At 72.0% G+C, this 56835-nt stretch carries 47 protein-coding genes (2 of these 47 cut by a window edge); 27 read left to right on the plus strand and 20 right to left on the minus strand.

The features are described from left to right. The 5 genes from WME82_RS32265 to WME82_RS32285 all read right to left on the minus strand — a co-directional run. Positions 1 to 219 carry the 5' portion of a hypothetical protein gene (locus WME82_RS32265; protein WP_012238571.1) on the minus strand. The gene continues 30 nt to the left of window position 1, outside the view, so only the first 219 of its 249 coding nucleotides appear in the window; its start codon is at positions 217 to 219; its stop codon lies off the left edge, out of view. 14 nt (positions 220 to 233) lie between these two features. After that, entirely contained in the window at positions 234 to 1583 is a 1350-nt protein-coding gene (locus WME82_RS32270; protein ID WP_438038434.1) for a tetratricopeptide repeat protein, read from the minus strand. After that, positions 1580 to 5590 (minus strand): tetratricopeptide repeat protein, encoded by a 4011-nt coding sequence (locus WME82_RS32275; RefSeq protein ID WP_438038435.1) that lies wholly within the window; start codon positions 5588 to 5590, stop codon positions 1580 to 1582. Before WME82_RS32275 ends, WME82_RS32270 begins: the two co-directional genes overlap by 4 nt. Positions 5591 to 5973: 383 nt before the next feature. After that, positions 5974 to 8382 (minus strand): tetratricopeptide repeat protein, encoded by a 2409-nt coding sequence (locus WME82_RS32280; protein ID WP_438038436.1) that lies wholly within the window; start codon positions 8380 to 8382, stop codon positions 5974 to 5976. Positions 8383 to 8408: 26 nt separating this feature from the next. Next, positions 8409 to 9314: a hypothetical protein gene (locus WME82_RS32285; RefSeq protein ID WP_438038437.1), complete on the minus strand. Its 906-nt coding sequence runs from the start codon at positions 9312 to 9314 to the stop codon at positions 8409 to 8411. A gap of 531 nt (positions 9315 to 9845) precedes the next feature. On the opposite strand from WME82_RS32285, the gene WME82_RS32290 reads away from it, so the two are divergent. After that, the gene (locus WME82_RS32290) at positions 9846 to 10466 is read left to right on the plus strand and encodes an RNA polymerase sigma factor (RefSeq protein WP_012238576.1); all 621 of its coding nucleotides are present in this window, start codon (positions 9846 to 9848) and stop codon (positions 10464 to 10466) included. A gap of 19 nt (positions 10467 to 10485) precedes the next feature. Next, positions 10486 to 11478 (plus strand): zf-HC2 domain-containing protein, encoded by a 993-nt coding sequence (locus tag WME82_RS32295; RefSeq protein WP_438038438.1) that lies wholly within the window; start codon positions 10486 to 10488, stop codon positions 11476 to 11478. A gap of 88 nt (positions 11479 to 11566) precedes the next feature. On the opposite strand, the gene WME82_RS32300 is transcribed toward WME82_RS32295, so the two are convergent. After that, the gene (locus WME82_RS32300; protein WP_437740331.1) at positions 11567 to 12067 is read right to left on the minus strand and encodes a PilZ domain-containing protein; all 501 of its coding nucleotides are present in this window, start codon (positions 12065 to 12067) and stop codon (positions 11567 to 11569) included. Positions 12068 to 12196: 129 nt separating this feature from the next. Beyond that, positions 12197 to 14914 carry a glycosyltransferase family 39 protein gene (locus WME82_RS32305; protein ID WP_438038439.1) on the minus strand — a complete coding sequence of 906 codons (2718 nt, stop codon included), beginning with the start codon at positions 14912 to 14914 and terminating at the stop codon, positions 12197 to 12199. A gap of 681 nt (positions 14915 to 15595) precedes the next feature. Between WME82_RS32305 and era the strand changes: the two genes are divergently transcribed. Further along, positions 15596 to 16528, plus strand: a complete 933-nt coding sequence (gene era / locus WME82_RS32310) for a GTPase Era (RefSeq protein WP_437543025.1) — start codon at positions 15596 to 15598, stop codon at positions 16526 to 16528. Further along, on the plus strand, positions 16525 to 18300 hold the full coding sequence (gene der / locus WME82_RS32315) for a ribosome biogenesis GTPase Der (protein WP_438038440.1): 1776 nt from the start codon (positions 16525 to 16527) through the stop codon (positions 18298 to 18300). The genes era and der overlap by 4 nt, the downstream gene beginning before the upstream one ends. A gap of 84 nt (positions 18301 to 18384) precedes the next feature. Here der and WME82_RS32320 read toward each other — a convergent pair whose 3' ends face one another. Together WME82_RS32320 and WME82_RS32325 are read right to left on the minus strand one after the other, a co-directional pair. Next, positions 18385 to 19611: an ArsA family ATPase gene (locus WME82_RS32320; protein WP_438038441.1), complete on the minus strand. Its 1227-nt coding sequence runs from the start codon at positions 19609 to 19611 to the stop codon at positions 18385 to 18387. Between the two features lie 192 nt (positions 19612 to 19803). Next, positions 19804 to 20343, minus strand: coding sequence for a hypothetical protein (locus WME82_RS32325; protein WP_437740335.1), 540 nt, complete (start codon positions 20341 to 20343; stop codon positions 19804 to 19806). A 71-nt stretch (positions 20344 to 20414) separates the two neighbouring features. On the opposite strand from WME82_RS32325, the gene WME82_RS32330 reads away from it, so the two are divergent. The 3 genes from WME82_RS32330 to WME82_RS32340 all read left to right on the plus strand — a co-directional run bounded on the left by WME82_RS32330 (position 20415) and on the right by WME82_RS32340 (position 24048). Continuing rightward, the gene (locus WME82_RS32330) at positions 20415 to 21149 is read left to right on the plus strand and encodes a tyrosine-protein phosphatase (RefSeq protein ID WP_437740336.1); all 735 of its coding nucleotides are present in this window, start codon (positions 20415 to 20417) and stop codon (positions 21147 to 21149) included. 73 nt (positions 21150 to 21222) lie between these two features. After that, positions 21223 to 21837, plus strand: coding sequence for a TetR/AcrR family transcriptional regulator (locus WME82_RS32335; protein ID WP_438038442.1), 615 nt, complete (start codon positions 21223 to 21225; stop codon positions 21835 to 21837). A 90-nt stretch (positions 21838 to 21927) separates the two neighbouring features. Continuing rightward, the gene (locus WME82_RS32340) at positions 21928 to 24048 is read left to right on the plus strand and encodes an ATP-binding domain-containing protein (RefSeq protein ID WP_438038443.1); all 2121 of its coding nucleotides are present in this window, start codon (positions 21928 to 21930) and stop codon (positions 24046 to 24048) included. A 16-nt stretch (positions 24049 to 24064) separates the two neighbouring features. Here the strand turns inward: WME82_RS32340 and WME82_RS32345 are convergent, their stop codons facing one another. Then, a complete protein-coding gene (locus tag WME82_RS32345) occupies positions 24065 to 25378 on the minus strand; it encodes a serine/threonine-protein kinase (RefSeq protein ID WP_438038444.1) in 1314 nt (437 codons plus the stop codon). Positions 25379 to 25670: 292 nt separating this feature from the next. On the opposite strand from WME82_RS32345, the gene recA reads away from it, so the two are divergent. The 4 genes from recA to WME82_RS32365 all read left to right on the plus strand — a co-directional run bounded on the left by recA (position 25671) and on the right by WME82_RS32365 (position 29681). After that, on the plus strand, positions 25671 to 26846 hold the full coding sequence (gene recA / locus WME82_RS32350; protein WP_437740340.1) for a recombinase RecA: 1176 nt from the start codon (positions 25671 to 25673) through the stop codon (positions 26844 to 26846). 20 nt (positions 26847 to 26866) lie between these two features. Continuing rightward, positions 26867 to 27376: a SixA phosphatase family protein gene (locus WME82_RS32355; RefSeq protein WP_437740341.1), complete on the plus strand. Its 510-nt coding sequence runs from the start codon at positions 26867 to 26869 to the stop codon at positions 27374 to 27376. Between the two features lie 386 nt (positions 27377 to 27762). Beyond that, positions 27763 to 28533: a hypothetical protein gene (locus WME82_RS32360; RefSeq protein ID WP_437912105.1), complete on the plus strand. Its 771-nt coding sequence runs from the start codon at positions 27763 to 27765 to the stop codon at positions 28531 to 28533. 176 nt (positions 28534 to 28709) lie between these two features. Continuing rightward, on the plus strand, positions 28710 to 29681 hold the full coding sequence (locus WME82_RS32365; RefSeq protein WP_438038445.1) for an HDIG domain-containing metalloprotein: 972 nt from the start codon (positions 28710 to 28712) through the stop codon (positions 29679 to 29681). Positions 29682 to 29744: 63 nt separating this feature from the next. Here the strand turns inward: WME82_RS32365 and WME82_RS32370 are convergent, their stop codons facing one another. Beyond that, entirely contained in the window at positions 29745 to 30479 is a 735-nt protein-coding gene (locus WME82_RS32370; RefSeq protein ID WP_438038446.1) for a hypothetical protein, read from the minus strand. 117 nt (positions 30480 to 30596) lie between these two features. Between WME82_RS32370 and WME82_RS32375 the strand changes: the two genes are divergently transcribed. From WME82_RS32375 to WME82_RS32405, 7 genes are all read left to right on the plus strand, one after another. Next, positions 30597 to 32069 carry a hypothetical protein gene (locus WME82_RS32375; protein WP_438038447.1) on the plus strand — a complete coding sequence of 491 codons (1473 nt, stop codon included), beginning with the start codon at positions 30597 to 30599 and terminating at the stop codon, positions 32067 to 32069. A gap of 101 nt (positions 32070 to 32170) precedes the next feature. After that, positions 32171 to 33379 carry a serine/threonine protein kinase gene (locus WME82_RS32380; protein WP_437740346.1) on the plus strand — a complete coding sequence of 403 codons (1209 nt, stop codon included), beginning with the start codon at positions 32171 to 32173 and terminating at the stop codon, positions 33377 to 33379. Positions 33380 to 33499: 120 nt separating this feature from the next. Further along, a complete protein-coding gene (locus WME82_RS32385; protein WP_438038448.1) occupies positions 33500 to 33967 on the plus strand; it encodes a peroxiredoxin in 468 nt (155 codons plus the stop codon). 274 nt (positions 33968 to 34241) lie between these two features. Continuing rightward, entirely contained in the window at positions 34242 to 34622 is a 381-nt protein-coding gene (locus tag WME82_RS32390; RefSeq protein WP_437740348.1) for a hypothetical protein, read from the plus strand. 76 nt (positions 34623 to 34698) lie between these two features. Beyond that, positions 34699 to 35070: a hypothetical protein gene (locus tag WME82_RS32395; protein ID WP_438038449.1), complete on the plus strand. Its 372-nt coding sequence runs from the start codon at positions 34699 to 34701 to the stop codon at positions 35068 to 35070. A gap of 133 nt (positions 35071 to 35203) precedes the next feature. Continuing rightward, the gene (locus tag WME82_RS32400; RefSeq protein WP_438038450.1) at positions 35204 to 36019 is read left to right on the plus strand and encodes a metallophosphoesterase family protein; all 816 of its coding nucleotides are present in this window, start codon (positions 35204 to 35206) and stop codon (positions 36017 to 36019) included. A 133-nt stretch (positions 36020 to 36152) separates the two neighbouring features. Beyond that, the gene (locus tag WME82_RS32405) at positions 36153 to 36974 is read left to right on the plus strand and encodes an alpha/beta hydrolase (protein WP_438038451.1); all 822 of its coding nucleotides are present in this window, start codon (positions 36153 to 36155) and stop codon (positions 36972 to 36974) included. Between the two features lie 27 nt (positions 36975 to 37001). Here the strand turns inward: WME82_RS32405 and WME82_RS32410 are convergent, their stop codons facing one another. Together WME82_RS32410 and WME82_RS32415 are read right to left on the minus strand one after the other, a co-directional pair. Then, a complete protein-coding gene (locus tag WME82_RS32410; RefSeq protein WP_438038452.1) occupies positions 37002 to 37751 on the minus strand; it encodes a metallophosphoesterase family protein in 750 nt (249 codons plus the stop codon). Then, positions 37748 to 38752 (minus strand): hypothetical protein, encoded by a 1005-nt coding sequence (locus WME82_RS32415; RefSeq protein ID WP_438038453.1) that lies wholly within the window; start codon positions 38750 to 38752, stop codon positions 37748 to 37750. Before WME82_RS32415 ends, WME82_RS32410 begins: the two co-directional genes overlap by 4 nt. Before the next feature lie 256 nt (positions 38753 to 39008). On the opposite strand from WME82_RS32415, the gene WME82_RS32420 reads away from it, so the two are divergent. The 3 genes from WME82_RS32420 to WME82_RS32430 all read left to right on the plus strand — a co-directional run bounded on the left by WME82_RS32420 (position 39009) and on the right by WME82_RS32430 (position 41807). After that, complete coding sequence (locus WME82_RS32420) at positions 39009 to 40415, plus strand: NAD-dependent succinate-semialdehyde dehydrogenase (RefSeq protein ID WP_438038454.1); 1407 nt, start codon at positions 39009 to 39011, stop codon at positions 40413 to 40415. Between the two features lie 123 nt (positions 40416 to 40538). Next, positions 40539 to 41321, plus strand: coding sequence for a dienelactone hydrolase family protein (locus tag WME82_RS32425; RefSeq protein ID WP_438038455.1), 783 nt, complete (start codon positions 40539 to 40541; stop codon positions 41319 to 41321). 132 nt (positions 41322 to 41453) lie between these two features. Continuing rightward, the gene (locus tag WME82_RS32430) at positions 41454 to 41807 is read left to right on the plus strand and encodes a DUF1801 domain-containing protein (RefSeq protein ID WP_437740357.1); all 354 of its coding nucleotides are present in this window, start codon (positions 41454 to 41456) and stop codon (positions 41805 to 41807) included. A 42-nt stretch (positions 41808 to 41849) separates the two neighbouring features. Here the strand turns inward: WME82_RS32430 and WME82_RS32435 are convergent, their stop codons facing one another. Continuing rightward, complete coding sequence (locus WME82_RS32435; RefSeq protein ID WP_438038456.1) at positions 41850 to 44261, minus strand: substrate-binding domain-containing protein; 2412 nt, start codon at positions 44259 to 44261, stop codon at positions 41850 to 41852. Positions 44262 to 44451: 190 nt separating this feature from the next. Here WME82_RS32435 and WME82_RS32440 point away from each other — a divergent pair, with 190 nt between their 5' ends. The 4 genes from WME82_RS32440 to WME82_RS32455 are packed head-to-tail and all read left to right on the plus strand — an operon-like array spanning position 44452 to position 48440. After that, positions 44452 to 45429 (plus strand): fumarylacetoacetate hydrolase family protein, encoded by a 978-nt coding sequence (locus tag WME82_RS32440; RefSeq protein ID WP_437851322.1) that lies wholly within the window; start codon positions 44452 to 44454, stop codon positions 45427 to 45429. After that, positions 45426 to 46091 (plus strand): maleylacetoacetate isomerase, encoded by a 666-nt coding sequence (gene maiA / locus WME82_RS32445; protein WP_437912115.1) that lies wholly within the window; start codon positions 45426 to 45428, stop codon positions 46089 to 46091. The genes WME82_RS32440 and maiA overlap by 4 nt, the downstream gene beginning before the upstream one ends. Positions 46092 to 46128: 37 nt before the next feature. Beyond that, positions 46129 to 47280, plus strand: a complete 1152-nt coding sequence (locus tag WME82_RS32450; RefSeq protein WP_438038457.1) for a 4-hydroxyphenylpyruvate dioxygenase family protein — start codon at positions 46129 to 46131, stop codon at positions 47278 to 47280. After that, positions 47280 to 48440 (plus strand): homogentisate 1,2-dioxygenase, encoded by a 1161-nt coding sequence (locus tag WME82_RS32455; protein WP_437740362.1) that lies wholly within the window; start codon positions 47280 to 47282, stop codon positions 48438 to 48440. Before WME82_RS32450 ends, WME82_RS32455 begins: the two co-directional genes overlap by 1 nt. Here the strand turns inward: WME82_RS32455 and WME82_RS32460 are convergent. The 4 genes from WME82_RS32460 to WME82_RS32475 all read right to left on the minus strand — a co-directional run bounded on the left by WME82_RS32460 (position 48424) and on the right by WME82_RS32475 (position 54655). Further along, a complete protein-coding gene (locus WME82_RS32460) occupies positions 48424 to 49023 on the minus strand; it encodes a hypothetical protein (protein WP_438038458.1) in 600 nt (199 codons plus the stop codon). The genes WME82_RS32455 and WME82_RS32460 overlap by 17 nt on opposite strands. A 25-nt stretch (positions 49024 to 49048) precedes the next feature. Further along, a complete protein-coding gene (locus WME82_RS32465) occupies positions 49049 to 50152 on the minus strand; it encodes a deoxyhypusine synthase family protein (protein WP_438038459.1) in 1104 nt (367 codons plus the stop codon). A gap of 69 nt (positions 50153 to 50221) precedes the next feature. Continuing rightward, positions 50222 to 53404 (minus strand): hypothetical protein, encoded by a 3183-nt coding sequence (locus WME82_RS32470; RefSeq protein WP_438038460.1) that lies wholly within the window; start codon positions 53402 to 53404, stop codon positions 50222 to 50224. Positions 53405 to 53581: 177 nt separating this feature from the next. After that, positions 53582 to 54655 (minus strand): DUF72 domain-containing protein, encoded by a 1074-nt coding sequence (locus tag WME82_RS32475; RefSeq protein ID WP_438038461.1) that lies wholly within the window; start codon positions 54653 to 54655, stop codon positions 53582 to 53584. 409 nt (positions 54656 to 55064) lie between these two features. Here WME82_RS32475 and WME82_RS32480 point away from each other — a divergent pair, with 409 nt between their 5' ends. Continuing rightward, positions 55065 to 55421: a hypothetical protein gene (locus tag WME82_RS32480; RefSeq protein ID WP_437740367.1), complete on the plus strand. Its 357-nt coding sequence runs from the start codon at positions 55065 to 55067 to the stop codon at positions 55419 to 55421. Positions 55422 to 55498: 77 nt separating this feature from the next. Here WME82_RS32480 and WME82_RS32485 read toward each other — a convergent pair whose 3' ends face one another. Both WME82_RS32485 and WME82_RS32490 read right to left on the minus strand, forming a co-directional pair. Next, on the minus strand, positions 55499 to 55684 hold the full coding sequence (locus WME82_RS32485; protein WP_438038462.1) for a hypothetical protein: 186 nt from the start codon (positions 55682 to 55684) through the stop codon (positions 55499 to 55501). 110 nt (positions 55685 to 55794) lie between these two features. Next, the gene (locus WME82_RS32490) at positions 55795 to 56202 is read right to left on the minus strand and encodes an RNA recognition motif domain-containing protein (protein ID WP_437740369.1); all 408 of its coding nucleotides are present in this window, start codon (positions 56200 to 56202) and stop codon (positions 55795 to 55797) included. 613 nt (positions 56203 to 56815) lie between these two features. Here WME82_RS32490 and WME82_RS32495 point away from each other — a divergent pair. Beyond that, on the plus strand, positions 56816 to 56835 hold the 5' end (the start) of the coding sequence (locus WME82_RS32495; protein WP_438038463.1) for a cupin domain-containing protein. It continues 178 nt past the right edge of the window; 20 of the gene's 198 nt are visible here — the first part of the coding sequence; the start codon lies at positions 56816 to 56818; its stop codon lies beyond the right edge, outside the window.

Below are 56835 nucleotides of genomic sequence, written 5' to 3' on the forward strand. Positions count from 1 at the left end.
GATGCGGTCCAGGAACGGCTGACGCAGCTCGGCGAGCGTGAGCTTCGGCTGGATCCGGCTGACGTCGACGGCCGCGATGGGCTTCTGGATGCGGCCCGTGATCGTCACCTCCGCGAGCGTGATGACCCCGCGCTGCTTGCCCTTCTCCTGCGCGCTCGCCGGCGCGCCGTGGCCGAGGATCGCGAGCAGGACCGAACCCAGCGCAAGTGCCTTGTACATGCTCATGGTCTCCCTCACGTGTCGGTCGCGGCGTCGGCGACGCCTCCATCCGGCGCGGCGGCAGGAGGAGGAGCCGCGGGCTGAGCCGCGGCAGCAGCCGCGTTCAGCTCCCCTTCCTTGAGCTTGGCGCGGTTCAGGAGCTCCTCCGAGTCGTCGCGCTGGCCCTTGTTGCGCAGCTCCTGGAACCTCGTCAGCGATTTTATCGCCTCCGCCACCTGCTGCTTCGGCGTCATGCCGGGGACGGCGGGGGCGAACAGGTAGAGCAGGCCGAGGTCGTAGTGGACCTGAGCCAGGTTCGGGTCGCGGGCGAGCACCCAGTCGAACTCGCGCTTCGCGTCGGCGTAGCGCTCGAGCAGGCGGTACGCGTCCCCGAGGTTGAGGTGCGCGGCGACGTGCTCGGAATCGAAGCGGACGGCGCCCTCCAGGAGCGGCAGCGCCTCCTGGGCGTTGCCCGCCTCGAGCAGGTAGGTCGCGAGCTGCACCCGCGCCTCGACGAGATCGGGGCGGCGCGTCACCGCCTTGCGGAACTCCTCGAGCGCCGCGGCGCGCTGCCCCTGCTCCCGGTAAATCAGGCCGCGGAGCAGCAGCGCCTCGGCGTTGTCCCTGTCGCGCGGCGGGTTCTCGCTGACCGGCTCGAACCCGTCCAGGATCGCCTGGAGCGCGTACAGCGCGAGATCGAGGCGCCGGTTCCTGTAGTGATCGCGGGCGATGATCACCATCGCCGGCCGGTAGTCGGGGTTGATCTTCAGCGCCTCCTGCGCGATCCGCTGGGCAGAGCCGGTATCCCGCTGGAGCGACTTGACCTCCGCGAGCGTCGCCGCGACGGCCGCCGACTTCGGCATCTGGCCGCGCTTCTCGGTCAGGAGCCGCTCGGCCTCGCCGAGCTGGCTCTTCCTGGCGAGGAGCATCGCGTACGCGATGATGGCGGGCTCGTAGTCCGGCACGAGCGTGAAGGCCTGGCGGTAGCTCGCGCCGGCGCCCGCGTCGCGGAGCCGCTCCTGCACCACGCCGAGCGAATAGAAGGCCTGGTGCGCGCGCGGATCGGCCTGCGTCGCCTGCCCGAACTGGGCCCTCGCGTTGGCGAGATCGCCGGTCGCGAACGCCTGCAGGCCGCTTTGGTAGAACGCCGCCGCCCGGGCGTTCATCGGCGCAGCCGTCTGGGCGGGCAGATCGTAGGGGCGCGCCGAGCTCGGCATGTCGTTCATGCCGTACGGCGCCTGGGCGGGCGCGGTCGCGGCGGGCCCCGCTGGAACCGTGGGCACCTTGGGCGGCGGCGTCGCCTCCTCGCCGCAGGACGCGAGGGCGAACGGCGACATGACCGCGAGCAGGCTGGCGAAGAGGGTGACAGGGAGGCGGCGCATCATGGGACGACCGGCAGGGGCAGGGGGAGGCCGTCGGGCGCGAGCGGCGGAGTCATGCCGGGCCGCGTCCGGAGGAAGAGGCCATCCTTGTACTCGAACGGGCGCTTCGTCTCGGGATCGATGACCCCCTGGCTCCACTCGCGGAGCTTGGCGTCGCCGAGGATGTCCGTGAAGAACGCGAGCCGCTGGATCGCGAGGTCGACCGCTGGATTCCGGACCTTCCACGCCTTCGCCCAGACGACGGACTCGACGTAGAACTTGACCATCGCCTTGTCGGCATCGTTGAGGAGCCGCTCGCGCGCCGCGCGCCACTGCTCGCGCCGGTTCTGCCGGAGCGCGTCGGCCGTCTCCTGGAGATCTTCGCGATCGCTCGTCTCGGCGAGCTTGAGCAGCTTCTCTTCCTTGTCCGTGTACAGCCTCAGCCCCGGCGGGCGGGCGTTGTAGAGGCCGGTGCGGCAGGAATCGTAGAGCGAGCCCTGACGCGCGCGCGCGGCCACCGACCACGGGCGCGACTCGTAGGCGGTGATGACCTCCTGGAGCTCCTTCCAGTACCTGTCGTTGGCCTTGGCGATATCCGCCTCGAAGGCCCGCTTCACCTGGTCGATGACGCCCTCGTAGCGGTGATGGCCGGTGTCGTAGTCGAACTCGGCCTTGATGCGATCGTCGATGGCCTTGTAGGCGCACTCCGCCGCCATGTCGGCCTGCACCGAGCCGAGGGCCTTCACCTTGTCGCCGGTCGCCGAGTTACGGAAGGACGTGAACGCCGTCATGGTGTTCTTGCACCAATCCCGCGCCTTCGGATCGCCGCCGGCGGCGCGCATCTTGGATGCATGGTACGCCGCCTGGACGACATACCCGCTCGCGGCCGGGTTGTTCTTGTTGGCCGCGTAATAGGCCTCCATCGACTGCGTGGCCTTGGTCCGGGCGGCGCGGTTCGGGCCCTCGTCGGCCCCGCGCTCGTCCCAGGCCTTCAGGTCCGCCGAGGCGACGAGGAAATCGATGTCGGCCTTCTGCTCGGGGGGCGGGTTCAGGCTCATGAAGGTGGCGCGCGAGGCGGTCATCTTGTCGCGCTCCCCGATGTTCGCGTAGAGCAGCACCGAGTTCCTGGCGGCGTCCCGGCGCGCCGCCTGCTCGAACCGGCCGTTGCGAGCGATGGTGTCGTAGGTCTCGGCCGCGCTGCGGTAGTTGAAGAAGAGGACGTACGCGGCGGAGAGCGCGTCGTAGGCCTGCTTCAGGTACTTCACCCGGTCGCCGTAGCGCTTCGGATCGGGGTTCTTCGGAGGGTTCGCGCCCGGATCGCCCTTCTCGAGCTTCGACAGGTTCTCCTCGCTGCCGTACTCCTTGATGAACAGGGAGTACATCGCGATGGCCTGGTCGTAGTCGCCCACCTGCTTGTAGCAGTAAGCGCCGTTCATGGCGGCCTCCGGCGCCTCGTCGCGCGCCGGCGCCTTCTCGAGCGCGACCTTGTAGAGCGCCGCGGCCTCGCGCCAGGCGGCGACGCGCGCCGGGCCGTCCGGCATCTTCTCGGCCTTCTCGAAGGCCCGGGCGGCGTCGATGTAATAGCCGCGAGAGATCGTCGGCCGGGCGATGTCGCCCTCCTTCAGCTTCTGCTCCTCGCTGACGGCGCAGCTCCGCGTGAGCGCCGCCTCGGCGAGCTTGCGGCTCTGCTCGACGTTGTTCTCGAGGTTCGACATCGTCGTGAGCCGCTCCCACGCCTTGTAGCCGAACTCCGTCTTGCCGCACTGCGCTTCGTAGATGGGCTCCATCCGCTTGCGCGCCTCGGCGAACTGGCCGTAGAGGAAGTAGTAGTCGGCCGCCTGGAACGCGTAGAGGTCGATGTTCTTCGGGGCGTCGAGCGCGGGAGGGACCCGCTGGATGTACTCGTCCCGCGCGGTGACGGCCGCCTGGACCTGGGGAGGCAGCGGCTCGGCGACGACGCGCTGCTGGTCGCCCTCGCCGACGATCTTGACCTTCTCGCGCGGCTCGATGCCCTCGGCGCCGCTCGTTCGCTGGAAGAGCTTGTGTCGATCCAGGAGCGCCTGGTGGGCGGTGTCGACGACCATGTACGCCGCGGGCTGCAGGTACTTGTCGTCCTCGTTGGAGTCCCGCACGCCGACCGCCGAGCTCCTCGCCTGCTCGATCTCGTGCGTCGCGGGCGAGCGATCCATCGCCACCGTGATGACCACGACCATGTGGTGCGCGTCGGCGAGCCAGTACCGGCTCTCGTACGCGTCCGGGGCGTTCTCGTCCTGGGCCAGGTAGCCGGCCCAGCCCTGCGCGGCGAGGCGGTACTCGCCGAGCGCCCGCTCGAAGATCGGGTCGCGCGTCTCCTTGTCGCCGACGGTCAGCGCCTGCTGCACGAGCGCGCTTCCGGCGTTGGTGTGATCGGCGGCAGCACGGCGCAGCCCGCCGCGCACGAGCCGCTCGGCGGTCTGGATCGCCTCGGGATCGTCCTTGTTCGCCTCGACCCACGGGGTCGTCCCGACGTACTGGGCGAGCTTGGTGCGCGCCTCGAGCGCCTTCGCCGAGTTCATCGCCCGCTCGGCCGTCCCCTCGCGCGACTGCGAGGTGAGCGTGTCGTAGATGTCCGCGATCTGGTTCTGGATCACGGGCGCGTCGCGGTGCATCGGCCACTTCTTGAGGAGGATCTCGCTCACCTCGATCGTGTTCCGATACTGATTGAGCTCCTTGAACTCCAGCGCGAGCGCCTTGTAGATCTCGACCGTCCACTTCTGATCCTGCGGGATCAGCTTGGGATCCTGGACGCGCTCGATGGCGATCCGCATCTTCTGCTCGGCCATGCGCGGGTCGGTCTCGACGTCGAGGACGTCGTTCCGCGGGACGTAGGGCTCGTCCGGTCCGGGGCCGACGAAGTCGAGGTACGTGAGCGAGCCGGCGATGTAGGTGTACGCCTCCGCGCGGAAATCCGCGCCAGGATCGCCCGTCAGCTTCTCCTGTTCGTCGGTGTAGCGGAGCAGCTCGATGAACTGGCGTACCGAGGTCTCGTAACGCTGCTGCTTGAAGTACGTCCAGGCGAGCTTGTACATCGCGACGCCGTGGACAGGGGGCTTCTTGTACTTGATGGACTGCCGGTACGCCGACTCCGCCCTGTTGTAGTTGAACGGGCCGCCGGCGCGGTCGATCTCGTTGAAGTGGTAGTCGCCGATCTGCCACCAGACCTCGGCGATGTAGCGGGGCTCCGCGCCGAGCGCCGTCTTCTGCGGGATCGGCTGGCAATCGTCCGGATACGGGTCGACGTACGCCGTCTCGTCCTCGGTGACGGGCGCCCGCCCCCGCGCGCCCTTGCGCGTGGCCTGGAGCGCCCGGCCGCCTGGCGTGGACCCGATGGGCGTCGGGTGGCGCGCCTCCCAGCCGGTCCAGTAATCGTTGTCGTGGTCCTGCGGGAGCTTGCCGACGGTGTCGCGCGTCGGATCCTTCGGGTCGAGCGCGACCGGATAGGGGTACTTGGTGTGGCACACGAGCGAGCGCCACACCTGCTGCGCCTCGGGGAACCGGACCGAATCGTTCAGCGCATGGCCGAGGTAGTAGTAGATCCCGGCGAGCTCACGGTACTGGGGGAACTCCCGGATGACGCGCTTGTAGAGCGCGATGGCCGGGAGCAGCGCGACGCTGAGATCCTCGCTCGCGTCGGTGTCGGTGCGCGCGCGCTCCTCGTAGAGCGCGGCCAGGCGGAACATCGCGTCGGGCGTGTTCTCGGGGTGGGCGTTGGGGCCGCTGTAGCGCTCGACGAACACCTCGAGCCGGCGGATCGCCTCTTCCCGGGCGTCGCGGAGCCCCTTCCTCTCGATCTCGATCTCGCGGTCGAGCGACGAGAGGATGCGGCGGCGCCGGTCCTCGTAGTGGTGCTGCACGATGCGGGTGATGGCGCTCCGGTAGTCGCGCGCCGCCTTCTCGTAGGCGGCCGCCTCCTTCTCGAGCGCGGCGAGCGCCGCCAGCTGGGCCGGCGTCGGAGGAGGAGGCGGCGGCGCCTGCTTGCGCCCGACCGACATCGGCGGCGCGAAGGGTTGCACCGCTGGCGCAGCCGGCGCCGTGGCGCCAGGCGCAGCCGCGGTCGGCGCAGCCGTGGCGCCACCAGGCGCAGGCGTGGTCGGCGCAGCCGTGGCGCCACCAGGCGCAGGCGTGGTCGGCGCAGCCGCGGGAACGGCAGACGCCGCCGGCGCTGGCTGGCCACCCGGCTGAGAGAGCGCGAGCGGCGCGACCGCCAGCACCAGGGCAAGGCTGGCAAACCCGAGCGCGCCGCGCGGGCGACGGCGCCCCGTTCGCACAGCGCCGAGCGGCGCGCGCGCGACCGCCGGTCCGAGGATCTGCGCCCCTGCCCCTCTTCGCGGCGCGCCAGAGATCTGCGGCGCGCTCGCGCCACCACGCTCGTTGCTCACTTCTCGTCCTCCGGATCGCCGCTGTCGTCGAGGACCTCGTTGAGCTCCTCCTTGAGGACCCGATCCTCACGGGCGCGCTCGACCTGCAGGCTGCGAACGCGCGTCATCTGCTCCTCGCGGACCTCCCACGCCTCCTCGGTGATGCCGACGTCGGCGCGCAGGATGATGTTCTTCAGCCGGTCGCGGACGAGGCCGAAATTTCGCATCGCGACCTCGCCGACGACGAGGCGCGCCTCCCGGTCGAGCCCATCGAGCTGCACCGAGTAGTGAACGACGTTCGCCGTCTCCCGGCCGACGATCTGCCGGAGCCCCGAGGACTTCTGGGCGACCTCCCCCTCGATGTCGCGGAGCGCCGCCTCGACCCTCGCGTCCGCCGCGTCGCCGGCGCGGAGCACCGGCGTGATGCGCTGCGCGTACGCCGCGAGCTCCGCACCGCCGGCGCCCGCCGCGGCCAGCTCCACCTCGCGCGTCAACGCGTCGCGATGGGCCTTGCGCACCTGCGCGTCCTCGATGAAGCGCTGATCGCCGAAGCCGACCTGGACCCGGCCCGCGCTGACCTGCTTGCGGAGCACGTCGGCCTGCTGGCGGTAGAGCGCGAGGTCGCGCTCGTTCTGGGCGAGCTCGATCTCGAACCGGGCGATGCTCGCGGGATCCCGGACGACCCCGGCGTGCGGGCCATCGCGGAGAAGCCGCCTGAGGCCGTTGACCGTCGCCTGCAGCGAGTCCATCTGCAGCGTGAGCTGCTGCAGGCGCTGCGACTGGGTGTTCCACTGCTTGAGCGCCTGCGCCTCGCGATCCTGGAAGTCGGCGTCCGTGACGGGCACCCGCGCGAGGCGCTTCTCCAGCGCCCTACGCCTCGCGCGCGCGCCGCCGATCTCGCCCGAGAGCGAGTCGTCCTCCACGTCATCCATGCCCTGGCCGAGCGCGAGGCGCGCCAGCGCGACCCGGTTGAGCAGCGCGAGCGCCTTCTCCTCGCCGGCCTTGAGCTCCGGGAACGCGCGCACCCGGTTGGGCGAGCTGAGAACGGCGTTCAGCTTCTCGATGAGCTCGTTCGACTGCTTGATCAGCTCGCGGCAGTGGTTGATGTCGTCGATCACCGCGAACGCGGCCGGGCCGTCCTCGGCCTCGCGCGCCCACTGCACCGCCAGCGGCGGGAGCGAGGTGGTCGTGTCGAGCGCCTCGAGCTGCTCCTGGCTCAGCTTGTCGTAGTAGACCGCGGGATCGCTCGTCGAGCCGAGGAAGGCGTCCACGCGCGCGCGCATCGGGTCGTAGGTGGCGCGGACCCCCTCGTACACCTTCAGCGCCTTCTCGAAGCGGCCCGCGCGCAGCATCAGGTCGCCGCGGAGCAGCGAGCCGTCCGCGATGTTCTGGCTGTCCGGCTCGGCGATCGCGAGGATCTCGAGCGATCGCTGGGCGCGATCCACGTCGCCCAGGCGGACATACACCCACGCGAGCTCGTAGAGCATCGTCCCGAACTCGGGCGAGACGCGGTCGATGTGGCCGTAGGCCTGCACGGCCTGGGACCACTGGTCGGCCTCGTAGAAGAGCCGCCCGATCGCGAGCCACGCGAGGTCGATGACGCGCTGGTGCTCCGAGGTGTCGGCCGGCAGCTGCGTCACCTTCTGGAACAGATCGATCGCGGCGACGTAGCGGGTCTTGGGCACCGCCGGGGGCGCCTCGCCCTCCTTGAGCGGCTCGGGCGGGGGCGTCGCCTCCTTCACCGCGATCAGGCCGAGCAGGTATCTCGCCTGGTGGAAGTACTCGCTCTGCGGGTCGACCGCGCCGAGCGCGGCCTTCGCGCCGCCGAAGTCCTTCTTCACGTAGAGGCCCTTGCCGCGCGCGTACGCGAGGGCGCTCCCCGCCGTGGAGGCCGGGACGCTGTTCATCGACGCGAAGACGGCGTCGAGCGCGTCGTAATCCTTGATCCGGAGGCAGATGTCCACGAGCCGGCCGAGCGCCTTCGCCTGGTAGGTGGCGAAGCGCGGCTCGGCGCCGCTCGCGACGATCCGCTGGAAGACCCGGCGGGCGGAGAGGTACTGCTTCGAGCGGAAGTACGTCTCCCCGAGCAGCGTGAGCGCGTCCGGGAACGCCGTCGGATGGTCGGGGTACTTCTCGACCACCTGGTTCAGCACGTTCGCCGCCCGCTCGTAATCCCTGGAGCCCATCAGGAGCTGGGCATCCGCGATGCGCTGGGCCGGCGTGCGCTGCTCGCCGCGGGACTTGTGGATCGCCGCCTGGATGGCGCCCAGCCCGGAGGTGACGCTGCCGATCTGCTGAGAGGCGCTCGTGTAGGCGCGCTCAGCGTCCAGGGCCCACGCTTCGGCGGGGGCAGCGGTCGTCGCCGCGCCGAGCGCGAGCACGCCAAGCAAGGCAGGGAGTACCCGCGATCCGGTGTCCCAGGTCATGGTGGCTTGTCCTAACGAGCTCGAGCCTACTTCCCACCCGCGGCGGCGGACGGCTGCCCGGGAGCATCCGAGAGGCCGCTCACGATCTTCTCGACGAATCGGACGGCTGGCCGCTCTTCGAGCGGGGTCGTGACGCCGCCCTTCTCGAACGCGACCGCCTGAAGGTTGATGGTCTTGCCTTCGACCGCCGTGAAGGAATGGCTGGAGCGCACCTCGAAGCGGTAGCCCCGGAGGTAGGAGAACACCCCGTAGCCGTTGCCCTGCAGGTTCACGAGCACCTGGAGCGTGTGATCGCCCGGAGGAACGGAGCCGTTGAAGATCGGGATCTCGGCCTGCTCGGCAAGGGCGCCCGACTGATCGGTCTTGTTGTACTGGACGGCGCCATCCAGGACGATCAGCACGCGCGTGACGCGGAACGCGGACGACAGCTCGTTGTTGAACCGGATCGAGGCGCGCGAGCCGGCGCCGCCGCCGGAGAGGATCGTGTCGCTGAGGAGCGAGAGCCGCGTGTGGCTGCGGCGGATCTGCTCCTTGAGCTCGTCGATGCGTTGCTCCAGATCGCGCAGCCGCACCGCATAGGTCGGACCATCCATCGCCGGAGCGGCGGCCGCGCCCGCAGCCGGGGCACTCGTCGGAGCAGCAGGCGCCGCCGTCGCCGCCGTCGCGCCCGCAGCGGGGGCGACCGTCGCGGCAGGCGCCGCCGCCCCCGCAGCCGGCGCGACCGTCGCGGAAGCAGGCGCAGGAGCCGCTTGCGCTCCGTTGACAGGCGCGGGCGCTGCGGGGACAGCCGGCGCTGTGGAGGCCGCCGGCGCCACAGAGGCGGCGGGAGCAGCGGCCTTGCCCGTCGCGCCGCCCGGGGCCTGCGCGAAGGCGGGCATCGACATCAAGAACGAGGCTCCCACCCCCACTGCCAGCATCCTGATAAGTCGCATCGAAAGGTAACCTCGTGGTTGAACCCTCGTCGGCAGAGGGGGGCGACCTCACGCCCGGTGCCGGGGAGTCTAGTGGCGGCGGGCTTCCGAGCGCAACGACCTGGACACCTGCCTCCTCCTCCGGCGCTGGCTCCCGTCGCTCACGGCGCGAAGACAGCACAGCACGGCGGAGCCGAAATCGTGTGAGGGCCCTCCCGCGGCGGGCGCGGACCGCGTCCTCGGCCGGTCCGCAGGGCGCTGCCCCGAGAACGGCACGCGACCGCGGCCAGCTCCCGCCACCGGCGGCGCGCGTAGAGGTCAGCGCACGCCCGTCCCCCTGCCCTTCCCCGGCCGCGGGCGCGGCGGGCGAAGGGGGCTCGCTCGCTCGGGGGCGGATCCGCTAAGGTGCGCTTGTGTCAGGGGAAGGAGTGCTCCTCAGATCTTCGAGCCGCGCCGCGCGTCCGATCCGACGCCGCGGCCGCCGCCGCGAACACCCCGCCGCCCGGGCCGCCGAAGGAGCGCCGCAGAGGCTCGGCCGCTCCGGGAGCTAGGATGGTCCCGATTTCTCGAGAGGAGGTCACGGACGAAGCCCTGATGATGCGCTTCCAGGGCGGCGACCGCGCGGCGTTCGCCGGGCTCGTCCGGCGGCACAAAACGTCCATCTACAACTTCATCCTGCGACAGGTCCGCGGGCCTGCGATCGCCGAGGATCTGGTGCAGGATGTGTTCGTGAAGATCGTGCAGAGCGCCTCCGACTTCAAGCACGAGGCCAGGTTCACCACCTGGGCGTTCGCCATCGCGCGCAACGTCTGCATCGATCATCTGCGCAAGATGTCGCTCCGGCGCCACCCGTCGCTCGACCAGGGCTCCGGGGAGGGCGGCGACGGCCCGACGCTCGGCGAGCGGACCGCGGACCCGGCGCCCCAGGCCGCGGTGGACCGGGTCGCGATCGGGACCGAGATGGGGCAGCGCATCGTCCGCGCGGTCGAGGGTCTCCCGCACGAGCAGCGGGAGGTCTTCCTGCTCCGGGAGATCGGGCACGTGCCCTTCAAGGACATCGCCCACATCGTGGGGGTGCCCGAGAACACGGTGAAGAGCCGGATGCGCTACGCCCTGGAGCGGCTCCAGGAGGCCCTCTCGGAGTACGAGGATTACGCGAGGGCGCTGCGCTAGCGCTCCGGAAGAGCTGTCTATGGACTGCGAGAAGTTCGACCAGCACGTGATGGACGCGCTCTACGACGAGCTCGACGAGCTGACGTATGCGGCCATGAAGCGGCACATGGACGGCTGCGCCCGGTGCGCGTCGGCGTTCGCGGGGCTGCGCGCGGCCCGCGACGTCGGCGCCTTGCCGTTCGAGGAGCCGAGCGAGGAGCTCGAGGCGCGGATCCTCGACGCCGTCGAGGTCGCGCAGAAGAAGACGCCGTTCCGGCGCAAGGCGCTCCGCGCGCTGGCCTGGGCCGGCAGCCACGCGATGCGGCCGCAGCTGGCGATGGCGGCGCTGTTCGTGCTCGTCATCGGATCGAGCCTGCTGCTGCTGCGGCCGAAGACGGGCGTGGCGCCGGTGCGGGTCACCGAGTGGGGCCAGCCCGCGTCGTCGGACCAGCACGAGGCGCCCCGCGCCGCCGCGCCTACCCCGACGGCCGTCGCGATGGAGGAAGGCGACGGCCGGCGCTCGGCCGAAGCCAAGGCGAACGAGGCGCCCAGGGCGGAGGCGGCGAAGGAGAAGAGCGCGCGTGCGTCCGCGTCCCCGGACGACGGCGCGAGCGCCGCGTTGCACGAGGCGCAAGCGCTGCAACGCAAGTCGGGCTGCGCGGCCGCCGTCGGCAAGCTCGACGAGGTCGGTGCGCAGTACCCGGGCACGCCGTCCGCGCACGCCGCGATGTGGGAGGCGGCCCGGTGCTACCAGGCCTCCGGGGACACAGCGAAGGCGCGCGAGCTGCTGCTCGCGCTGCGCTCCGCGAAGGGCTATGGCGACCGCGCCGAGCAGCAGCTCGCGAACCTCGAGGCGAACGCCGCCGGCGCGCAGGCGCAGAACTCGGCGCCGGCGGCCGCCGCCCCCGCCGCTGCCGCGCGGCGCGCTGCGCCCAAGGCGGCGATGCCCGCGGCGCCGCCGCGCGACGCCGCGGAGCAAGGTGCAGCGGGCCCCTCGCAGGCGGCGCCCGCCGACGCCGCGACGTCCCGCTGACGGATTGCGGGCGCCGGCGCGGCCCGCGCTTCGGCCGTCCCCGGCGCCGCGCCTCGACCTCACCGCGCGCGCCGCGGCGGCGCCAGCGTCAATTCGATCTCACCGGCGCATCGCGGATGTAGGCGATCGTCCTGATCGTGCCGACGATGCGCTCGCGATCGTCCGGCGTGAGATCGGCGAAGCGGATCCCCATGCCCGGGTTCGGGTTGTCGTGGAGGGGGCGCACCTCGTTGATCCACTGCACCGTCCCCTCGAGCACGTACGAGCCGTCGGCCCCCGGCGGCGAGAAGCGGAGCGTGAGCCGCGTGCCGATCGAGAGAGGCTGCGTCGTGCGGACGAAGATGCCCATCTCCGAGATGTTGGTGATGGACGCGTAGAGGAACGTGTCGTCGGCCTCGCAGTCCACGAGCCAGGTGACGTCGAGGCGCTCGGACGAGCGTCGGTCGAGCGAATCCGGGGCGGGGACCTCGTGCTCGGCGTCCTCGCCGGGGCGATGCGCGTCGCCGTAGGCGCCGGCTTGCGCGCAGGACGGCGGCGTATCGCCCGGCGTGTCGGGCGGATGGTTCGAGTCCCCACGACCCCCGGTCATGAGTCTGCGACTAGCCGCTTTCCGCACGCGCGTCGAGGGCGCTCGACGCGGAGGAGCACGCGTGCGTCGCCGGGCCGCGCAAGACGAGCCGCGCAGCGCGGCATGCGTCGGGAAGCCCACGAGGGCAGCTCACCGCACGCGGATGACGCCGCCGCGGATGCGGTCCTCGTGTTCCGGCCCGCGCGTCACCTGAAAGCGCGTCTCACCGGCGAAGAGGCCGAAGTAGAGCGTATAGTCGCCCGGGGTGAAGTTGGGCTCGAGCTGGAGCTCGTGGTCGTCCACGACGACGTCGCCCGGCTGCCACAGGCTCAGCGGGTAGCGCCCCTCGAGCACGGGATGGTCGCCGTTGTATCGACGCTGGAACCCGTCGATGTGAACGAACATCTTCCAGTTGCCGGTGATCGGCCGGTGGACCCGGAAGTAAGTTCGCAGGTGGTAGCTCTTCTGAGGGACGACGCTCGAGACCTTCTGGCCGTCGCCGTCCGTGAGCTCCCAGCCGAGCACCTCCAGCTGATCCTCGAGCATCGCGTCGAGCGGGTTCTCGGGAGCGGCGGGCTCGTCGAGGACGACACGGCCGAGCCAGCTCTCGTTCGGCCTGCCCCCGAGCTCGTTCGACGCAAGGAGGATCTGGCTGGAGCGGCCGTCGAGGACGGGCAGGTTGCGCCGGTAGCGCTTGCGAAAAAGGCTGTTCAACCGGGGCAGATCGTCGGACTTCACGACGAGCCAGCGGCGAGCGGCGGGATCGACCGGAGCGGCGGCGCCGTCCGCCGAGCTCCCCGCGGTGAGCCAGTCGAACGCCTCCAGGACATCGGTGAACGAGGTGACCTCGCCGCCCTGGTAATAGGCCGCCGTACGGCTCCGGACGCCGAGCGTCGCGAGCGGCTCGCCGGGCTTGCGAAGGGACTCGTAGGACGCGAAGACCTCCTTCGGCGAGAGCTGGGCCGCGAGCGCCGGATAGTACCAGAAGCTCAGCGCGAAGCCGGCGACGAGGCCGGCGAGCGGCGTGCCGACGGCGCGCGGGAGGGAGGCGCGCGCGACGACGTGGCGGAACGCGTCGCGCGCCACGAGGAGCAGCACGGGGCTCGCCGCCATCAGCATGGGCAGCGCCCACCAGGCGTTCATCCCGTACGCGGCGAGGTGGTTCGGCATCCTCGCCACGGTGCCCCACCCGATGCGCTTGCCGACGAAGAGCATCGCGCCGACGCCGATGAGCGCCGCCTCGATGACGATCAGCAGGAAGAGCAGGTTGCCGTTCCAGATGCGAGCGAGCTCCGCGGCGCCGGCGTGCACCTCGTCGAGGACGCGCCGCGCCCACGCCCTGAAGCTGCGATCGAGCTCGCGGGGCTGCTCTTCGAACCAGGTGAGCGCGACGAGGCCGGCGAACGCGAGCAGGACGAAGCGCATCGCCGAGGCCGCTTCGCCCTCGAAGCTCTTCGGGAAGACGGGCTTGTCGACCGAGAAGACGCTGAGCGCCCTGTCCGGTGAGGTGACGAGATCGCGGTAGAGCACGAAGGCGAGCACGGCGCAGCCGACGGCGAGCGCTCGCGAGGAGGGGGCGCCGCGCTCGAGATCGCGGATGGCGAGCGCGGCGATGGCGGCGAGGAGCGCGGGGCCGCTGAACGGGAGCGCCCCGGCGTGCGGCGCGAGGACCGCGAAGGCGCCGTAGGCGAGCGCAGACGTGACGATCAGGGCGATCCGGACGCCGGCCTCGCGATCGAGGAGAGGGGCGACGACCTCGCCCGCTCGGTCCGCGGCGGGGGCTCGGAAGAGCCGGCCGACGGCGAACGGCAGGAAGGCGCTCCACGGAAAGAGGGCGTGGCCGAGCTGGCGCAGCGTGAGATCGAACGTGGACTCGACAGGCGGCTTCTTGAGGAGCGCCACGCCGAGGGCGCGGGGGAGCGGCTCGCCGGCGCTCGAGCTCGCGAGCACGAGGGCGCCCTGCGCCGCCGCGGCGACGCCGAGCACCAGCGCGGCGGCGCCCACGAGGTCGCCCAGCGTGGGCCCCCGGCCTTCCGGCGCGGGCCAGGCGCCGGACGTCCGGAGCAGGAGCCAGGTCAGGCCGGCGCCGAGCGCGGGGACGGCGACCCCGATCAGCAGGCCGCGGCTGAGGTATCCGGCGACGACGCCGAGGATCCCCACGGCGAGCCACGCGGCCGACGCGAGCAGGGCGCCGCGCTGCGCCCCTCGCCCGCCCTCGAGCAGCGCGCCGGTCAGCCCGCAGAACGCCATCGTGAGCGCGGCCATCGTGACGATGTCGCCGAGCAGGGTGCGCGCCTGCATCACGTAGAGCGGCATCGTCACGAGCACCGCGACGCCGTACAGGCCGGCCCTTCGATCGACGAGGCGCGCGAGGAACTCGTAGAGCACGAGCGCGCCGGCGAGCCCCCACAGCGCGAGCGGGAGGCGCCCGGCCCAGTCGTGCAGACCGAACACGCGGAAGCCGAGCGCCATGGAGGTGAACCCGAGCTCGCCCATGCCGAGATCGGTCAGGGTCGGCAGCTGCCCGGGAGCGTCGGGGAGATCCACGCCGCGCGCGCCGAAGACGTGGATGGCGATCCGACGCGCCAGGTCGGCACGGTCGAGCTCGTAGGGGTCCCAGATGCCGCTCTTGCCGACGAGGGGCAGCAGCGCGAGGGCCGCGAGCGCGAGGGCCGCGAGCCTCGCGAGGCCGGCGCGCCCGCTCCCGGCGGCCGCGCGGTCGCGGTCGATGGCCGGCACGTCGCCGATCTCAGCCGAGCGCGCCTCGAGAGGGGGCACCTCGGCGCGGGGCGGGGCTCCGCTCGCGTGCGGGTCGGGGGCGGCGGGCGGGGCTCCGCGCTGTGGGTCCCCTCGGTGGACGCTCGACATGCAGGGCATCCCCTTACCGCCTTCGCGCGCGCGTGACCACGGATCGTGGGGAAGCGTTTGTAGCCCCCCTGGGCGTCTGCTATCGCGCGCGGCGTGGTGAAAGCCCGTCCCCAGAGCGCGCCCCAGGGCGCGAAAGCGCGCCCGCAGGCGCCGAAGCCCGCCTCGGCTTCCCGCGGCCCCCGTCCTGCCCAGAAAGAAAGCCGAGGCAGCCGCCGAGGAGCGCAATCCAGCGAAGCCCCCCGGGCGAGCGACGCGGCGATCCCGCGAGGTCGCCCTCCCCGGCGCGAAAATCAGGCGCACGCCGACGACAGATCGCGACGCGCGAGCGAGCAAGGCGGCGCGACGCGCGCTGCCGAGCCGGGCAAGGAGAAGGAGCGACGGGCCGGCGCGACGCGCGCTGCCGAGCCGGGCAAGGAGAAGGAGCGGCGGGCCGGCGCGACGCGCGCTGCCGGGCGGGGCGAGGGGGAGAAGACGGCGAAGCAGAAGGGCTCCGCGGCGCGCTCCTCCGGCGCGGCCCGCGGCCGGGCAGGGCGCGGGCCCCGCGCGGGAAGCGGCGCGGAGGGTCGACCACTCCCGGACGGGAGGCCCGCCAGCCGAGGCGCCGCGCAGCAGCGCAGGAAGGCGGCCGAGCCGAGGCGGACGGAGGAGACCGACGCCTCGCTGCCGAAAAGATCCGGGCGGGTGGCGCTGGTCGGGCGCCCCAACGTGGGCAAATCGACGCTGCTGAACGCGGCGCTCGGCCATCCGCTCGCGATCGTCTCGCCGACGCCGCAGACGACGCGCGACGCGATCCTCGGGGTCGTGCACCACGGCCCGGCGGAGATCGCGCTGCTCGACACGCCCGGCCTGCACCGGCCGCGCACGGAGCTCGGGCGCGTGATGAACCAGGCGGCGCGCGAGGCGGCGCGGGGAGCCGACGTGATCGTGTTCGTGACCGAAGCGCCGGATCCCGCGCGCCTGCCGCGGCGCGTGAAGGAGGGGGAGGACGGCCCGCCGCTCGCGCCGCACCCGAGCGATCTGACGTTGCTCGCGGACCTGGGGAGCGAGGCGCCGGTGGTGTTCGTGCTCAACAAGGTCGACCGGATGCGGGACAAGGCGCTGCTCTTGCCGCTCCTCGACGCGTTCGCCAAGCTCCGGGAGTTCGCGGCGATCGTCCCCATCTCGGCGCTGCGCGAGGACGGCGTCCAGCGCGTGCTCGACGAGGTGGCGAAGCTCTGTCCCGAGGGGGACTGGGGCTTCGCGCCCGATGAGCTCACCGACAGGCCGACGCGCTTCTTCGCCGCCGAGTACGTGCGCGAGCAGATCCTGCGCGCGACGAAGGCCGAGGTGCCCCACGCGAGCGCCGTGCAGATCGAGCGCTACGTCGAGCCGACAGGCGAGGGCGCGCTGCACATCGACGCGACCATCCACGTGGAGCGGCCCGGGCAGAAGAAAATCCTGATCGGCGCCGGCGCGGAGCAGCTGAAGCGCATCGGCACGGAGGCTCGGCTCCGGATAGAGGAGCTCGTCGGCCGGCAGGTGAACCTCAAGCTCTGGGTCCGGGTGACGCCGGAGTGGCGTGAGTCGCGGGAGCGGCTGGACGAGCTCGGTTACAACAAGGGAGAGACCTCGTGAGTGCGGCAAAGCCAGCCCTTTCCAGATCGAACAAACGCAGCCAGGGAGCCGCCGGAGGCGGGCGGACGGCGAAGAAGGGCGACGCCCCCGAGAAGAAGAGGGGCGGCGTCGCTCCCAGGAAGGGCGCTGCCGCCTCCGGGAAGGGCGCTGCCGCTCACGGAAAGAGCGCGGCGGCCCCCGGCAAGGGCGCTGCTGCTCGCGGAAAGAGCGCGGCGGCCCCCGGCAAGGGCGCTGCTGCTCGCGGAAAGAGCCCGGCGGCGCCCGCCAAGAGCGCCGCCGGATCGAAGAGGGGCAGCAGATCAGGCCCGAGCAAGGCCCGTGCGCTCGCCGAGCCGATCGGCCACGAGGCGGCGCAGGACAGGGAGGAGCTCACGGCGGACCTGGCCGAGGAGGCCATCGCGGCCGCCGAGGACGCCGCGGCCGATGCGCCTGCGCCGCCCCCGTCGGCCGGGATCGTGGCGCTGGTCGGGCGGCCCAACACCGGCAAGAGCACGCTGTTCAACCGGCTGATCGGCAAGCGCGTCGCGATCGTGCACGACGAGCCCGGGGTGACCCGCGATCGCCACTACGGCGACGTCACCTCGCGGGGACGGCGCTTCACGCTCGTCGACACGGGCGGGTTCGACCCCGAGAGCGATGATCCCATGCGGCAGGGGATCAAGCGGCAGATCGACCTCGCCATCGCCGAGGCCGACGTCATCGTGTGCGTGCTCGACGCCGTGACGCCGGTCACGCCGTCCGAGCACGCCGAGCTCGGCCTGCTGCGCCGCGCGGGCAAGCCCGTGATCTACGTCGCCAACAAGGCGGACTCGCCGCGGGCCGAGGCGGAGGCGGCGGAGCTGTACCGCCTCGGGATGGATCGGCTCATCCCGATCAGCGCCCTCCATGGCCGCGGCATCTCGGATCTGGAGATGGCCATCGAGGCGGCGCTCCCCGAGGAGCCCCCGGCGCCCGAGGAGTCGGCCGAGGGGGCGCTCCGCATCGCCATCATCGGGCGGCCCAACGCGGGGAAGTCGTCGCTCGTCAACCGCATCGCGGGCGAGGAGCGCATGCTGGTCGACGCGCAGCCGGGCACGACGCGCGATCCGATCGACACGCTGGCCGAGCGCGACGGGAAGCGGTTCTTGCTCATCGACACGGCCGGCATCCGGCGCAAGGCGAAGGTGACGAAGGAGGACAGCGCCGTCGAGGCGGTCAGCGTGATCCACGCGATCCGCGCCATGGAGCGGGCGGAGGTCGTGCTCCTGCTCTGCGACGCGGCCGAGGGCGTGGCCGAGCAGGACGCGAAGATCCTCGGCCTCGCGGTCGATCGCGGATGCGGCGTCGTGATCGGCCTCAACAAGATCGATCTCCTCGATCGCAAGGCGCTCGCGAAGGCGGAGCAGGACGCCCGCGACAAGCTCTCGTTCGTGCCGTGGGCGCCGATCGCGCACGTGAGCGCGCGCAGCGGGCGCGGCGTGGCGAAGCTCATCGAGAGCGTGGCCCAGGTGGCCGACGCCTACAGGAAGCGCGTGCCCACCGGGGAGCTCAACCGCTTCTTCGAGCAGATCCTGCTCACGCACCCGCCGCCGACGCACGGCGGGCGCGCGCCCCGCCTGTTCTTCGTCACGCAAGCCGAGACGTCGCCGCCGCTGTTCGTCGTCGTCGCGAGCGATCCCGACAAACTCCACTTCAGCTACCGACGCTACGTGGCGAACCAGCTCCGGCAGGCGTTCGGGCTGGAGGGCGTGCCGGTCCGTGTAAAGTACAAGGAGCGCAGGCGGCGGGGGTAGGCCGGGGGCAGCCCAGCTGCCTCCTCACAGACCGTTCCGAGTTACCCCAGGGCAGCCAGAAGGACCGACGAGCTGCCCCTGTGGCTACCCAGCCGCCCCGGGCAGCGGCGCCAGCACGTCGGCGATCCTCGCGAGGCCGGCCACGTCGTGGATGTCGTACGGGAACGCCGGGACGTCGACGCGGACGCTGCCGGCGCTCTGCTCGTCTTCGAGCGCCGCCTCGAGGGCGATCAGGTTCAGCTGATCGAGCTTGCCCATGCGGCTCTCGTCCTTGGCGGCCTGAAGCAGGCGCGCCGCGGCGCCGGAGGCGAGCCCAAGGCCGCTCCCGTCGAGCGCGGCGGCGATCTGGCCGACGCCGGGGAGCGCGCCGTACACCGGGTGGACGCGGTTCACGACGAACGCGTCGCGATGCATCTGCTGCTCGCGCAGGCGATCGGCGAAGTACAGCACCTCGCGCACGCAGAGCGGATCGGGCGTCGTGACGAGCACGTAGGCCACGTCGGGGCCGCGGAGCGCCGACGCAACCGCGTCCGCCCGCTGCTTCCAGCCGCCGAAGACCGCGTTCATCTCGCTGATGAACGCCGCGATCTGCTCGAGGAAGCCGCTGCCGGTCAGCTTGCCGATGCCCCGCAGCACCGCGGCGGTCGAGCGCGCCAGCAGGTTGAGCGAGAGCTTGCCGGAGCTCTGGAAGGCCTGCACGAACCACCGCGTCGCCGCGCCGTCGATGGCGCCGACGAGGCGCTCCGGCGCGTCGAGGAAATCCAGCGCGTTCGCCGTGGGCGGCGTGTCGAGCAGGACGAGGTCGTAGCTCGGGTCGCTCCTGACGGCGTAGAGCTTCTCCATCGCCATGTACTCCTGCGTGCCCGCGAGCGACGTGGAGATGTACTTGTAGAGGACGTTGCCGAGGATCCGGTCGCGCTGCTCGGGCGTGGGGGCGAGCGACGCGACGAGGCCGTCGAAGGTCGACTTCGTGTCGAGCATCATGACCGTCATCGAGCCGGGCACGTCGACCCCCGCCCTGGCGAAGCGGGCGGGCTCGATCGTCTGCGCCTCCGTCGTCATCTCCTCGAGCCCGAGGCTCTGGGATAGCCGGCGCGCCGGATCGATCGTCAGGCAAAGGACGCGCTTGCCGCGGCGGGCAGCGGCCAGGCCGAGCGCTGCAGTCGTTGTCGTCTTGCCGACGCCGCCGCAGCCGACGCAGAGGATCACCCTGCGGGAGGCGAGCAACGGGGCCAGACCGGCGTGGTCTGCCTGAAGGGACGCGTCGGCGGCGGGCGGGCTGTTCCGAGGGGGTGCGAGCGAGCCGGGCATTGCGCGCGACCTGAGGCCGCGGCCCCTTGTAGCACGAACCGGGGGGGCGCGAGCGCCCGGCCTGCGGCGTCGCGAGCGCCCAGCTGCGTCACGACGCCGCCCAGCCTGTGGCGCAGCGACCGCTCAGCCTGCGGCGCAGCGACCGCTCAGCCTGTGGCGCAGCGACCGCTCAGCCTGCGGCGGCGCGGCCGCTCAGGCGGCGCGGAGGATGCGCAAGCACCCCGCAGCGGCCCGGGCAATGGAGGCGCCACGCTCCGCCGTGCCGCCACGGCCGCAGAGCAGCACCTCGCCGCCTGACACCGAGAGGCTCTGGACCTCGACGTCGGCGGTGAGCGTGGCGATGCGCGAGCCGACCGCCGCGCTCTGCACGGCGTCCGGGTTGGCGAGGAGCGGGGCGTAGGCGGCGAGCTCCTCACACGCCGGCCACGCGCCCGCCCCGGCGACGAGGCAGCCGCTGTCGTCCACGAGGACCACGACGTCCAGGTTCGCCTCGGCGCGGGTCGTCGAGAGCTGGTAGTGCAGCGCGGTGACGGGATCGTCGCTGCGGCGGCGCCGCCGCTCGGAGGTGGGGATCCCCTCATCCAGGGCCGGTGTGCCCTGATCGACCGAGGGCGCGCCGGGATCGACCGGGCGCTCTGCGCGGCCTCCCGGCCTGCCGCCGCGCTGGCCGCCAGCGCAGCCGTCCGACGCGAGCTGAGGCACAAGCTGCTGGTTCGATAACGAGAGCGACACGAACACCTCCTCGACGCGAAGGATGGTCGCAGCGCACGCGGGCGGCCAACTTTGCTAAGTTCGGAGCGACGATGCGCGGCTTCATCGATCTGCACTCCCACTGGGTCGCGGGCGTCGACGACGGCGCCCGCACCGTCGAGGAGAGCCTCGCCCTCCTCACCGCGCTCCGCGGCGCCGGGTTCGACACCGTCGTGGCGACGCCGCACATGCGCCCCGGGATGTTCGACAACACCCGGCAGGGCCTCCAGGCCGCCTACGACGCGACCTGCGCCGCGCTGCGGGCCGCGGCCGGCGCGCGCGACCTGCCGGCGCTCGATCTCTCGTCGGAGCACTTCTTCGACGACATCGTCTTCCAGCGCCTCCTCGACGGCAGCGCCCTCCCCTTCCCGGGCGGCCGCGCCGCGCTCGTCGAGTTCCCGACCCGGAGCTTCCCCGCCCGGGCCGCGGAGCGGATCTTCGATCTCAGCCGCCGCAAGCTCCGCCCCGTCATCGCCCACCCGGAGCGCTACGAGCCCGTCTTCGACGACATCTCCTCGCTCGATCCGCTGCTCGACGCGGGCGCGGTGCTCCTCCTCGACGTCGCGGCGCTCACCGGCAAGTACGGGCGCACCCCCCGCCGGGCCGCCGAGCAGCTGCTCGAGGCCGGCTACTACTACGCCGCGTGCAGCGACGCCCACGCCGCAAAGGACGTCCCCGACGTGCGCGACGGCATCAAGGCCCTCTTCGCCAGGGTCGGCGAGGAGGAGGCGAGCTTCATGCTCATCAACGGCCCGCGCGCGATCCTCGAAGGCACCGTCGACCCCTGAGGCCGTGATCCGCCCGCTCGCTTGACGGGCCGCCGTCCATCGCTATAAGCGAACGACGCGTTCATTATTCGCCATGGCGCAGTACCTCAAAGACGACGTCCAGGAGAGCATCACCTCCGCCGCGCTGACGATCTTCGCGCGGAAGGGGTACGAGAGCGCGACCATGGCCGAGATCGCCCGGGCGGCCGGCGTCTCGACGGGCAACATCTACCGGTACTTCGCGAACAAGGACGCGCTCTTCTACAGGCTCGTCGACGACGGCTTCGCCCGCGCCTTCACGATCCTGCTGCGCCGCCGCGTGAAGGCGCTCGACGGCGTGGAGGACGTCCGGGCGCTCCCGCCGACGGCCGCCTACCACCTGATCTCCGAGGAGCTCCTCCGCTTCTGCATCGAGAACAGGCTGCGCGTCGTGATCCTCCTGGGGCGCGCCGGCGGCTCCAGGTACGAGCGGTTCTCCGAGGAGACCGTCGAACGCCTCATCGCGCTGGCGATCGAGCACTTCCGCGCCCTCGACCCATGCCGCTCGGTGACCGAGGTGATGCGGTTCAACCTGGACCAGATTTACCAGGGCCTCGTCAGGGCGATGGTGAACGCCCTCGCCCGCTTCGAGGACGAGGACGCCATCCGAGAAGCGGTCCACGGTTACTCGAAATACCACCTTGCCGGACTCAGGAGCTTCTTCGTGTAATCTTCGCTTCGCCTCGCCTCAAAAGTGAACGAACCATTCACCCATCGAGCTCGACCCCTCGCGGAGGCGAGGGGCGCAAGGAGGCCCATCATGCTGGAGAGCACGCTTGATCTGCCCGTCGAGGCGCGCGCCGTCCTCGAGGAAGAGGCCACGCTCCTCGAGCGCGTGCGCGCCGCGCTGGACAGGGCGCAGGAGCGCGCCGCGCGCGTCGGCGGGCGCGCGCCGCGCGAGCTCAGGTCCGTCGCGGCGCTCCGGGAGCTCCGCGACGAGGCCGCCGCGGCCTCGGACGACGATCTGCCGGCGGTGCTCCTCGAGATGAGCGTGCGGCAGCGCCTCATCGAGCAGGAGCCCAGGGAGGCGCTGCCCGACCCGCTCTGCCCGTACCTCGCCCACCTCCGGGTCGACGAGGGCAAAGGGGCGAAGGACTACCTGCTCGGCCACGCGACGTTCCTGGATCCGTCGGCCGACGTGCGCATCCTCGACTGGCGCGTCGCGCCGGTGGCGCAGATCTTCTACCGGTACCGCGAGGGCGACGAGTACGAGGAGGCCTTCCCGGGGCGCGTGGCCGAGGGCGTGGTGAAGGCGCGCCGCATCGTCGTCGTGGAGCGCGGCGCCCTCACCCGGATCGTGGGCGACGGCCTCGTCCTGACGCGGCGAGGCGACGGGCGATGGACCCTCGCGGAGCGCGCGGCGCTCGCCATGCAGCCGGGCGGCGCGGGCACGGCCGCCCGCCCCGGGAGCCTCGGCGTCGGCGCCGGCGCCCCGGACCACGCGAAGGCCGCGGACGTCACCGCCCTGCTCGACGCCGACCAGTACGCCGCCGTGTGCGCGCCTCCCGAGCAGCCGCTCCTCGTGCTCGGCAGCGCCGGGAGCGGAAAGACGACCGTGGCGCTGCACCGCCTCGCCCGGATCGCCGCGCTCGATCCGGCGCGTTGCCCGCTCTCGGCCATGAACGTCGTCGTCCCCGAGGAGGGCCTCGCGCGGCTGTCGCGCCGCCTGCTCTCGCCGCTCGGCGCGGGGGAAGCCCAGGTGAAGACGCTCGACGCCTGGTCGTCGGCGACCGCGCGCGAGGTCTTCGGCAAGCCGATCGCCCTGTGCGACGATCCCCCGGCGCTCGTCTCCAGCCTGAAGCGCCACCCGGCGCTCTACCGTGCGCTGCGCGAGCGGTTCGCCAGGCTCGCCCCGGCGAACACGACGCTCCCGCGGCTGCGCCGCCGCCTCGCCGACGTCTTCACGGATCGAGGGTTCCTCGAGGGCGTCGTCGCCGCCTCGGGCGGGGACCTCCCCAGGAGCGCCGTCGAGGAGACCGTCCGGCACACCCTGCTGCAGATCGCCGAGCCCCTCGACCGGCAGCTCGCCTCGATCACCGTGGCCTCGATGAAGCGGGCGCTCGACGGCCGCGCCATCGCGGAAGGGACGCCGGACGAGCTCGCGGGGACGCTCGACGTCGACGATCTGCTGATCCTGCTCTTCCTTCGCGCCGCTCGCCGCGGCCTGGACGGGGCGGGGTGGTCGCACCTCGTGCTCGACGAGGCCGAGGACTTCTCGCTGTTCGAGCTGTTCGTCCTGGGGAAGCTCCTTGGCGAGACGCGCAGCGTCACGCTCGCCGGCGACGAGGCGCAGCAGACCTCCTCGAGCTTCGCCGGGTGGGACGCGGCGCGAGCGGCGCTCGGCGTGGGCGACGCGGCGACCTGCCGCCTCGCGGTGTCGTACCGGTGCCCGCAGCCGGTGGCGGAGCTCGCGCGGCGGCTCCTCGGCGAGCTCGCGCCCGAGACGCCCGCGCGCGCGGCCCGGGACGGCGCGCCGGTCGGGCTCTTCCGCTTCCCGAGCGAGGCGCAGGCGTACCTGTTCCTCGCCGGCGCGCTCCGCGATCTCGTCGGGCGGGAGCCCCGCGCCTCGGTGGCCGTCATCGCGCGGGACCCAGGCGCCGCGCGGGAGCTCCACGCGCTGATCGAGGAGCTGCCGGAGGCGAGGCTCGTGCTGGAGGGAGCGTTCTCGTTCGAGCCGGGCATCGACGTCACCGACGTGGACAGCGCGAAGGGGCTCGAGTTCGACTACGTCGTCGTGCCCGACGCGACCGCGGCGGCGTACCCGATGAACCACGAGGCCCGCCGGCGGCTCCACGTCGCTGTGACGCGGACGTCGCACCAGCTCTGGCTCATCTCCGGAGCGGCGTGGTCGCCGCTGCTCGGCGACGTGGGGGCGAGCTGACGGTCGCCGCGGCGCCCTATGGGCGCGGCCCGGCCGGCGCGGAGACGGCGGCGGGAGGGAGCGGGCTGTCCCTCACCGCCGCGGTCCCGGCGAGCGCGACCCCGAGGACGGCGGCCCCGAACACCAGCAGCGCCTGCAACCAGCGCCGCGGGGCGGGCGGAGGCTCCACCTCGTCGTCGGCCGAGCGGTCCCCGGGATCGAGCGACTCGAGCGCGGCGCGCAGCTGCTGCGTGCGGAGGTGGGACGCGTCGCCCAGGATCTGTCCGAGCCAGCTGGCGACGAGCGCGTCGTTGCCCGGGTTCGCGGCGCCCGGGATCGCCTCCTCGAGCGCGCGCATGAGCTTCGCGGCCGTCGCCGTGCGCGCGGTGGGCGACTTGGCGAGCGCCTCGGAGACGAGGCGATCGAGCGCAGGCGGGATCGGCTCGGGCGGAGGCGGCGCGCTCAGGCGCTCCGCGAACCCGCGCCGGGACGGGACCGCCCGCGACGACAGCGGCGCGGCAGGCCGCTCGCTCGCGATGTGGGTCATCGTGCTCTCGCTGTCGTCGGCCTGGAAGGGATGAGCGCCCGACAGGAGCTCGTAGAGGAGCACCCCGACCCCGAAGAGATCGGACCGCCGATCGCACGGCTGCCCCCGGATGTGCTCCGGCGCCATGTACGGCGCGCTGCTCCGGAACAGGAACGCGCCCCCCTCGCCGCCCGCCGCGCCCGCCGCGCCCACCGATAAAGCGCGCCCGCCGTCGCCGCGCAGCGCCTGCGGCCGTCGCTCGGACATCCGCCCTTCCTCGAGCTTCGCGATGCCGAAATCGACCATGCGGACGAGCCCCTCGGACGTGATGAGGACGTTGTCCGGAGAGACGTCGTAGTGGAGGAGCTCCCGGGGGTTGCCGCCCTCGTCTCGCAGCTCGTGCGCGGCGTCGAGGGCCGCGCAGATCTGGTAGGCGAGCCTCGCCGCGACGAGCACCGGCGCCGGGCGCCTGCGCGCGGCGCGCAGCACCGACGAGAGCGGCTCCCCGCTCACCCACTCCATGACGTAGAAGAACGTGCCGTCCGTCTCGCCCAGATCCACGACGGGCACCACGTTCGGGTGCCTGATGCGCGCGGCCAGCGCGGCTTCGTCGAGGAATGTCCGCACGGCGTCGGGATCGGGCGAGAGCTCCGGGCGAAGCACCTTGATCGCGAAGAGCCGCTGAAACCCGTGCTCCCGCCTCAGCCGCGCCGCCCAGACCTCGCCCACATCGCCTGCGGCCACCCGCAGGACGAGTTCGTACCGGCCCAGGGAAAACCCCGGGAAAAAGCGCCCCCCGCCCCCCACGCGGAAGATGTGGCCCACAGTTGAAGAGCCCGCCAGTGCTCCCGGTGTACGACGATCACGATTGTTGCCCTGGTTGTGAGACTCGACCTCAACCAGGAACCGCTTCCGACCGCGACATCACCGCCCTCCGGAGCGCCTGCCGGGCCAGCCCGCTGCTCGGACGTTTTCGGTCCTATCCGGGATGCGGGGGTCTTGCTTCCTGAACAACCGGACAGTAAAGCTGCCGGAAACTGTTGCCCTGCGCGTCGTGGGTCCACCTCCGCGGTCCCCCGCCGTCGCCCCCCTCCTATCGCTCCCTCCCGAGGTACTCATGAGTGACGAGAAGAACACCAAGCAGAAGTCTGCCGCCCTCGAGCTCGCGATCGCCAGCGTCGAGAAGGAGTACGGCAAGGGGGCGATCATGCGCCTCAAGGACGGGCAGACGCTGCACGACGAGGTCGCGGCCGTGGCGACCGGCTCGCTCGGCCTGGACATCGCTCTCGGCATCGGCGGCTACCCGCGCGGCCGCATCGTCGAGGTCTACGGACCGGAGTCGAGCGGCAAGACGACCCTCACCCTCCACGCCATCGCGGCCGTCCAGCGGGCGGGCGGGACGGCGGCGTTCATCGACGCCGAGCACGCCCTCGACGTGAACTACGCCAAGAAGCTCGGCGTGAAGACCGACGAGCTGCTCATCTCCCAGCCCGACTACGGCGAGCAGGCGCTCGAGATCGCCGACATGCTGGTCCGCTCGAACGCCGTTGACATCATCGTCGTCGACTCGGTCGCCGCGCTCGTCCCCAAGGCCGAGATCGAGGGCGACATGGGCGACAGCCACGTCGGCCTCCAGGCCCGGCTGATGAGCCAGGCGCTCCGCAAGCTGACCGGCACGACCTCGCGCTCGCAGTGCCTGCTGATGTTCATCAACCAGATCCGGATGAAGATCGGCGTCATGTTCGGCAGCCCCGAGACGACGAGCGGCGGCAACGCCCTCAAGTTCTACGCCTCGGTCCGGCTCGACATCCGCCGCATCGGCGCCATCAAGGAGGCCGCCGCGGGCGGCAAGGAGCCGGCGGTCGTCGGCAACCGGACCCGCGTCAAGGTCGTGAAGAACAAGATGGCTCCTCCGTTCCGCGAGGTGGAGTTCGACATCCTGTACGGCCAGGGCATCAGCCACAGCGGCGACGTCATCGACCTCGCGACCGAGGCGAGCATCATCGAGAAGAGCGGCTCGTGGTTCTCGTTCCAGGGCGAGCGCATCGGTCAGGGCCGGGAGAACGCCCGCACCTACCTCGAGCAGCACCCGGCGGTGCTCGACAAGATCGAGTCGATGGTCCTCGCGAAGCACGGCATCTCGCGCATCGGCGGGGCCGCCCCGACGAACGGCGCCGCGAGCCCCGGCCCGAAGGGCGGAGCCGCGGCCGAGGCCCCCGCGCAGGCGAAGGGTCGCGGCGAGGCAGCCTCATCCGGCCAGGACGCCCGCCGTCCCCCGGGCAAGACGAACTGACGCCGGCTGCCATCGACGCCATGCACCTCTACGTGATGCGGCACGGCCCGGCGGAGGAGCGGGCGACCAGCGGGCGCGACGCGGACCGGAGGCTCACCCCCGAGGGCCGCGAGCGCGTGGCGCGGGTCTCGCTCGAGCTCCACCGCCTCCGGGGCGGCGCCCCGCTGCCGCTGGTGCTCGCGAGCCCCCTCGCGCGCGCGAGAGAGACCGCCGAGATCGCGGCGCCGATCTGCGGCGCGCCGGAGGTCGAGCTCCGGGACGAGCTCGCGCTCGACGCCGGGCTCCCGAGTTCGCTGGTCGCCGCGCTCGCCCGAGGCGGCGCCGACGCGCTGCTCGTCGGGCACCAGCCGAACGTGGAGCACCTCGTCCGTACGCTCGTCGACACGCCCGGCCGAGGCGCGACAGCGCTGCTCCCCGCCGGCTTCTGTACTGCCCTGGTCGTCGCCCTCGAGCCGGAGCCTTCCCAGCGCGCGCAGGGCCGCTGGCGCATGACGCAGATCCTCGATCCCCGGGCGCTCGCCTCGCGATGAGCGAGGCGCTGCGTGCGCGCCGTGTCATGGCGGGAGAGAGAGCAGGAGCAGAAGACGCGCGTCCGAGGCGGAAGGCGGCCCGACCGGCGCAGGCGCTCGTGGCCTTCACTACAAGCACATGAATTTGCAGAGGAAATCCAGATCACCGGCGAGCGGCGGCCGGGGCGCCCTCCCTCTCCCTCCGGAGGGTCCGGCCACCCGCTTACATAGTCACAAATCCGAATGATTTCGATGTTCTCGGCCGCTCGCTTGACAAGGATCCCACCCGAGAATACGCCCAAATAAGGAGGATTGAGATGGCGGGACAGATGGCCTTCCCCTTCGCTCAACCCCCTCCAGGCCGTCTGTCGCGCAGCGGTGGGAAGGGCGCGGCGCGTACTTCCCTGATGCCGCGTGTCTCCCGGGCGGTCGTCCGGGTGCCGGACCCCCGTCATCATCCGATCGACATCGATCTGCCGCCGGGCCAGCCGCACATCTACGTGCACGAGGGGGCGCGCCAGGCGCTCATCCGGCGGCTGGAGCTGGCCCAGAAGCGCCCGGTCCTCCTCTCGGTGACCGACAACTACCGGCAGATGATCTCCTCCTCGCTCCGGGAGGGCATCCTGCAGGCGCGCGTCCACCACATGTTCCTGGACGCGCCGGCGCTCGTCCAGGAGGCGCTCGTCCGGTACGTGGTGACCCAGGACCGGGCCGCCTCGCTCGTCGTCGGCCAGTACATCGACGAGAACGGCCACCGCATCCGGGCGAGCCGGCCGGTGAGCTCGCCGCTCTCGACGCAGGGGCGGACGCACGACCTGCTGATCCTGTTCCAGAAGCTGAACCACGCGTACTTCGGCGGCGGGGTCGACGCGCTGATCACCTGGGGCAAGCGGACCAAGGCGCGGAAGCCGCGGCGCACCATCAAGCTCGGGAGCTACTCGGCGGTCGAGCGGCTGATCCGCATCCACCCGGTGCTCGACCGGCCCTGGGTCCCCCGCTACTTCATCTGTTACGTCATCTACCACGAGATGATCCACCACGTGATGCCGGCGAGCCACGGCAACGGGCGCCGGATGCTCCATCCGCCCCAGTTCCTCGCCCGCGAGCGGCTCTTCCGCGACTACGAGCGGGCCCTCGCCTGGGAGACGGACCACGTGGGGCGGCTCCTCCGCACCTGACGCATCCATCGCCTGCGGACGCACGTCATCCGGCGGCGTCGAGCGACGAACGCGACGAACGCGACGAACCATTGCGCGAAGGTGCGGCTGGCTCTAAACCGGCGAACCCCCGTTCGGGCCGCGCCAGCCGGCGCCCCGTGGGCGACCCCGTAACCTCGAAAGTGTGGAAGGCCAGCGTGCAGGAGATTCTCACCCAGGAAGCGAGCCCGAAGCGGGCGATGGAGGCCCTCGAGTGGGCCGTCCAGCGAGCAGAGAAGGCGGAGGTCGAGCAGCCCGAAGCGGGCGCCGAGCCACGCGCCTCGTCCAGGGTGATCTCCGGGCGGCCCGCCGACTTCAAGGCCGCGGCCGCCTCCTACCTGCCCGACGTCCGCAAGCTGCTCGACCGGGTCATGATGAGCGACGACGCCGAGGCCGGGCTCGACGCCCTGCTCGAGTCGGGCGCCCTCGCCGCGATGCTGCCCGAGGTCGAGGCGATGGTGGGCTTCGGCGACGGGGAGTGGCGCCACAAGGACGTCTGGAAGCACACGAAGCAGGTGGTACGTCAGGCCGTCCCGCGGCTCGAGGTCCGCTGGGCGGCCCTGCTCCACGACATCGGCAAGACGAGGACGCGCTCCATCTCGCCGACGGGCGAGGTCCACTTCTTCGGTCACGCCGAGGTCGGCGCGCGGATGTTCGACAAGATCGACCGGCGGCTGCCGCTCTTCACGAAGGAGGATGCGCTGAAGAACAGCATCCGCTTCCTGATCCTGCACCACCTCCGGGCGAGCCAGTACGACGCGTCGTGGACCGACAGCGCGGTGCGCCGGTTCGCCAAGGAGATGGGCGGCTGCCTGAAGGACGTGCTCGACCTGTCGCGGGCGGACATCACCACGAAGCGGCCCGAGAAGAAGCGGAAGGGGCTGAAGCAGATCAGCGAGCTCGCCGAGCGGGTGCTCCAGGTCCAGGCGGAGGACGCGGTGGTGCCGCCGCTGCCGAGCGGTATCGGCGACGCCCTCATGCATGCGTTCGGGCTGCCGCCGTCGCGGCGGATCGGCGAGATCAAGCGCGCGCTGGAGGAGGCGGTCGAGTCGGGCGAGGTGGCGTCGCATCAAGAGGCGGACGTCTACATCGCGTTCCTCCGGGAGCACGCGGGGCGATTCGGGATCTGACGGCGTAACGCGGAGGGCCCGGAAGGGGGTGCCGGCTGCCCGGCCCCCATGAAATCAGGGCGCTCAGCGCAGAGGCGCTTCGCAGGTGATGCAGCGAGGGGGGACGCCTTCCTTGTGGTAGTGCTCGCCGCAACGGCCGCAGAGACGAGCGTCGGCCTCGAAGGCGATCAGCTTGTCGGTCGCCTTGCAGCGGAGGCCGGCGACCTGCGGCGGCTCCAGCGGGCGCACCTCGCCGGCGGCATCGTCGGGCGGAGGCAGCGCGCCTTCCTTGATGTCAGCCGCACGCGTGGGGATACGCACCCTCGCCTCGGCCAGCACGCGCGCGGCCGCCGCGAGGTGTGCTCGCAGCGGGATGGAGATCGCCGTGCCGCTGCCCTGGACCGTGAGCGCGGTCTCCGTGAGCAACAGGCCCGTGACATCGTGCCAGCCGATGCGCTCGATCTCGCCAGGTCCGCTCTCCAGCCCCACCCCGGCATCACCGACACGGAGCGCCTTCATCGACCACTGACCGAAGAGCCCCACCGCCGCCCCGAGGAGCAAGGCGCCGAGGAGCAGGTACGTGGCTGCCGGGTGCGCCCCAGCGTCTTCGCCCCGGAACCACTGGCCGTAAACACCCGCCCCGGCCAGCAGCGCCGCGACGGACATGCCGAGCATCGTGAGGCCGAGCTCGAGCGACGCCTTTGGCTCGAAGCGTCGCTCGCTCCGCGGATCGGTCCGCTGCCGCAACACGACCTCACCGCCCTGCCCCGTGGTCCCCGAACCCTTGCGCTTGCGCTTCACCGGTCTGTCGGCTGCCATCGGCGGCTTCCTATCGGAGGAGGCGCCCGGACGCAAAGGGGCTCAGCCCAGGCCAGCGCTCCGCGCGAGCAGCCAGACGGGAGCCGCCCTCCGCCCGCGCGGCAAGGACGGAGAGGTATGCTGGGGGCAGCGATGCTCTCGATGCCCAACGCAGCGACGTACGTCATGCCCGCGCTGGGTATCGGGCTCGCATCCCTCGCGATCCTGGGGCCAGGCTCGCCACGCATGGCCACCGGCGTGCGGGTGTGGGGGGCGCCCGTCGCCGGAAGCGAGGCGCTGGCGCTCCGCGTCGAAGGGGTGCGCCGCCTCCACGGCGCCGACGACGCGGCGGCGATCCCGCAGATCGAGGTGAGCGCCGTGTCGGCAGGGGCGCCGCTCGAACGATGGACCGGCTCGCTCGACAAGGACGGCATCGGCGAGGCGCTGCTGCGCGCGCCAGCGGGGCTGCGGGAGCCGGTGACCGTGCGGATCGCGCTGGGCAGCGGCACGCTCCTGGAGCGGCAGCTCCCGCTGCTGCCGCCGCTCGCATCGGCGGACACGAGCGCGCTGCCAGGCGCGGCGCACGCGACCGCGCTGCCAGGCGCGGCGCACGCGACCGCGCTGCCAGGCGCGGCGCACGGGGAGCTGCGCCTGCAGACCACGGCGGCGCGGGGAGCCCTTGCAGCTCCGTTCCCGGAGCGGGTGCGGGTCGCGATCGAGACGCAGGACGGAACGCCCGCGGCAGGGGCTCGCCTCGAGGCGAGCGCCGTCGGGGCGGAGCTCGAGGGGCGCGGCAGCGGTCCGGCGCAGATCACGGTCGATGCGCGCGGCGCCGCGGAGCTCACGCTCAAGCCGCTGGCGCACACGATCGAGCTCACGCTCCGCGCGACCCACCCGGGGAGCGCACCGCCAGGGACACGGATCGCGAGCGGCACGTGGGAAGGGAAGCTGCCCGTGATCCCGGGAGCCATCTGGCTCGATCCGGGCGGTCTCGATGGCGAACGGCCCGAGCTCCGGTTGATCTCCCCGACGCCGAGGCCACGCGCCTACGTCTCGATCGGAGGTGCGCGCGGCCGTGCGCTCGGGACGATCGTCCCGCTCGCGGCGGACGGGGCGGGCTTCTTCTCGGGGAGGGTGACGCTCCCGGACAGCGCCGCGCCCGGGGAGGCGGACTGGGCCGTGGTCGCGAGCGACCCCTACGAGCAGGGCGCAGGCACGGTGGCCTGGCCGATCACGTCCGCGGCGGCGTCCGCCTCGCCGCGGCGCGTGGAGCTGCTCGCGGACGGGATGCCGGCGGCCGAGGCGCGCGAGCAGGCCCGCGCCTCGCATGCGCGGCGCGCTGGCCTCGTGGTCCTCGCCGCCTCCGCGGTGGCGCAGGTGCTGCTGCTCGCGCTGCGATCCAGGACCGCGCGGCGCCGCCTGGAGGCGCACGTCGCCGCCGCCTCGGGCGGCGAGAGCAAGGACGGGACCCACGGCGCGCCGCTGTCCAGGGAGGATCGCGACCGGCTGCTCGCCGCCGTGCGGGCGGAGCCGCTGCTGTCGGCGCTCGCCCTCGCCGCGCTCGTCGGGCTCTCCTTCGCGGCGGTGGCGGCGCTCGCCACCTTCCGATGACCCGAGGGGGCGTGCCGCCTTTGGGATTTGATCCGCGGCGGGCCCCGAGCCGCTAGACTGGAGGGCCAGGCGGCACGGGGCGGGAGGACGACAGACAGGGCATGTCCGAGCAGCAGCGGTACCGGGTCATCAAGCGCCTCGCCTCCGGAGGCATGGCGGAGGTCTTCGTCGCCGAGAGCGCGGGGATCGAAGGGTTCAAGAAGCAGGTCGCGATCAAGCGCGTCCTGCCGCAGCTCAGCAAGAAGGAGCAGTTCATCGCGATGTTCCTCGACGAGGCGCGCCTCTCGGCGCACCTCTCGCACTCGAACGTCGTGTCGGTGTTCGACATCGGCGTCGGCGACGGCACCTACTTCATCGTCATGGAGTACGTGGACGGCGCCGATCTGAGGGCCCTCCTCGATCACCAGAAGAAGGTCGGCCGGCCGATGACCGTCGAGGTCGCCGCCTTCATGGCCGCGAAGATGTGCCAGGGCCTCGCCTACGCGCACGAGCTCGCGACCGGGGACGGAAAGCCGCTCCAGATCGTGCACCGGGACATCACCCCGGCCAACGTGCTCATCACCCGCTACGGCGAGGTGAAGATCGTGGACTTCGGGCTCGCGAAGGCGTCGAGCCAGCTCGCCGAGAGCGACGCGGGAATCATCAAGGGGAAGTTCGGCTACCTGGCGCCCGAGACGGTGCTCGAGCAGGGCGTCGACCAGCGCGTCGACATCTTCGCGCTCGGGATCATCCTCTGGGAGATGCTCGCCGGGCGCCGGTTGTTCCTCGGCGACTCCGACTACATCACGGTGCGGCTGGTGCGCGACGCGGTGATCCCCTCGCTCCAGCAGATCAACAGCGATGTGCCGCGCGAGCTGGAGCAGATCATCCGCCGCGCGCTCGCCCGCGACCCTGGGGCTCGCTACCTGTCGGCGCGCGAGCTCGGGCGCGACCTGACCCGCTTCCTCTACCGCTACGGCCGCCCGGTGAGCGAGGACGACGTCGCCTCGCTCGTGGAGCGCGCCAAGGGCGGGCCGGCGCGGGCGGTCGACGGGACGCAGAAGATCGCCGAGCTCATCGACATGATGCTCCTCGAGTTCAAGTCGCTCACGAAGGAGCCGACCGCCGGCGGCAGCGGCCTGAGCCTGCTGCCCACCCTGGAGGGCGCCACGATCCTGACGCACGGGGAGGAGCACCCGAGCTCGCCACCCCCGCGCAGCGAGGGGCCGCTCGGGGGGCTCGCCGACGAGCTGGAAGGCCCGGACTCGCTCCACCAGGACGAGTCCTCTTCCTCGGTGACGGCCTGGTTCCGGGGGCTCATTCCGCGCTAGATCCCTGCGCGGGCAGCGACGTGACGTCCGCGCCGCCGCGCTGTCCCATCCGTCCCATCCCATGACCCGTCACCGGCCAGGAGGAGCCCTCCTCCGGCCCACAGCAAAGGCAAAGAGAAGATGAGCGTCGAGATTGGAAAACCGTTTCCTCGCTTCGCCCTGCCAAACCAGGACGGCAAGACCGTGAAGCTCGAGGATTTCGCGGGCAAATGGCTCGTCCTCTACGTCTATCCGAAGGACGACACGCCGGGATGCACGATCCAGGGCAAGTCGTTCACGGCCTCCAAGGCCGATTTCGACGACGCCAACATCGCCGTGGTCGGCGTCAGCGAGGACGACGTCACGTCGCACAAGAGCTTCTGCGACAAGTTCTCGTTCACCATCGACCTGCTCGCCGACACGCGCCACGAGCTGCTCAAGGCCGCGGGCGTCGCGCAGAGCGAGTGGAAAGGCACCCTGTACTGGGACCGGACGACATTCGTCATCGATCCGTCGGGTGTGCTGAGAAGGACCTACCTGAAGGTGAAGCCCGACGGGCACGAGCAGGCCCTCCTCAAGGACATCGCGGAGCTCAAGGCCCAGGCCTGAACGCCGCGACCGCCTGCGAGAGCAGGGCGCACGGAGAAGGGCGCTCCACCTGCGCAAAAACTTGCTCACGCTGGATTTGCTGGCATGTCGCCCCTACCCTGTCGCCCTTGTGGCACCACGCCCTCCTTTCGCTCCTGGTCGAATCGTATCGCTCACGGTCTTCGCGGCGATCGCCGCGGCGGCGATCGCGAGCGCTTCCGTGGTGGGCGCCTGTAAAGGCGCGGGGGGCGGCGGGTCCGCCGGCTCGAGCACGGGCGACGCCAGCGGCTGTCCGATGGGGCCAAGACAGGCGCTGTTCACGATCACCGTGCGCGCGAGAGGCGCCACCGTCCCGCCGGACACCACCGTTCACATCGCGTGGAGCGCCGCGGACGAGCCGATCTTCGTCCTGAGTGATCCGACCACCTGGAAGACGCTCGACGAGGCCAACCTGGTGTGCGCCGTCGATCGCGCGCAGCCTCCTCCCGAAGCGCTGGAGACGCTCGTCTGCGAGCTGTGGACGGCCGGCGTGACGTGGGTGAAGATCTCGGGGACAGGCTACGACGACTTCGAGCAGACGCTCGCGCCCGTCATGAACGACGAGTGCGAGAGCTTCCTGCCTCAGAACGTCGATATCGAGCTCGTCCCGGCGGTGGACGGGGGCACGGGCGAGTAGCCGGTAGCCGGAGGGCGGCGCACCGGGGCCATGTGATCGCTGCCAAGCCCAGGCGCCCTCTCCTGTCGAAGGCAGCATGCGCCCCAATCCTCTCTCACCGCTGCTCCTTTCCGCCTTCCTCTCCGCCTGCAGCTCAGCTCCCGAGGCGAAGGTCCCGGCCCCGGGCGGGCAGACCTTCCCCGAGGCGGTCGCGATGATGTGCGATGTCGACAGGAGAGCCGGGCTCGACCCGGAGGCCGATCCGATCAGCGTCGGGCAGATGCGGTCGGCGTGGATCGCAGAGCACGTGGAGAGCCCCGATGGAATCGAGCTCCGCACGATGCTCAGCGTGAAAGGGGCCGCTGAGCAGGGCGCGATGCTGCGCGAGGAGGCCAAGAAGACAGGACTCGCGCGCTGCGCGCTGGCGGACTCGCTGGAGGCGGACGGGACCGGCGGGCTATCGCCATGACGCCATGAATGCACAGGATCGGCAGCGGCGCCCAGCCCCCGCGGCGGCGCGCCGTTCGCCGAAACGTGGAACGGGGATGGGAGATCGCGCCACCTCGCTGGCTCGCCCTCCCCTCCCCGCCTATGCTGCCCTCATGGCCGCGCCGACCCCGCTCCGCCTCGCCTGGGCGACCGACGTCCACCTCAACTTCCTCTCCCGCGAGGAACTCACCGCCTTCTGCTCCACCCTCGCGGCCACCGCCTCCGATGCCGTCCTCTTCACCGGCGACATCGCGGAAGCCACGAGCCTCCGCCCTCTCCTCGAGACCGTCGCCCGGGCCATCGAGCGCCCGCTCTACTTCGTCCTCGGCAACCACGATTTCTACCGCGGGAGCATCGCCGCCGTGCGCACGATGGCCGCCGAGCTCTCGGCCACCTCCCCGTGGCTCAGGTGGCTCCCATCGATCCCCCACGTCGAGCTCGGCCCGGACACCGCGCTCGTCGGCCACGACGGCTGGGCCGACGCCCGCCTCGGCGATTACGAGAGATCGCCCGTCATGCTCAACGATTACGTGCTCATCCAGGAGCTCGCCTCCCTCGGCCGGCGCCGCCGGAGAGAGGCCTTGCACCGCCTCGGCGACGAGGCCGCGGCGTACCTGCGCCGCGTCCTGCCCGCGGCCCTCGAGCGGTACCGGCGCGTCATCGTCGCCACGCACGTCCCCCCGTTCAAGGAGGCCTGCTGGCACGAAGGTCAGATCTCCAACGACGATTGGCTCCCCCATTTCACCTGCAAGGCCACAGGCGAGGTGATCCGCGAGGCCGCTGAGCGGTACCCCGAGCGTCGGATCGAGGTGCTCTGCGGCCATACCCACGGCGCCGGCGTGGCGGAGATCCTCCCGAACCTCGTTGTGCGCACCGGCGGCGCCGAGTACGGCGAGCCCGCGGTGCAAGGCATCATCGCGACCACGTAGGCCACCATCTCGCCGCGCGCCCCGGCTCCCCCGCCCCGCCGCCCTCGAGGGCGTCCATCCCACCGACCCTCCGGCCCCGACACGATGTATCCTGCGCCCACGACCTCCGCCGACCTCGGCAGAATAGTGAGCCATGCCGACGAACGACCCCGACAGCCAGCTCGACGAGCTCCTTCGCGCGCTCGACGCGAACCCTCGCGCCGCCGACGTCTTCTATCCCAGGCAGGTGAACACGAGCCCACCCGCCGGCGCGACGGACTACGACATCCCCGTCGCCCCCGGGGTGACGCTCGGCGCGCGCTGGCACCTGTCCGACCCGGGCAACCCGACCGTGCTCGCGTTCCACGGCAATGGCGAGACCGTCCCCGACTACGACGACATCGCCGAGGGCTGGCATGACATCGGGCTCAACCTCTTCATGGTCGATTACCGCGGCTATGGCTGGAGCGGCGGGCAGCCGACGATGCGCTCGCTCCATGAAGATCCCGTGAAGGTCTCCGACTTCTTCCTGCGCGAGCTTGCCGAGAAGAGCCGCGCCGCAGGCCTTGAACAGCCGCCGAAGCCGGTGCTCTTCGGCCGCTCGCTCGGCAGCTCCCCGGCGTCGCGCATCGCAGCGCGCCGCGGCGACGCGTACCGCGCGCTCCTCCTCGAGAGCGGGTTCAGCGACGTGCGGCACCTGCTCGCCCTCTTCGAGATCGACCTCGGCGATCTGCGCGACGAGGCGCACCGCAACTTCTCGAACCCGGAGCTCCTGAGGAACGTCGAGATGCCGGTCCTCGTCCTGCACGGCGCGCGCGACACGCTGCTCCCGCCGGACCACGCCCGCGAGAACCACGCGGCCGTCCCCCACGAGAGGAAAGCCCTGCACCTCATCGACGGCGCCGGGCACAACGATATCCTCCTCTTCGCGTCCGCCTATTTCGGAGCGATACGGGCCTTCCTGCAGAAGCACTGAGCGAAAGCACCGAGCGGCGCTCGCCCGCTACACCTCGAACAGCAGAAACGGCTTGCCGGTGAGCTTCCTGAGCAGCGGCATCGCCACGTTGTAGACCGGAGTCCCGTTCGACATGTGCCCCTCGAGCGCCCCGTGGTGCGCGTGGCCGTGGAAGACCACGTCGGCGCCGTACAGATCGATCGGCGCGGCAAGGCGGCTCGTCCCAAGGAACGGCCTTATCTCCACGTTCTCGCCGACGGTCGTCTCGAGGATCGGCGTGTAATGCATGATCACGATCTTCTTCTCGCTGTCGAGCTGGGACAGCGCCGCCTCTAGCTTCAGCGCCTCGGTCACGGCCTCCTGGACGAACGCCTTGAGCGGGCCCTCGCCGAACGCCTGGAGCGTCGCGCTCCCGAACCCGCCCATGAAGCCCTTCACGCCGGCAACCCCGATGTCGTCGCGCAAGATCAGGTGATCTCCGTCGAGCACCTCGACGCCCGCGTCGCCCAGGAGCTTCGTGATCTCGGCGCCCGCCCCCCGGTCGAGATCGTGATTGCCGAGCACAGCGGCGCACGGCATCGAGAGCCCGGCGAGCGCGTCGGCCAGCACCTTCGCCTCCTCGGGATGGCCGCGATCGGTGAGATCGCCGCACAGCACGAGCAGCTCCGCCTCCGCGTTCACCGCCTTCACGAGCTCGCGCATCCTGGCGCCGTGCTCCGGCCGGCAGTGCAGATCCGAGGACGCCGCGATGCGGCGCTTGCCCGGCTCCCCGTTCCCTCCGGCGACGGCGGCGCTCATGATCCCGGCTTGCGGACCCGCGCCGCCTCGACCTCCACCCCCGGCCCCTCCGCGCCGCCCGGAGCCCCGTCACGGCCCGGCTTCCCCTTGCCGAGGCGAGGCCGCCCCGCCGCAGACCGCTGGCGCTTCCTGCACAGCGTCCCCCGCGCCGCCTCGGGCGCGGACGCAGCGGACCCCACGACGAGCCCGAGCTTCTCGTAGTCGTGCACGTACTGCTGCCTGCTGATCAGGTTGCCCCGGCATACCCGGAGCGGCGCGTCGCCGGCCCGCGTCTGCTCCAGCGTACGCCGGCAGAGCTCGTCGATGATCCACCCGGGCACCCGGCTCCGCGCGCCCGGATAGACGAAGCGGTACAGCGTCAGGTGCGCGAACAGGACCTCCCAGTAGGGACCGAACCGGGCGAGGAGCCTCTCCCAGTCCATCTCGTCCCCACACGCGTAGATCAGGTGGTTCACGTCGGCGCCGTCGTACCGCTCCCGCTCGTCCACGAACGCCTTCGTGAAGATGATCTCCTCGACCGGCGCGATCAGGCAGGAGTGCCCCAGGATCGTGGCCGGACGCGCGTGCTCGAACCAGCCGCCATCCACCACGGCCAGGCCGTTGCTCGACGAGAAGATGAGATCGATGAAACGGTCGCCCGCGTAGGCCTTCCCGATCCACCGCGGATCGATGAGCTCCGTCTCGAAGCCAGCCCGCTCCAGCGCCCTGAACGCCGCCGGCACCTCCCGCTCGTCCAGCATCACGTCGAGATCCTTCGTGTCCCGGAAAATGCCGGTGTACGCGAAGAAGGCATACGCCCCCGCCACCATGAACGGCACGCCGGCGCAGAGGAGGGCGTCCATCGCCCTCACCCTCACCTCCAGCTCGCCCGCGCGGGAGAGCTGGCCGGCGGGGTCGTCGAAGGCCGGAGGAGCGAGCGCCGCGCGCTCGCCAGCGCGCGTCGCTCGGGCTGAAAGCGCGTGCTCCGCGTCGCCTGCGACAGGGGATCCGCTGCGGACCATCCCCCTCTGCGTAATGAACAGGACGTGCGATGGCGACCCCCCTCCCCCCTCACGCGCCCGGAACATGCGTGGCCCCGTGGACCGCGTGGACCACGCCGGAACGACGCGAGCGAAGGAAGAGAAGCGGGCTCGTCGTCGCTGACCATTGCACGACGTGGCGGGTCTGGCTCAAGCTCGCCTGCCGGGACCGCTCGGCGCGCCCCGAGCTGGCTGGCGACGAGCCGCGGCCCGCGACGCTCGAAGAGGAGGCACATCCGTGAACACCGCCATCGCGACGATCAATCCAGCGACCGGAGAGACGATCGAGACGTTCGAACCCCTCTCGTCAGCGGCGCTGGAGCAGAAGGTGGCGCGCGCGCACGCCGCGTTCCGCAGCTTCCGGCATACCCCGATCGCCGAGCGGGCCCAGAAGCTGCGCCGGGCAGCCGACATCCTGGACGGCGAGAAGGAGCAGCTCGGGCAGCTCATGACGTTCGAGATGGGGAAGACCATCGGCTCCGCCATCGCCGAGGCCCAGAAGTGCGCGACCGCGTGCCGCTACTACGCCGACAACGCCGAGCGCCTGCTCGCCCCCGAAGAGGTCGCCACCGACGCGGGCAGGAGCTACGTGGCCTTCCACCCGCTCGGCGTGGTGCTCGCCATCATGCCGTGGAACTTCCCGTTCTGGCAGGTCTTCCGCTTCGCCGCGCCGGCGCTCGTCGCCGGCAACGTCGGCCTCCTCAAGCACGCCTCGAACGTCCCCCGCTGCGCGCTCGCGATCGAGGACATCCTCCGCCGGGCCGGCTTCCCGGAAGGGGTCTTCCAGGCGCTGCTCACCGGGACCGACGTCGTGCCGCGCCTCCTCGCCGACCCGCGCATCGCGGCCGCGACGCTCACCGGCAGCGAGAACGCGGGGCGCAGCGTCGGCGCCCACGCCGGCAAGCACCTCAAGAAGGTGGTGCTCGAGCTCGGCGGCAGCGATCCGTTCATCGTCCTGCCGAGCGCCGACCTCAACGCCGCCGTGGGGACCGCGATCCGCGCGCGCATCATCAACAACGGCCAGTCCTGCATCGCGGCGAAGCGCTTCATCGTGCACGAGTCGATCGCGCCCGAGTTCGAGCAGCGCTTCGTCGCGACCATGCGGCGCCTGCGGGTCGGTGATCCGATGGATCCGTCGGTCGACGTCGGGCCGCTCGCCACGCCGCAGATCGCCGCAGAGCTCGAGGAGCAGGTGCGGGCGTCGGTGGCCGCGGGCGCGCTCCTCCTCACCGGAGGCAAGCGGCTGAGGGGGCCGGGCAACTACTTCCCGCCGACCGTGCTCACCGACGTCCAGCGCCCCTCCCCCGCCGCCGACGACGAGCTCTTCGGCCCGGTCGCGGCGGTCTTCCGCGTCACCGACCTCGACGAGGCCATCCACATGGCGAACTCCACCCGGTTCGGCCTCGGGGCGAGCGCCTGGACCCGCGACGCCGACGAGCGCGAGCGCCTCATCGACGAGCTCGACGCCGGCCAGGTGTTCATCAACGGCATGGTCGTGTCCGATCCCCGGCTGCCGTTCGGCGGCATCAAGATGTCCGGCTACGGCCGCGAGCTCTCCTCGTACGGCCTGCGCGAGTTCGTGAACGTCAAGACCGTCTGGATCGCCAAGGACGAACGGCCGAGGGGCCTGCCTGCATCCGAGTAATCCGAGGAGCGGAGCGACCGAAGGACGGCGAGATCGAGCGGCCGAGCGATCGCCGGGGGAGCCGCTCGCCAGCCGTCCGGCCGCCGCTTCCCCGGCGTCGTGCGACGGGCGATGATGGCGGCCATGTCGCTCCCCGGCTTCACCGAGACGCAGTTCTCACACGACGGCGTGGCGCGGGTGGTCTACCGCCGCGGCGCGGGCCCGGGCGTCGTCGTCATGCACGAGATCCCGGGCATCACCCCGTCGGTCGCGGCGTTCGCCGAGCGCGTGGCGGACGCCGGCTTCACCGTCTTCGTGCCCCACCTCTTCGGGACGCCCGGCAAGCTGGACACGCCCCTCTACATCGTCGAGCAGCTGGGCCGCGCCTGCATCAGCCGCGAGTTCCACGTGCTCGCGTCCAGGCAGGCGAGCCCGATCACCGACTGGCTGCGCGCGCTCTGCCGCGACGTCCACGCGGAGCTCGGGGGCAAGGGCGTCGGCGCGATCGGCATGTGCCTGACGGGCAACTTCGCGCTGGCGCTGATGGTCGACCCCGCCATCGCGGCGCCCGTGCTGAGCCAGCCGTCGCTGCCCTTCCCGCTCTCGCGCGAGCGCCGCGCCGGGCTCCACCTCTCCGACGACGGCCTCCGTGCCGTCAAGGAGCGCGTCGCCGCCGGTACCCCGGTGCTCGGGCTCCGCTTCACCCACGATCCGATGTGCCCGAAGGAGCGGTTCGACCGCCTCCGGGCCGAGCTCGGCGACGGCTTCGAGAGGATCGAGATCGACTCGTCCCCAGGCAACCCCCATGGGATCCCGCGCATCGCCCATTCGGTCCTGACGCGCGATCTGGTCGACCGCGAGGGCCACCCGACGCGCGAGGCGCTCTCGCGCGTCCTCGCCTTCTTCCGCGAGCGACTCCACCCCTGACCGCCCGCAACGGAAGCCGCGCCCGAGCCAGAACGTCACGCGACGTCACGCGACGTCACGCGACGAGGCACAGCCGGTTGCGTCTCCGTGAACGTCGACTTACCGTCATTGATTGTGTCGGACGATCCGGCCGTGGCCGCTCTGCTGAGCGAGTACCCCCCTGCAGCGCAACAGCTGACCTTGCGCGTGCGCAAGCTGCTCCTCCGCATCATTCCCGACGTCCACGAGCACGTCTATCCAGGCTGGCGGCTCGTCAGCTTCCGGATGGGCAGCGGCGACCAACACAAGATCTGCTGGCTCGCCCCGCAGCGCTTCGGCGTGACCCTCGGCTTCGAGCGCGGCGCCGAGCTGCCGGATCCGAACGGCATGCTCACCGGCGAAGCCAAGCAGGCCAGGAACCTCCATATCCGCTCTGCCAAGGACGTGGACGTCGCCGCGATCGCCGCGCTGGTCGCGGCCGCCGTCGCGCTCCACCGGGACCGGTGAGGATCGCGCGGAGCGCCGCTGCGCGACGGCCGCGCCCGCGGCTCAGCGGCGCCCGTGGACGACCCGCCCGCCCGTCTTGCCGAGCGCGTACGAGAACCCGAGCTCCAGCGTGGAGCGGGTGACGATCGCCCCGAGATCGAGCCCCTGCTCCACCACGAGCCGCGCGGCCTCGGGCGCGATCCCGACGAGCACCACCTCGGCCCCGAGCAGCCGGGCGGCGCGCGCCGCCTGCGCGAGGTGGTTCGCCGCGCTCGCGTCGACCACCGCCATGCCGGTGACGTCGATGATCACGACGCGCGCCTGGTGCTCGGAGATCTCCTTCAGCATCGCCTCGATGAAGCGGCCGGAGCGGTGCGTGTCCAGCGCGCCCACGATCGGCATGACGAGGACGCCGCGCGCGATCGGCACCACCGGGCTCGACATCGCGGCGATCGTCTCGAGGAGCGCCTCCTGACGGCTGCTCAGCGACTCGAGCGCCCTCGTCCGCTCCTTGATCCGCGACAGGAGCCGCGCGTTCTCGATCACGACGGCGGCCACCGCGGCCACGCGCTCGACGAGCGCCAGGTCGGTCGCCGAGCACGCGTCGGGCTGCGGGCTGGCCAGGACGAGGACCCCGAGGACCGCCTCCCGGGAGAGCAGCGGCACGCCGACCAGCGTGCGCGCGCCGCTCCGGCGCGCCTCGGCGACGTCGCGGAGGTGCTCGTGCTCGCTCGACGCGGTGTCGATGACGAGCGAGCTGCACGAGCGCATCACCCGGCTCACCAGCGAGTCGTCCGTGACGGGCGCGCGCGCGTCGTCGACGAGGCTCTCGCGCTGGGCCATGCCGATCACCAGGAAATCGAGCGCGCGCTCGTGCCCCCCCGCGCCCAGCCTGCGGCTCGCGATCCTGCGGGCGGAGCTCGAGGCGAGGTGATCCGAGAGGGCGCTCGAGAACGGCGTGCGCTCGAGGGTCACGAGGTCGACCCCCGTGTCGATGCAGCGCGACGCCGGCAGATCCGCGAGGGCCTCCGCGACGCCGCGCGTGGCCATCTCGTAGAGCGCCTGCACGCCGCGGTACCCCATGTCGTACTCGCGCTGCACGATCGCCGCGTGGATCACGCCGTCCTGGAGCATCGCGATCGTCGAGGTGACGAGATCGAAGGCGACCACCTTGAGATCGCCGGATCGCCCGAGCCTCATCGAGGCAAGCCCCAAGCTGGGGCCGTTCTCGCTGCACACACCCAGGGCGCCGGCGAGGCCGGCGTTCGACCGCACCGCGTCGACGGCGAGCGCGATCGCGCTCTCCACATCGAACAGGTTCTCCGAGAGCGAGGCCACGCGGACCGACGAGCCGGCGATCGCCTCGCGGAACCCCTCGATGCGCCCCTGGGCGTTCGGCACGGCGAAGGACTCCGCCTGGACGGTGATCTCGCCTCCCTGCGGCATGAGCCACAGCATCGCCTCGCCCGCGATCCTCCCGGCAGCCCGGTTGTCGGTCCCGACGTAGAGCAACGACCGGCTGCCTGGGGCGGCCGGCGTGTCGATCGTGATGACCGGGATACCCGCCGCCATCGCGCGGTCGATGGCCGGCTCGAGCGCCACGGGGTCGATGGGCGCGATCGCGATCCCGTCCACCCGCCGACGGATCCCTTCCTCGAGGAGCGCCTCCTGAGCCGCGGCGTCGGCGGACATGACGCTCCTGAACTCGACCCCGACCCGGAGATCGCGCCCCGCCGCCAGCGCGCCGTCCCGCAGGTTGTTCCAGTACGCCGTCAACGGCCGGCGGGGAGCCTTGTAGACGCGGATCATCGGCCTGCCTCGCGCGCCGCTCGCGTCGTGGGATCCCCGCCATCCATCGGCGACGCGCCCCTCGCCCCCAGCATCCTCAAGGATGGCCAGGTCGATCGCACTCCAGCGCGGGCCGGTCTGCACGCTCCGGATCCCGTCCGCGAGCGTCTCGATGAGCTCGAGGAGATCGACCGACTCGGCGACGGAGCTCAGCACCTCCTCGAGCAGGCGCAGCTCCTGGGCGCTCTGCGCCTTCTCCTCGAAGAGGCCGCGCCGCTCGAGCACGACGCCGACGCTCACCGCGATCGACTCCACGAGCGCGCGCCACGGGCCCGAGAGCGGCGCCGCGTCCGGCTGCTCCAGGGCGAGGTAGGCGCCCGGCGCGCCGAACATGGGCACCGGTACGACGTGGACGTGGACGCCGTCGAGCGGCCAGCCAGGCGCTTCCGCGAGCTCGGGCAGGTGCGCCTGGTACCACGCGGCCGCGGGGACGAGGCACGGGCCGTGCGCCGCCTCGGGCGCCGCGGCGGGGCCGAACGGAGGCGACGCGCTGAGCACCCCGCCGTCGGACGGCATGTTCACCCGGCCCGGCAGGAGGCCGTCGAGCCCGACAATCGCTTTGCAGGAGAGGCGCCGGCCGGTGCGAATCAGCAGGCTCCCGCGCCGCGCGCCGGGGAGGCCCTCCATGGCTCGTCGCACAAGGTCGTGGAGAGTCGAGAAAACGTCCAGTCCGGTAGTCATGCAGATCCGTTCAGCCGCTCGCACGCTCGCTGCGCAGCGCGCGTGCGGGCGCATCCCGTAGCAGGCGTGAGCGGGCTCGTGCTTGTCAAGCAGAGACGATGGGACCACCGTACGACCACGAGGAGCTCGCCCCCGCATGAAGCTCGCCTCTCTCCGCGGCCCCGGCCGCGATGGCACGCTCGTCGTCGTCCGCCGCGACGGCCTCGCCTACACGCCTGCAGGCGAGGCCTTCCCCACGCTCCAGGCCGCGCTGGACGACTGGGAGCGCGCCGAGCCCGCGCTCCGCCGCATCGCGGCCGACGTCGAGCTCGGCGAGGCGGCCGTGACGCCGCTGGTCGCTGAAGAGCTCGCTGCGCCGCTGCCCCGCGCGTACGAGTGGATCGACGGCTCGGCGTACATCCACCACATCGTGCTCGTGCGCAAGGCGCGCGGCGCCGAGCCTCCCGAGACGCTGACGACCGATCCGCTTGTGTACCAGGGCGGCTCCGGCGTCCTCCTCGGCCCGACCGACGACATCGTCCTGCACGACGAGGCCTGGGGCCTCGATTTCGAGGCCGAGGTCTGCGTCGTCCTCGGCGACACCCCGCAGGGCACGCGCCGCGAAGAGGCCCACCGGCACATCCGCCTCTTCCTGCTGGCCAACGACGTGACGCTGCGCAACCTCGTGCCCGCCGAGCTCGCGAAGGGCTTCGGGTTCTTCTGCTCCAAGCCCGCCACCGCGTTCTCGCCGTTCGCGATCACGCCCGACGAGCTCGGCGATTCGCTCCGCGACGGGCGCGTCCACCTGCGGCTGCGCTCGACCTACAACGGCGCGCTCATCGGCGATCCCGAGGCCGGCCCGGAGATGCACTTCTCGTTCTTCGATCTCATCGCGCACATCGCCAGGACGCGCGGCTTCACCGCGGGGACGCTCCTCGGCAGCGGCACCGTCTCGAACGAGGACCCGGCGCGCGGCGTGTCTTGCCTCGCCGAGCGGCGCATGCTCGAGATCCTCTCGGACGGAGCGGCCAGGACGCCGTTCATGAAGCCAGGAGACACGATCATGATCGAGATGCTGAATCGCGCGGGAGAGAGCCTGTTCGGGCGCATCGCGCAGCGGGTGGTGGCCAGATGAGCGCCGCCGTGAAGGGGCTCGCGCTCTACGGCTACTGGCGCAGCTCGTGCAGCTGGCGCGTGCGCATCGCCCTGGCCCACAAGGGCATCGAGCACGCGTACCGGCCGGTGAGCCTCGTCCGGGACGGCGGCGAGCAGCTCCGCGACGAGTACCGGGCCAAGAACCCGATGGCGCAGGTGCCCCTGCTCGAGTTCGAGCAGGGCGGCGCCGTCCGGCGTGTGTCCCAGTCGGTGGCCATCATCGAGCTGCTCGAGGACCTCTTCCCCGCGCCGCCGCTCCTGCCCGCGGATCCGTACCTGCGCGCCAGGGCGCGGCAGCTCGTGGAGATGATCAACTCCGGCACGCAGCCGATGCAGAACACCGCCACGCTGAAGTACGTGAGGGACGAGCTCGGCGGCGACGAGAAGGCCTTCGGCCGGCGCTTCATCGCCTCGGGCCTCGCCGCGTTCCAGGCGGCGGCGAGCGAGCTCTCCGGGCGGTTCTGCGTCGGCGACCAGGTCACCGTGGCGGACGTGTTCCTCGTGCCCCAGCTCTACAACGCGCGGCGCTACGAGGTCGACCTCGCGCCGCTCTCGACCCTCACGCGCATCGAGGCCGCGTGCATGGATCTGCCCGCGTTCCAGGCCGCCCACGCCGACCGCCAGGTCGACGCGGTCGCCTAGCTCGCCCCTGCGTTACCCCTCGCGACGGAGGACCCGGATGGCCAAGGTGGAGTCGATCGGCATCAAGCGCGTGGAGGCGCTGCACTACTACGTGCGCGACCTGGAGCGGAGCCGCAGGTTCTACACGGAGAAGCTCGATTTCCAGGAGCTCGCCGCGAGCTCGCCGGAGCTCACCGCGGCGGCGGCGCAGCAGTCGCTCGTCTTCCAGGCCGGCGAGTGCGTCGTCGTCTGCTCGCAGCCCGCCGGCGAGGGGGGACGGGCGTGGCGCTACCTGCGCAAGCACCCCGACGGGGTGGGCACGGTCATCTTCGAGGTGGAGGACATCGACCGCGCCTTCCGGCTGCTCGACGGCCGCGGGGGCACGCCGATCGACGAGGTCCACCGGGTGACGGAGGCAGGCGGCACCTTCGCCTCGTTCTCGATCACGACGCCGTTCGGCGACACCACCTTTCGCTTCGTGGAGCGGCGCGGATACCGGGCGCTGTTCCCCGGCTGCGTGGCCTACGACGCGCCGCGCGGCGGCGAGAACCGCTTCGGGATCGCCCGGTTCGATCACATCACCTCGAACTTCCAGACGATGGCGCCCGCCCTGCTCTGGATGGAGCACGTGCTCGGACTCGAGCCGTTCTGGCAGATCGCGTTCCACACGAACGACGTCGCGAAGGACACGGACCACGGCTCGGGCCTGCGCTCGGCCGTGATGTGGGACCCGGCCTCGGGCGTGAAGTTCGCGAACAACGAGCCTTACCGGCCGCACTTCAAGAGCTCGCAGATCAACGTCTTCAACGAGGAGCACCGCGGCGACGGGGTGCAGCACGTGGCGCTCGCCGTGGAGGACATCCTCGCCGCGGTGCGCGCGATGCGCGGCCGGGGCGTGGAGTTCATGCCGACCCCGGCCGCCTATTACGACATGCTGCCCGAGCGCCTGCAGCGGCTCGGCATCGGGCAGATCGACGAGGACGCGGCGGCGCTGCGCGAGCTCGAGGTGCTCGTCGACGGCGACGGCGCGAGGTCGTACCTCCTCCAGATCTTCCTCAAGGAGTCGTCGGGTACGCACCGCGATCCCGACGCCGGGCCGTTCTTCTTCGAGCTCATCCAGCGCAAGGGGGATCGCGGCTTCGGCGCCGGGAATTTCCGGGCGCTGTTCGAGAGCATCGAGCGGCAGCAGAAGGCAGGGGGGCACGGCTGATGCTCGATCGCGTCGTCGCCGGGATCGTGCCGCCCAAGCACCACATCGCCCTGCGCAGCGAGGCGGGGGATCTCCGCTACGAGGAGTGCCTGACGCGGGCGGGCTTCGACGGCCCCTACACGATCGCCTACCACGAGCGCCGGCCGCACGAGCACCGGGTCGCGGAGGCCGCGCACGGCTTCACGCTGCCGGTCGCCGCGCCGGCGCGCCCGCTGGCGAAGCGGCACTACCGGTCGCAGGATCTGCCGCGGCGGGGCGGGCCCGCCGTCGACTGCCGCGTGCCGCTGCTCTTCAACGACGACGTGGTGATCGGGCTCGTCCAGCCGGACGCGGCCGATCCGGTGTACTTCGCGAACGCGGACGCCGACGAGCTGTTCTTCATCTTCCACGGGGGCGGCGTCCTGCGCACGATGCTCGGCGATCTCCGCTTCGAGCAGGACGACTACGTCGTCATCCCGAAGGGGCTCTTCTACCGCTTCCTCCCGGACGCCGCGCCCCAGCGGTGGCTCTCGATCGAGGCCGCGGACATCCACCTCCCGCGCAAGTGGCGCAACGAGGTCGGCCAGCTGCGGATGGACGCGCCGTACTCGCACCGCGATTTCCGGCGGCCCACGTTCGTCGGCCCCCTCGACGAGGGCATCCGCGCGCTCGTCGTGAAGCGCGGCGGCGCCTTCCACGGCTTCGCCCTCGAGCGCTCGCCGCTCGACGTCGTCGGCTGGGACGGGGCGGTGTACCCGTTCGCGTTCCCGATCCAGCGCTTCCAGGCGCGCGTCGGGCTCGTGCACCTGCCTCCGGACTGGCACGGGACGTTCGCCGCGCGCGGCGCCCTCGTCTGCAGCTTCGTGCCGCGCCCGACCGACTTCCACCCGGAGGCGATCCCCTGCCCGTACCCCCACGCGTCGGTCGATTGCGACGAGTTCCTGTTCTATTGCCGCGGCAACTTCACCTCGCGCCGCGGCGTCGGCCCCGGCAGCATCTCGCACCACCCGGCCGGCGTCCCGCACGGGCCGCACCCCGGCGCGTACGAGGCGAGCCTCGGGGCCCGCGAGACGAGCGAGCTCGCGGTCATGCTCGACACGATCCGCCCGCTCTCGGCCACCGCGGCCGCGCTCGCGGTGGAGGACCCGGGCTACCAGGACAGCTTCATCGCGGGCCCCTAGCGGGATCGGGCGACGGGAGACTTCCCTCAGGGCCGCCCTGGGGCTTGTTGAAGCAGGCGCTCGTGCACTCGTTGAAGCGCTGCGACTCCTCGAAATCGATCCCGTTCAGCCCATTGCAGGACATGCCGATGATGCAGCGGGCGTTGCACACGATCGACCCGACGCAGTCGTCGGGGTTGGTCGAGAACGGGAATCCCAGCCCGCACGCCATGAAGACGTCGTTGGCGTCCTCGCAGACGGTGCGGAAGATGGAGATGCCGCAGCCACGGAGGCTATCTCGCTGGCTGTCGCAGCCGTCGAACAGGTACTTCTCGTCCTTGCATTCGAGCTCCTCCTCGACGCAGGTCACGTAGTCGTCGAAGGAGCCGGTGCAGCTCGCCTTCACCGCGGCCGCCCGCGCGGTCTCCGCCTTGTCGACGCACTCGAGGAACCTCGCCTCGCTGCAGCCGGAGCAGTCGCAGATGCGGTCGCAGGCGCGCTCCTCGGCCGAGGGGCAACCAGCGGAAACGAGCGCGCCGCCGACGGCGGCCAGGGAGAGGAGCACCCAGTGGGTGCGCGGCGGGCGGCGCTTGGGGGCGAGCACGGTGACCTCCTCCCCCTACTCTATTTCATTTCGGCATCTTGCCGAGCCGCTCGAGCAGCGCGCGCACAAGGAGCGGCCACGCGACCGTGGCGTCCGCGTACACCTCGGCGAAGCGCCCGCCCTCCTGCGGCGGGGTGAACTTGCCCCAGCTCACGCCCTCGGAGTACGTGCAGCCGGACAGGCCGCCCCAGTGGACAGGCTCGGGGCAGATGCGGACGCCGTACTGGAACCGCGGGTGATCGACCTCGATGTCCAGGCGATCGCCGACGATGTCGTAGAACGGCGCGACCTGCTGGGCCCAGTTGCGCGGCACGCCGCCGCCGATGGTGAAGATGCCGAGGCGCTTCTTCTTGCGGACCAGGCGGGCGTAGCTCAGCAGATCGAGGAACGGATTGTACGGCGGCGGCACGGCCTCGCGCCACACGTCGAAGCCCGGCTTGTCGCCGTGCTGCGCCTTCACCTTGCGCAGCATCCACGTCGCCACGTCGAGGCCCATCTCGCTGTCGGTGAAGGCCGGCACATAGACGGGCACGTCGCGGAGGTACGCGCTCCGGAGCACGCCCGGCGAGTCGCCCATCTCCGCCAGCGCCTTGCCGAGCTGGCGGCAGATGATCTCGCTCGACCAGGGAGAGCCGGGGTCCAGCTTGTCGAGCTCCTTCCGGACGAAGACCTCGATCGCGTTGAGGTTCTTCTCCATCTCGAGCGTGTCGTAGACGCGGTTGTACCCCTTCTCGAAGTACGCCTCGTCGGAGATGCCCGGGTTCGCCTTGTAATGGGTCAGGCCGACCGCCTCGCTCAGCCCATGCGCCATGAGCGCCCCCGTGCTGATGATGCAGTCGATCATGCCGGCCTCGATCATCCGGACGATGACGACGCCCATCTTGGCGACCGTCATCGCGCCGGAGAACGTCGCCACGACGAGGCAGTCCTCGTCGCGCACCATCGCCTCGAGCACGTCGCACGCCTCGCCGAGCGCGCGGCCGCTGAACGCGGTCCTGCTCATCGCGCGGAGCAGGTCGTCGAACGAGTCAATCTTCAGCGGGTCGAGCGCGGCGAGCGGGACGAGCTGGTCTTCGACGCCGTCGCCGAGCTGGCGGTGCGAGGAACGAGGATGCTCAGGAGAGGACATAGGGCGCGAAGATATACCCGCGCGGGGGGTAGGCCGTCGAGCGCGAAGCTCCCCGCGAGAAGGGCAAACTCAAGGCCGGACGGGCAGCGAGCACGCGAGGCGGCGCGCGGATCTCGCCGCTGCTCTGGCCGCTGCCGTGCCCTCCGTTCCGCCGAATTTCCCGGCGCCTTGACCGATCCCGCGATCGCCGCCTTCGGCGCGCCGGGCCGCGAGATCGGCGCGAACGAACGCGAGCGGGCCCGCGCTGAGCTGGCCGTCGGTCCGCCGCTCCAGATCCATCAGCGCGGCGATCTTCGCCACGCAAACGTCACGACCTGACACACGGACGTCATAGACAGCCGTGCTCGCGGGCGCGCGGCGGCCATCGACCGTCGCGAACGCGCTCGCCCGATCGAGCAGGAAGCGCGCGCCGGGCGGGCGCGCGGCGCACGCCGGCATGCGGGTGAGCTCGGTGCGGACATTCGGGACGATCTCCCAGCCGTCGAGCGGCAGGAGCGGCGGGGCCTTCGCGGCCGCACCTTGCGCCGTCGTCGCGGCAGGCGGGATCGGCACCGTCCGGCCGAGCGTCAGGCCGTGGAAGCTGAGCAAGAGCGGCACGCCGGCGCTCGTCGGCTGCCCAAGCGCGGGCTCGCCGAGGTTCGTGAGCGAGGCGATCGGCCGCGGGGCCTCGCCGGAGGACCACGCGACGAGCGACGCCCCGCGGAGCCACGCGACGGGGCCATCCGGCGCCTCGCTGAAGGCGACCTCCGCCTCGGGCATCAGGTCCAGCGGCACCTCGGCGACCTCGGCGCCGCGGCCCGGCCTCACCTGGATCAGCACGTCGCGGCCCGAGGCGCGCACCCCGAACAGGATCCGGCCCCTGGACGCCGCGAACCGGGCGAGGATCGCGTCCCGGCCGACGCCCTCGGGCGCCGGGCCCGTCCACGAGCGGACCCTGGCCTGGAGCTCGGTCGGGTCGAGCCAGCGCAGCGTCCACGTCGCCCGCGGCGCAGCGGAGGCGCCGCGCGCCTGGAGATCGGCGCCGGCGCCTCTGGCAGCAGCGCCGTCGGGCGAGCGCACCTCGAGCGCGGCGACGGTGGAGAGCTGGCCCCAGCGCCTGTCGCTCACCGACGAGACGCGCCGCTGGCCGTCCGGTCCGGGCTTCACGTCGCGGGCGAGCAGCGCGAGCGCCTCCTGGGTGCTGCGCGGCGGCGGCAGGCCCGCCGGCGAGAGCGGCGGCCCCGGCTGTGTCGTGCAGGCGAGCGCGCGCTCCGGCAGCGCCGGGGACGGCGGCGAGCGGAGCGGCAGGAGCGGCGCGGCCCCGAGCGCAGGACCGCGGGGCGGCGCTCCCTGCGCGGGCAGCGGCGGCCCCCAGCCGACGCGGAGGTGGGTCGAGATCCTCAGGCCGGCCTCGTTCACGGCCAGCATCCCGGGCTCGGCGAGCAGGTCGCCACTCCGGGCGATCTCCGCCGCGGCCTGGGGTGGGATCTCGATGGGCGACCACGTGCGGCCGGCGTCATCCGACGCGAGCACCTTCCCTTCCCCGACGGCGATCCCGCGGCCGGCGTGGACCACGGCGTGCGCGGCCCCGGCGAGGCGAGCCCGCGAGGCTTCGCCGCCGGGGGAAAGGACGACGGCGGTGAGCTCTCCGGCCTCGTCGGCCACCACGAACGACAGCGCGCCGTCCTGCCCCTCCTCGATCGGGCTGACCACGTTGACATCGTCGCCCCCGCCGCGCAGCCAGCCGAGCGGAATCAGCGGAGCCTCCCTGCCGCCGGCGTCGATCACCGCGACATGGGCGCCGGGCGAGGCGCCCTCGCGGCCGTCGCCGCGCGGCGCGGGCTCGTCGCGGGGCGCGACGTCGCTGTCCCAGAGCCCGCGCAAGATCGCGATCCGGCCGTCGGCGAGCGCGCCGGCGCCGCGCCAGCGGACGTCCGTGCCCGGGCGGACCGTGCTCCACCGGCCGCTCGGCTGTCGCACGCACACGCTGCCCTCGTCATCCGCGTCGCACGGCGCGAGCAGCAGGGCGCCGCCGCTCGGGGACACGCGGAGCTCGGCCTCGCCGCTCCGCACGAGGACGGGGGGCTCGCTGCCGAGAGGGCGGCCGGGCTTGACCTGGAGCACGCCGAACGGATCGTGGCGGCCGTCCGGCCCGCCCTCGCCGAGCGCGCAGGCTACCCACGCCGCTCGCCCCGCGCGGCCGACGCCGCAGACGTTCAGCCAGTCGCCGCGGCCGAAGGGGGCGACCTCGTGGAGCGCGCCGGTGGCGAGATCCACGCGGGTGAGGATGCCGTGGCTCGCCGTGATCGCGGCGGACGTCCACACCGCGCCGCCAGAGATCGCCGCCTCGAGCGGGTGGCGCCCCGTCGCGCGGATCCAGCGGAGCAGGGGCGCGCCTGGGCCGGGCTCGGGCGCATCGTCGGCGGGCGCGGGCCCGAGCCGCGCCTCGGCGACCAGGATCCGCGCCTCGCGCTGCCCGGACGACGAGGCCCTGCCCTGCGTCACGGCGATCAGCGCGCCGTCGCGCAGACGGACGTCGGCGACGCGGAGCAGCGCGGCGGCGTCGCCGTCCTCTCCGTCCCCGCCCGGCGACGGCGCGACGGGGCGCCACGACGCGCCGCCGTCGGTCGTGACCGCGAGCCCTGCCGCCTCGAAGAGCCCGGCGCCGTGCCGCGCGTCGCGAAATGCGAGGGCGCGCAGCGGCAGGGCGGGCAAGCCCGGCAGCGTGCGCGGCTGTCCCGTCTCGATGTCGAGGAAGATCGGGGAGTCGGCGATGGCGTCCCAGACCGCGACGACGGCGGGCCCGCCGCCGATGCGCTGCAGGTCCGTCTCGGACCGGGCGAGGACCGCGGGCGCGCCGAGCGGGTCATCGAACCGGTAGACACCGTGGACTCCGCGCCCGACGAGCCGCGGGCCGGTTGCGGACGGAACCAGCACGAGCTCGATCAGGGGCTCGGGGCACGCCGCGGTCTCCGGCCGTGCCGCGCCGTCGGCACCGACGAGGACGCGCTGGCCGCCGACGAGCGCGAGCGTGCCGCCGGCGACCCGGGGCCCGATCGCGGTCGCGCCGCTCGCGTCGACCCAGCGGGCAGGCACGGGCGCGGGCGGCGGGGGGCGCGCCGCCGCGGGCGCGCCGCGCTCTTGCGGCGCAGATCGGGGCGGCGCGCCGCCGCAGCGGGCGAGCGCGAGCGCAGCGAGGAGCGCGGCCGCGCGCCGCGACCTGCGCGGTGGCGCTGCGAGGCGGGGAGCGCCCGCCGCTCTGGACTGCATCATCAGGGCTGAGACTACCGTGTTTCGCTGGCCGCCGCGGCGCCGCGACGGGCCGCAGGCAGCGCCTTGCGGCCGGCGTGCGCCCGCCAGAGATGCGGTGTCCATGGCGGTGCACGGAGGCCGCAGCGGCACACGGAGGCAGCGCCCGCGACAGGGACGCAGCGACCGCGACAGCGAGGCTCAGTGGACGGCCGAGCCTGCCGGGACCGGGGCGGTCTCGTGTGCCAGCGCGGCTGCCCTGCGGGCGAGGAGGGCGATGAGCCCCCTGGCGCCAACCACGGCATGGTCGGACACGCAGTTGTTGAAGATCGCGTGCACCTGCTCTGCCTCCTGGGAGAGCCGAGCGACGGTCTCCGCCCAGGGAGCGAGCTCCACGGGGTCGTAGATGTACCTGAACTTCTCGTTCACGCCGACGGGCGCGTCCCAGGTCTCCTCGCGCCGGCCGTGGAAGCGCACCACGGCGAGGCGAGGATCGGCGACGAGGGCGGTGGGAGGCATGCTGTTGTCCTTGCCCTGCGGCTCATCGACGATGACGTAGAATGCGCCGAGATCTCGGAGGAGGTCCGCGACGCGCTCGATGCGTCCAGGCATGCCCCATGACCCGTGCCGGAGCTCGACGGCGAACGGGAGCCCGTCCATGCGCCTCCGGCAATCCTCGATGACACGCACGTTGCCGCGCGTCGCCGTGAACCACGGAGGGAACTGGAAGAGCACATACCCCAGCTTGCCCGCCTGGCGCAGCGGATCGAGCGCCAGCCGGAAGCGCTCCCAGAGCGCGTCTCTGACCTCGGCCGGCAGGTCTGTCGGGTAGAGGCGCCGCCTGTCGAAGAGCGAGGCTGGCAGCGCGCCCTGGACGTCCGGGGGGAGGCGGACGGGCTCCACGGGGTGCTGGGTGAGCGGCGCGAACGCCTTCATGTTGAACACGAAATCAGGCGGAGTCCGCTCGACCCACTGCGCCACCATCCCCGGACCCGGGAGGGCGTAATAGCTCGAGTTGACCTCGACCACGGGGAACTGGGACGCGTAGAACTTCAGCCGTTGTGCCGGGCTCGACACGCCCTTCGGGTAGAATCGATGGCTCTTCACCAGGGTCGGGTCCGTCCACCCGGCGGTCCCGGCGAGGGCGTTGCCGATGCGGGCGGGCACAGGCGCGCACGCCGCGAGCGCCGCGGCGCGCGCGAGCCGCTGCTCCTGCTGGTGCGGAGCCTCCTCTGAAGGCGACCGCGGCGGGTCGCGCAGGGCTTCTTCGTGCATATCGGGAGCAACCTAAGGCCTCTTTGCGGCGATGGAACCGCTCGCCCGGAGATACGGCGGCAGGTGCTCATTGCCTCTCACGAAGGTCCGCTCTCCAGTCGTGCGCATGAGTCGTGCGCATGCGCTCGTGCGCATGCGCTGGTCGTGCGCGTACCCTCCCGCTCGCTCGACGAGCTCCCGGATTGCCAGATCCTGATCCGGGCGGTCTTCCGTCACGCTCTTTCGCCGTGGATGAGGCCGCGAATGCAGCGCGCCGACAGCGTGGAGAGCCCAGATTGTGCATGCGCCGACCGGTCGCCTGCGCTATACTGAACAGGGGCCAGGGGGATTGATATATTCCTGCCCGGCAGGACAGAGGTGATCGATGTATTCAGCGAATCGTCGCCGGAATATCGAGCGGGAAGAGCGCATGCTGCTCCGCGAGAAGCGGGAGCAGGCGGCCGGCAAGCTCCTTCAGAAGGTGCCGCAGCTCACGAGCTTGAACCTGGAAATTCGCGAGACCCGGCCCAATTCGGCCATGAATGAGACGCAGTACATCCGCCGCGTCGTTGTCGAGCATGCGCATGCGCTGTTCGAAATGCCGTGCTCGTACTCTTCGTGTGACAACGGCGGCTACGACGTGACGCAGGAGATCCTGAGCGGCCTCGCTTCGCGCACGGCGCGGTTCGAGGGGGAATGCGCCTGTCGAGGGAGCTGTGGTGGCGAGTGCTGCTCCCGGGTCCTCCGCTACGTCGCCACGGCCACGTACCGTGGCCCCGAGGCGTAGGGCGGGCGCTTATCGCCCGGGACGGCGTACGCCGCGAGGGGCGGCCGGGGCGCTGTCCTCGGCTCGCGCTCCGCGCTTCACTCGGTGATGGGAGGCTGTGGCCCCGGGACGATCCCTGCGATGTCCGGATCCTCCCCCGGCGACCCGCCATCACCGGGGCCCTTTTCCTTGCGGCGCGCGAGACGGTTCGCGTCTTTCTCGCGCTGCCTTTCCTGCCGGGCGCGTTCTTTTTGCCGCTTCATTGCTGCCTGTTTCTGCTGCATAGGGAGCCAGGCCTTTCAGCGCCTCCGGACGGCGCGTTCTTCAGCACCTCGCGGTGCGTCCTGAGAAGGCGCAGGCGCGGCGCACGATCGGCGCCGCGCCTCGCCCGCGATCAGTACCGGTCGCCGCGGCCGCCGCGGCCGCCGGAGCCACCGCGACCGCCGCGGCCACCACCGCCGCCGCCGAAGCCGCCACCGCCGCCGCCGAAGCCACCACCACCACCGCCCCCGCCGAAGCCGCCACCGCCGCCACCACCGCCGAAGCCGCGCGCCGGGCGCTCCTGCGCTTCGTTGACCTTGAGCGCGCGTCCATCGAGGACCGCGCCGTTCAGCTGCGAGATCGCGCTGTTCGCGGCCTGGGCCGAGCCCATGGTCACGAACGCGAAGCCGCGAGGCTGCCCCGTCTCGCGGTCGGTCGGCATCGCGACCTCACGGACCTCGCCGGCTGCGGCGAACGCGGACTCGAGGGTCTCGCGGGTGGTGCTGAACGAAAGGTTTCCAACGTAGAGACGATTTCCCATGCCATCCTGCTTTTTTTACGGCTTTCTGGTGCGCCGTTGAGGCGCTCTCGGCCTGCCATCCGACGAAGCCGTAACGGATCGAACGGAGACGTGCCGCGCGGAACCCCCGCGCGGTCACACGGTGCGTCGTCCAGTCGTCCGAGCGAGCTGCAGGCTCCCTCACGAGAGGGAAACAGGAAAGCGTCGTATCGAGGGCCAGGGACGTTCGTGAGGAGAAGCATCCTAGCCCGATGCGCCGTCGTTCGCAAGCGGGCCGTCCGTGGTCGAGGCCACCACGCGTCGGCATCGCCCACCGCCCACCGCCCACCGCCCACCGCGCGCCTCGCGCGGGCGCGCCAGCTCCACGCGGCCTCCTGCTCGCCTCGCCGCGCCATCATCGCCGTCCGCCGCTCGCCGCGGGCTCTCCTTCGGCGCGGGCCCGACCGTCGTGGCGCCGGCGTCGGCAGGGCGGGCGAGCCTTGGCTTGCGCCCTGCCGCTCCGGCGCTGACGTGGAAGATGTCCTGCGCCTCCTTGGGCAAGATGGCGCGGTGGATACGGCGACTCGCGACGAGGTGCTGAAGCGCTGGCGCGCGCGGCTTCCACGGCGGGCTGTGGACCCATCCGCCCGGCCGCATGTGGAGGGATTACGTTCA

Source organism: Sorangium sp. So ce128, assembly GCF_051525245.1.
In the GTDB taxonomy this organism is placed as follows: Bacteria; Myxococcota_A; Polyangia; order Polyangiales; family Polyangiaceae; genus Sorangium; species Sorangium cellulosum_B.

What these genes read in the sequence shown, in the direction of transcription:
- WME82_RS32270 (WP_438038434.1), bottom strand. Translation starts at nt 1,583, where the DNA reads ATGATGCGCCGCCTCCCTGTCACCCTCTTCGCCAGCCTGCTCGCGGTC.
- WME82_RS32275 (WP_438038435.1), bottom strand. Translation starts at nt 5,590, where the DNA reads ATGTCGGTCGGGCGCAAGCAGGCGCCGCCGCCTCCTCCTCCGACGCCG.
- WME82_RS32280 (WP_438038436.1), bottom strand. Translation starts at nt 8,382, where the DNA reads ATGACCTGGGACACCGGATCGCGGGTACTCCCTGCCTTGCTTGGCGTG.
- WME82_RS32285 (WP_438038437.1), bottom strand. Translation starts at nt 9,314, where the DNA reads ATGCGACTTATCAGGATGCTGGCAGTGGGGGTGGGAGCCTCGTTCTTG.
- WME82_RS32290 (WP_012238576.1), top strand. Translation starts at nt 9,846, where the DNA reads ATGGTCCCGATTTCTCGAGAGGAGGTCACGGACGAAGCCCTGATGATG.
- WME82_RS32295 (WP_438038438.1), top strand. Translation starts at nt 10,486, where the DNA reads ATGGACTGCGAGAAGTTCGACCAGCACGTGATGGACGCGCTCTACGAC.
- WME82_RS32300 (WP_437740331.1), bottom strand. Translation starts at nt 12,067, where the DNA reads ATGACCGGGGGTCGTGGGGACTCGAACCATCCGCCCGACACGCCGGGC.
- WME82_RS32305 (WP_438038439.1), bottom strand. Translation starts at nt 14,914, where the DNA reads ATGTCGAGCGTCCACCGAGGGGACCCACAGCGCGGAGCCCCGCCCGCC.
- WME82_RS32320 (WP_438038441.1), bottom strand. Translation starts at nt 19,611, where the DNA reads ATGCCCGGCTCGCTCGCACCCCCTCGGAACAGCCCGCCCGCCGCCGAC.
- WME82_RS32330 (WP_437740336.1), top strand. Translation starts at nt 20,415, where the DNA reads ATGCGCGGCTTCATCGATCTGCACTCCCACTGGGTCGCGGGCGTCGAC.
- WME82_RS32335 (WP_438038442.1), top strand. Translation starts at nt 21,223, where the DNA reads ATGGCGCAGTACCTCAAAGACGACGTCCAGGAGAGCATCACCTCCGCC.
- WME82_RS32340 (WP_438038443.1), top strand. Translation starts at nt 21,928, where the DNA reads ATGCTGGAGAGCACGCTTGATCTGCCCGTCGAGGCGCGCGCCGTCCTC.
- recA (WP_437740340.1), top strand. Translation starts at nt 25,671, where the DNA reads ATGAGTGACGAGAAGAACACCAAGCAGAAGTCTGCCGCCCTCGAGCTC.
- WME82_RS32355 (WP_437740341.1), top strand. Translation starts at nt 26,867, where the DNA reads ATGCACCTCTACGTGATGCGGCACGGCCCGGCGGAGGAGCGGGCGACC.
- WME82_RS32360 (WP_437912105.1), top strand. Translation starts at nt 27,763, where the DNA reads ATGCCGCGTGTCTCCCGGGCGGTCGTCCGGGTGCCGGACCCCCGTCAT.
- WME82_RS32370 (WP_438038446.1), bottom strand. Translation starts at nt 30,479, where the DNA reads ATGGCAGCCGACAGACCGGTGAAGCGCAAGCGCAAGGGTTCGGGGACC.
- WME82_RS32375 (WP_438038447.1), top strand. Translation starts at nt 30,597, where the DNA reads ATGCTGGGGGCAGCGATGCTCTCGATGCCCAACGCAGCGACGTACGTC.
- WME82_RS32380 (WP_437740346.1), top strand. Translation starts at nt 32,171, where the DNA reads ATGTCCGAGCAGCAGCGGTACCGGGTCATCAAGCGCCTCGCCTCCGGA.
- WME82_RS32385 (WP_438038448.1), top strand. Translation starts at nt 33,500, where the DNA reads ATGAGCGTCGAGATTGGAAAACCGTTTCCTCGCTTCGCCCTGCCAAAC.
- WME82_RS32390 (WP_437740348.1), top strand. Translation starts at nt 34,242, where the DNA reads ATGGGGCCAAGACAGGCGCTGTTCACGATCACCGTGCGCGCGAGAGGC.
- WME82_RS32395 (WP_438038449.1), top strand. Translation starts at nt 34,699, where the DNA reads ATGCGCCCCAATCCTCTCTCACCGCTGCTCCTTTCCGCCTTCCTCTCC.
- WME82_RS32400 (WP_438038450.1), top strand. Translation starts at nt 35,204, where the DNA reads ATGGCCGCGCCGACCCCGCTCCGCCTCGCCTGGGCGACCGACGTCCAC.
- WME82_RS32405 (WP_438038451.1), top strand. Translation starts at nt 36,153, where the DNA reads ATGCCGACGAACGACCCCGACAGCCAGCTCGACGAGCTCCTTCGCGCG.
- WME82_RS32410 (WP_438038452.1), bottom strand. Translation starts at nt 37,751, where the DNA reads ATGAGCGCCGCCGTCGCCGGAGGGAACGGGGAGCCGGGCAAGCGCCGC.
- WME82_RS32415 (WP_438038453.1), bottom strand. Translation starts at nt 38,752, where the DNA reads ATGGTCCGCAGCGGATCCCCTGTCGCAGGCGACGCGGAGCACGCGCTT.
- WME82_RS32425 (WP_438038455.1), top strand. Translation starts at nt 40,539, where the DNA reads ATGTCGCTCCCCGGCTTCACCGAGACGCAGTTCTCACACGACGGCGTG.
- WME82_RS32435 (WP_438038456.1), bottom strand. Translation starts at nt 44,261, where the DNA reads ATGGAGGGCCTCCCCGGCGCGCGGCGCGGGAGCCTGCTGATTCGCACC.
- WME82_RS32440 (WP_437851322.1), top strand. Translation starts at nt 44,452, where the DNA reads ATGAAGCTCGCCTCTCTCCGCGGCCCCGGCCGCGATGGCACGCTCGTC.
- maiA (WP_437912115.1), top strand. Translation starts at nt 45,426, where the DNA reads ATGAGCGCCGCCGTGAAGGGGCTCGCGCTCTACGGCTACTGGCGCAGC.
- WME82_RS32450 (WP_438038457.1), top strand. Translation starts at nt 46,129, where the DNA reads ATGGCCAAGGTGGAGTCGATCGGCATCAAGCGCGTGGAGGCGCTGCAC.
- WME82_RS32455 (WP_437740362.1), top strand. Translation starts at nt 47,280, where the DNA reads ATGCTCGATCGCGTCGTCGCCGGGATCGTGCCGCCCAAGCACCACATC.
- WME82_RS32465 (WP_438038459.1), bottom strand. Translation starts at nt 50,152, where the DNA reads ATGTCCTCTCCTGAGCATCCTCGTTCCTCGCACCGCCAGCTCGGCGAC.
- WME82_RS32470 (WP_438038460.1), bottom strand. Translation starts at nt 53,404, where the DNA reads ATGATGCAGTCCAGAGCGGCGGGCGCTCCCCGCCTCGCAGCGCCACCG.
- WME82_RS32475 (WP_438038461.1), bottom strand. Translation starts at nt 54,655, where the DNA reads ATGCACGAAGAAGCCCTGCGCGACCCGCCGCGGTCGCCTTCAGAGGAG.
- WME82_RS32480 (WP_437740367.1), top strand. Translation starts at nt 55,065, where the DNA reads ATGCTGCTCCGCGAGAAGCGGGAGCAGGCGGCCGGCAAGCTCCTTCAG.
- WME82_RS32485 (WP_438038462.1), bottom strand. Translation starts at nt 55,684, where the DNA reads ATGCAGCAGAAACAGGCAGCAATGAAGCGGCAAAAAGAACGCGCCCGG.
- WME82_RS32490 (WP_437740369.1), bottom strand. Translation starts at nt 56,202, where the DNA reads ATGGGAAATCGTCTCTACGTTGGAAACCTTTCGTTCAGCACCACCCGC.